We start from the raw sequence: 56026 nt of genomic DNA, 5'->3' as shown, positions 1-56026 counted from the left end.
ATCGTTCGGGGCGTGCCCCTCCGGGAGCCGTCGATCAAGTTCGGCACCGCGTGCGTGATCGGCGGCAGCGTGGCGGGCCTGCTCGCCGCCCGCGTGCTGAGCGACCACGCACGCCGGGTCGTCATCGTCGAGCGGGACGACCTCGGCCCGGGCCGGGATTCCGGGCCCGGTGCGCCGCACCGCAACCAGGCTCACGGGCTCCTGCGGGGCGGGCAGGTGCAGATCGAGTCGTTGCTGCCGGGCTTCACCGACGAGGCCCGGCGCCGCGGCGCCGTCTGGGCCGAGGTGCACCAGCAGCGCGTGGTCCTCGGCGACCACCGGCAGCGCGACGAGGGCCGGGAACCTGTTCTCAGCGCGACCCGCCCGTTTCTGGAGGAACTGATCCGCGAGCGCGTGCTCCGGCTGCCGGGCGTGACGGTGATCAGAGGCGTGGTGTCCGGGCTGGAGTACCACGACGACGCGGTCGCCGGCGTCCGCTATCGGGCGGACGGGACCGAGTCGAGACTGGACTCGGAGTTCACCGTCGACGCGTCGGGGCGGTCCGGCAAGCTCGCGGAGTGGCTGGAGGCGGGCGGCTACCACCGGCCTCACCTCGAACGGGTCGACCTGCCCGTCACCTATGCGACCGCGCTGTTCCGGCGCGACCGTCCCGCCGACGGTTCGTCGATGCTGGTGGGCGTCAAGCAGCTCAAACCCGGTGATCCCCGGGCCGACGGCGTCTCCGGCGCCCTGGTGCAGGCGGTCGAGGACGATCGGTGGCTGGTCGTCGCGATGTCGTACGGCGAGAGCCGGCCCGCGCGTTCCCTCGAGGCGTTCCGTGCCGCGCTCGGCGGGCTGCACGACCCGTTCCCGGAGGCGCTGGACAGTCCCGTGGCGCAGGAGATCCAGACGTACCGCCTGGCCGGCAACCGGCGCCGTGACTTCGCCGGCACGCGTCTGCCCGCCCGGCTGGCCGCCGTGGGTGACGCGGTCGCCTCGTTCAACCCGATCTACGGGCAGGGCATGACGTCGGCCGCGCTGCACGCCGCCTGCCTGCGCCTGTTCCTCGGCGGAGAGTCCGACCTGTCCCGCCCGGCGGCCGACTTCTTCGCGATGGAGGAGGTCGTGGTGGATGCCGCGTGGCTGATGTCGGCCGGGAACGACGAGGCGCTCCGGGACGCCGCCGCGGGGCGCCCGGTACCGGCCGACGTCCAGGCCCAGCGCGAGGCGATGGCTCTGATCCGGCGCGCGACGCTGGTCGACCCGGTGGTCTCCGCGACGTTCCAGAAGGTCCGGTACCTGCTGGCCCATCCGGCCGCGCTCAGTGATCCGGCGCTGCTGGAACGGGCCGGGGCGCCCCTGCGGTCCTCCTGAGGTCGCCCTTCAGGTGGGAGGCCCTCCACATGGGAGGTGCGACACGATCATCGCCGTCGGCGCGACTCCGGCGGCCACGGTCGACGAGAGGCGCGCCCGGTTCCCGGACATCGACTACCTCACGACCGACGGTTCCTCGGCCGACGCGATCCGCGAGGAGATCACCGACCGGCTCTCCTGACGGCCGGGCCGCGTGGACAGCCAGCATCCGACGGCGACCAGGGCAAAACCCGCGACCATGTGTACGCCGAACGACTCGTTCAGCAGCACCACGCCGAGGAGCACGGCCACCACCGGGTTCGCGTACGTGACCAGCCCGGCCCGGCTCGACCCGGCCAGCGCGATGAGCTCGTAGAAGGCCAGCATCGCCAGCGCCGTGCACAGCAGGCCGAGCGCGATCAGGGCCGCCCAGGACAACGCCCGCACCGGCTCGGCGGGCAACGTCAGCAGGCCGACCGGCGCCAGCAGCACCGCGCTGACCGTGGTGGTGCCGGCCGCGAGCGCCTCCGGGGGCAGACCCGCGGCGCGGCGCTGCACCAGGATCGTGGCGACGGCGTAACTCATCGCCGCGAGCAGCACCATCCCGGCGCCGAGCAGGCCCAGCCGGTCGCCGGAGACGTCCAGCCCGACCAGCAGCGCCACCCCGGCGAAGCCGATGACCAGACCGGCGGCGCGGCCCCGGGTCAGCGGTTCGGTGCGCAGCATGAGCAGGGCGATGGCCGCGGGCTCGATCGCGATGAGCAGGCCGGTGAGCGACGAGGAGATGTGGGTTTCGCCGTACGTGATGAGCAGGAACGGGATCACCACGTGGATGACCGCGATCGCCGCCACGGTGCCGTACCGCCCGCGCAGCGCCGTCAGCGAGCCACGCCGCGCCGCGATCGGCACCAGCACGAGGGCGGCGATGAGGACCCGGCCGGCGACCACGAGACCCGGCGACAGGTCGACGATGGCGACCTTGATGAGCAGGTACGGGATGCCCCACAGCACGGAGACCAGGACGAAGAGGGACCACGCTCGACGATTCACACGGTCAAGGGTTCCGGCGTACGGTGTTAAGCGGTAGTGGGGACTTGCTTGTGTGGTGTTAAGGAGAGCTGATGATCGACGTGCGCCGGCTCCAGGTCCTGGCGGCGGTCGCCCGGCACGGCAGCTTCAACCGGGCCGCCGCCGAGCTCCGGCTCACCCCGTCGGCGGTCTCTCAACAGATCAGTGCGCTCGAGCGTACGGTCGGCGCGACGGTCGTCGAACGCAGCACCCGCGGCGTGGAACTGACCGAGGCGGGGCGGCTGCTCGTCGAGACCGCCGAGGCGGTGACCGCGGAGCTCACCCGTACCGAAAAAGACCTGGACCGGCTCGCCCATGCCCGCACCGACCGGTTGACCGTCGCGACCTTCACCAGCGGCGGTCAGCGGCTGCTGCCCGCCGCGCTGCGCCGCCTCGCCGCGGAACGCCCCGGCGTCGAGTTCACCGTGCTGGAGCAGGAACCCGAGGACAGCCTGCCGCAGGTCCGCAACGGCACCGCCGACCTGGCGCTGGTCTACCACTTCGACGGTCCGCCGCCGGTCCGCCCCGGCGACCGGTCCGGGCTGATCTGGACGCCGCTGATGGACGACCCGATGTTCATCGTGCTGCCGGCCACCCACCCGTACGCGGGCCGCGACACCCTGCGCATCGCCGACCTGGCCGGGGAACGCTGGGTGCACGGCTGCCTGGGGATGGGCGACACGCTCGACCCCTACGCGGCGATGGCCGGCTTCCAGCCCCGCGTCGCGTGCCGTGGCACCGACTACGTCTTCGCCCAGTCCCTGGTCCGCGCCGAGGTCGGCATCAGCATGATCCCGCAGGTGGCGCTGGCCGCCGACCAGGGCGGGCTGGTCGCGGTCCCGCTGACGCCGCCCGGCCCGACCCGCTACGTCGGCGCGGTCACCGCCCGGCGCCGCCGCCCCGACCCGCTCACCGAGGCCCTGCTGCGCTCCCTGCGCGACACGGTCGCCGCACTCCCGGCACCCGTCTAGGCGCGCTCTGGGCCACGCCGCAGCCCTGGCTGATCCACGAGACACGACCTAACGCGCGTCCTGCCCTCCGCAGGCCCCGGTTGAGCGGCGGAGAAGACCTAGGCGCGCATCACCGTCGCGATCGGGATGCCGGCCGCGCGCAACGCCGGAACCGCTCCGCCGAGGATGCCCGCGATCAGGCCGGCGATGATGCCCGCGACGCCCGCGTCCCAGGGGAACTGGACGTCCGCCAGGAACGGCTCGCGGTCGCCGAGGAACATGCTGACCAGGCGCAGTGCGCCGGCGCTCGCTCCGATCGCGGCGGCCGCTGTGAACAGGCCGGTGAGCAGGGTCTCGGTGAGCACGATGCCGGCCAGCAGCAGGCGTGGTGTGCCGACCGCCCGGCGCAGGGCGAACTCCTCCACCCGTTCGCCGACGCTGGCCAGTCCGACGTTGAGGATGCCGGCCACGCCGATGAGCAGCACGAGGCCGGCCATGGCCAGGAACACCAGGCGGATCAGCCGGAGCTCCTTGGCCATCTCCGCGCGGGAGCGGACCGTCTCCACGTACGCCTCGGTGCCGGCCGCCTTCAGCCGCTTCTGCAGCACCTGGGTGGCGGGCGTGGACGCGGTCAGCAGCACCTGCAGGTCGCCGCTCGGGCCGTTCTGGGGGCCGGCCGCGGGTGCCAGCCACCGGTTGACCTCGTCGAGGCGGGCGTACGCGGTGGGGGTGCTGCTCGCGTCGTCGACCACGCCGACGAACTGGGGTGTGACGGTCTGCTGGCCGCCGTTGAGGCGCATCTGGGCGGGCACGTGATATTGCTGGAACGCCTTGGCCGCGGCCTCGTTGAGCACGAGCTTCGGTGCGAGCGAGGGTGTCGTGGACCAGTCGAGCCACCGGCCGTCGCGGGGACGGAACGGGCGGAAGGCGCGTACGTCTCCGGTCAGCGCGCTGAGCCGGACCTCGACCGCCTGGCCGGACGGGTCGCCGCCCGCCTCGGGGCCGGGGCCGCCGCCCCAGTTCTCGCCGATCGGCGCGCCGCCCTCGTTGACCGGGCGGACGCCGGCCTCGCCGATGATCGCCTGCATGCCGATCATCGCGACCGCGTCGTCCCGGCCCTGGATGACGTCGTTGACGATGGCGGTGGTCTTGGGCTCGGCGCCCATGTAGATGATCTTGCTGCCTTCGACGCCCTGCTGCAGTTCGATGTCGGCGAACATGGCCTTCTCGGCGATGCTGGCGCCGGCCTGCACGACGACGACCGCGAGCACGCCGAGGAACAGGCTGACCATGGAGAGCAGGGTGCGCAGCTTGCGGGCGCGGATGCCCTGCACGCCGATGATCAGAGCGGAGCGGCCACGGCCGGAGAGCCGCCTCATGCGGGCACCCGCTCGGTCAGGACCCCGTCGTGCAGGTCGAGGGTACGGCCCATCCGGGCGGCGTGGTCGCGGTCGTGGGTGACCAGCACCAGCCCGCAGCCACGCTCGGTGGCGGACAGCAGCGCCTCGATCACCAGCGTGCCGGTCTCCAGGTCGAGGGCGCCGGTCGGCTCGTCGGCGAGCAGCACCTTGGGTTCGCGGACCAGCGCGCGGGCGATCGCCACGCGCTGCTGCTCGCCGCCGGAGAGCTTGGTCGGCTTGCTCTTGGCCAGCTGCGCGATGCCGACCTGGTCGAGCGCCGCCATGACCCGCCGCTTACGTTCCCGCCGGGGCAGCCAGCCCTGGCCGTTGACCAGGGCCATCGCCACGTTCTGTGCGGCGGTCAGGTGCTTGAGCAGGAAGAACCGCTGGAACACGAAGCCGAATTCGGCGCTGCGCAGCTTCGCGGCCTTGCGCTCGGGGATCCGGCTGATGTCCTGGCCGTGCAGCAGGTAGGTGCCCGCGTCCGGCCGGTCGAAGATGCCGAGGACGCTGAGCAGGGTGCTCTTGCCGGAGCCGGAGCGGCCCACGATCGCCACGCTCTCGCCGGGGTCGACGCGCATCTCGACGCCGTCCAGGATGGTCCGCGGCTGCTTCTGGCCCTTGAGCGTCTTGACGATCCCGGTCAGCTCGATCAGCGCGGTCATCCGGCGGGTCCGGACGGTACGGCGTTCGGGTCGCCACCGGCGGCGGGCGGCGCGTCGGCGATGTCGGGGCCCGGGACGGCGACGGTCTCGGTGCCGTCGAGGCCGGACTTGATCTCGATGTACCGGCCGTCGGTGAGGCCGAGGACGACGTCCACGGTCTTGCGCGTACGGCCGTCGTCGACCAGGTCGACCTTGCCCTTGCCCGAGGTGCCGGCGACCGCCTCGATCGGCAGGACCCACGCCTTGCTGGCCTTGCCGGTGACGACCTCGAGGGTGACCTCGGCGCCGTTGATCAGCTTGACGCTCTTCGGCGCGGTGCAGACCAGGCGCAGGCCGGTCGACTCGGAGCCGCCGGCGGGCTCGGTCTGCTCGCCGGGCGTGGTCTCCTGCTTCTGGGTCTCGCCGGGGCCGGGGGTGGGCTCGGTGGGCGGCGGCGGTTCCGGGATGGTGCCTTCGGGCAGGGCGGCCACGGTGCCCAGGGGCTTGCAGGTGAAGGGTCCGGGTCCGTTCTTGATCTGACCGCGTACGGTCTGCGCGGAGCCGTTGAGCCGGTACGCCTGGGCGCTGTCGATCTCCGCGACGACGCCGTACCCGCCGTGCTTGGCGGAGATGATCGGCATGCCCTCGGTGACCGTGGAGCGGTCCGGCATGAGGCGCCCGGCCAGCTTCGACCCCTTGGGGATCTCGACCTCGGTCCGCTGACCGTCCCGCCACACCGAGGCCACCCAGGTGTCCTCCTTGACCGGCGTGGTGCCCGGCCGCTTGTCGAGGTAGCGCACCTCGCCGCCGTGCGGGGCGACGATCCCGAAGACGGGGTCGATGGCCACCTTCCCGGTCAGGCTGATCTTGTTGACCACGTCCTGCCGGACCGGCTTGACCGTGGTGAGCACGGTGCCGGGGGCTTCCAGCCCGGGCGTATTCACACCCTCGGCGGATGACGTGCACCCGCCGAGAGCGATGAAAGCCGTGAGGGCGATAGCCGCGGGGGCCGCCCGTCCTGTACCCAACTGAGTCTCCTTCACGTCCGGGCGCAGAGGGTACAGAAGGGGGGCAAGCCCGTATTTGCCCGGCTACGCCGGGTTGTTCGCGTGGGTCAGTGTTTCCCACGCGATGAAGAGGTTGTTCGACCCCTGCGGGCGCTTGCGCTCGGTGTACGTCTGGGTGTTGGCCATGCCGATGCCCATCCGGTTGTGCAGCGCGTTGAAGCCGACCTCGGTGACCGGGCCGAGGCCGAGGGTCACCGAGCCGCCGCAGACACCTCCGGGCACGGCGGTGCCGTTCTCGAACCTGGTGTGGAATCCGAGCGCGTGGCGCAGCCTGTCCTGCAGTTCAGGGTAGAGGTCGCCGCCCTGGATACGGGTGGTTTCGGCGATGTGCGAGATGGCCGAGATCCCGTACCCGGTGTGCACGAAGTCGCGACAGGTCTCCTGGGCGTGCCCGTCGGTCCAGGTGGACTGGTTGTGCCAGAAGCCGACGAGTTCGGCGGGGGTGTCGACGCTGCTGGCCGGCGGATATTCGGGCCGGACGCCGTCCGCGGTGACGTAGAGGAAGGCGGGCGCGGCGAGCCGGAACCGGGCGACGGCACGGTCGTAACTGGTCCTGTCCTCGAGGAACACGGCGATGCCGATCGAGGCCTCGGCCAGGGTCAGGTCCCAGTTCCCGGTCCGGGAATCGCCGGCGATGACCACCGGCAGGTAGACGGTGCGCAGCATGGTGGCGAAGCGGGACTGGTTGGGCCAGCTGCTGTAGGTGTACTTGATGATCTCGGCGGCGCGGGGCCACACCGAGCCGGCCCAGCCGGTCTGCAGGTGGGCGTTGCTGTTGGTGTGCTCGCGGATGGTGGCCGACCAGGCGTCCATCAGGGCGATGGACTTACTCGCGTACGCCGCGTTGCCGGTGATGTACCACGCCAGCGCGTCGGTGTAGGCGGCGATGGCGTCCTCGCGCTCGTCCGTACACCCGAGATTGGGGTTGGAGGTGGGACCGCACTCGACCGTCGCGCGCGGGGCGGGCACCCGGGACAGCGAGGCGTAACGGCTGGCCATCATCTGGTTGTAGGCGCCCAGCCACGGCTGCTCGCCGGCCTGGACCTTCGCCTTGACGAAGTCGAGCTGGGGACGGCTCACCAGGACACCGGGGTGGGTGAAGGTTGCTGGCGCGGCTTCGGCTGCCACGTGCACGCCGAAGCTGGCCAGAGCGGCGGCGACCGCGGTCGCCGCCGCCAGGAGTACGCGGCGTCTGCGCATCTGGGGATCTCCTGGGTCAGGGGGAATAACCGGCAACTGACTTTACAGTTCCTGGTATTGGACCCCTGAATTCGATCCCCGTCAATGGCTCAGATCAGTGGCTGAGAACTTCGCGCACCTCCACCGGCTGCTGGATCGCGCGGCCGCCCTGCGCTGGCGCGGCGCTGCACCGCGCGGCGATCTCCAGCGCCCGGTCCACCGAGACCACGTCGACCAGCCGGTACCCGGCCACCCGGCCGTCGGCCGGCGCCGCCGTCGCCTCGGTGCCCACGCCGTCCGAGACGACCACGGTCACGGTCTGGCCGAGGCCCTGCGCGTCGACCAGCTCCCCGGCCGCGCTCAGCTCGGCGTTCAGCGCCACCTGGAAGTCGATGTGCGCGCGGATGTCCGCCGAGTCCCACTCGCCCATCGGCGTGTCACAGCCGCGGCCACCCTCGTAGTTCTGGATCAACAGATACTTCGGCATCGTCTGCTCCCTCATCGGTGTGTCTCTGCCCGGTGGTCGGAGCCGCCGCCTGCTCCTCGACATACCCGAGGAGAATCCGCCCCGGACTTCTTCGGGATCCGTCGAACCGGCACGATGGGTGACGGTCGTCGATGAGCGGGAGGGGAGGACGACGTGTTCGGCCATGCACTGCGGACCGCCCGCCGCAGGTGCGGACTCACCCAGGAGGAGCTCGCCGCCGACAGCGGCGTCAGCGTGCGGAACATCCGCGACCTGGAGACCGGCCGCATCGCACGGCCGCGCCCCGCCACCGTCCGGCGACTCGCCGAGGGCCTCGGCCTGACCGGGGACGACCGCGCCGCCTTCGTCATGACGGCCGGCGACGCCCCGATCCGGCCGCGTCCCCGCCCGGCCCAGTTGCCCGCCGACACCGCCGTCTTCGTCGGCCGCGGCGGCGAGCTCGCCCAGCTGGACATCTCCGGCACCGGCTCGCCGCTGCCGGTCGTGTGGGCCGTGAGCGGACCGGCCGGCGTGGGCAAGACCTGCTTCGCGGTCCACTGGGCCCACCGCGCCGCCGACCGCTTCCCGGACGGCCAGCTCTACGTCAACATGCGCGGGTACGGGCCCGGCGAGGTGGTGCCGCCGGCCGAGGCGGTACGCCTGTTCCTGGACGCGCTCGGCGTCGCGCCCAACGCGGTACCCGCCGAGCCCGAGGCGCAGCTCAATCTGTTCCGCAGTGTGCTGGCCGGCCGCCGGATCCTGATCCTGCTGGACAACGCCCGCGACGCCGCCCAGGTCCGCCCGCTGCTGCCCGGCACGGCCGGCTGCGTGGTCGTGGTGACCAGCCGCAACCCGCTGCACGGGCTGGTCGCCACCGACGGCGCCCGGCCGATCCGGCTGGAGATGCTCAGCGCCGGCGACGCGGCCGGGCTGCTCACCCGCCGGGTCGGCGCGGACCGCCTGGACGGGCAGGCCGACGCCGTCCGGGCCATCGTCGACCGCTGCCAGCGGCTGCCGCTCGCCCTGGCCGTGGTGGCCGGGCGGCTGGTGTCCGAGCCGATGCTCACCGCCAGCCGGGTGGCCGGCGACCTGGCCGCCGGGATGTCCGCCTTCGCCAGCGACGACGAGCACACCGACCTGCGCAGCGTGTTCTCCTGGTCGTACCGGATCCTCTCCCCCGACGCCGCCCGGCTCTTCCGGCTGCTCAGCCTCAACCCCGGGCCGGACTCGCCGGTCATGGTGGCCGAGGCGCTGGCCGGTGGACCGGCGGCCGACCTGGTGGCCGAGCTGATCCGGACCCAGCTGCTCACCGAACGGGCGCCCGGGCGGTACACGATGCACGACCTGCTCCGGTCGTACGCGAGCGAACAATGCCTGAGCACCGACGACCCGGCGGCGATCCGCGCCGCCCGGGCCCGCCTCCTCGACGCGCACCTGCGGTGGGCCTCCGCGGCCGCGCGGGTCCTCGAACCGTTCCGCGAGCCGGTCGACGAGCCGCCACCGGACCTGTTCGCCGACGACGAGACGGCCACCGCCTGGCTGGCCGCCGAGCGCGCCAACCTGCTCGCCCTGGTCACCATGGCCGCCGAGGAGGGCTTCCCGGACCGGGCCTGGCGGCTCGCCTGGCAGCTGACCACGTTCATGCAGCGCCGCGGCCACTGGTACGACCTGCTGCACGCCCACGAGACCGCCCTGGACGCGGCGCGGCGGGCCGGTGACACGCGCGGCGAGCATCACGCCCACCGGGGGCTGTCCCGGGCGCTGTTCCGGCTGGAACGTTTCGAGGATGCCCGCGGCCACCTGGTCGTCGCGCTCGACCAGGCGACCGGCCTCGGCGACGTGCTCGGGATGGCGCGTTCCCGGCACGGCCTCGGGTACGCGGCCCAGCAGCAGGGCCGGCAGGCCGAGGCGTTCGCGCAGCTGTCCGAGGCGCGCACGCTCTTCGAGGGCGTCGGCAACGTGGAGGGCGTGGCGAACGCGCTGACCAGCATGGCCTGGTGCCACACGCTGCTCGGGCAGGCGGCGGAGGCCCGGGAGAGCGCGCGGCGGGCGGTCGAGCTGTTCATCACGGTCAGCAACCGGCACGGGCAGGCGGTCGCGCTGGACACGCTCGGCCGTGCCTACGCCGGGCTGGGCGACCATCGGCGGGCGGTGGAGCATCACGACGAGGCGCGGCAGGTCTTCCGCGACCTCGGCGACCGCTACTCGGAGGCCGAGGCGCTGCGGCATCTGGCGGAGGCGCACGAGGCGGCCGGCGACCCGTCCGCGGCACGCTCGGCGCGACGACGGTCGGAGTCGATCCTGGCCCGCGTCGACAAGCCGGTCCTGTAGACAGATAGATCGCCGACGGTCTCATCATCGGGGATGATCGCCGGCGGTATCGCATTGGTGTGATCGCGGGCGGTCTCGCCTTCGGGGGTGATCGCCGACGGTATCGCCTTCGGGGTGATCGCCGGCGATGGAGCCGGAGCAGGTCTTGCGCCCGCCACCCGGCCGCCCGTCCACCGCCGGCGAGATCGTGAGCGGCGGCCCTGGAGGCCAAGGCCGCCGCTGTCGACGCCGGGATCGGCCCCGTACCCGCTCGCTGGCGGTCCATCCCGGCGTGAGGTCCACTCTGGTGCACGACCCGTGCGCGGAACAGGCGACCGACCGGCGATTGACCGGCGATTGCACGCCCTAGAGTGGCGGGCATGTCGCCGGTGGAGGACGCCCGCGCGCTCGTCTCGGAGCGCTTTCCCGACGCCGCGTGGGCGATCCTGGCCGGCAGCGTGCTGACGTGGTTGTCGCGGACGGTCAGGCCGACGACCACCGGGTGACGGCCCGGGTCCGGACGACGCTCCGGCCGGAGGCCTCGACGCGGTACCGCTCGACGAAGGTGCGCCTGGTCTGCCAGCCGCGTACCTGCACCGGCTTGCCGGCCTTCCGCACGGTGAACGTGCGCAGGTGCCACCACCGGCCGACGTCGCCGGCCGACCGGAGGTACTTTCTGGTCGCCCGGAACGGGTTGTCCGCCATCGGCCACGCCGGCTCGCCGCGGCGGAGCACCGGCTGGAGCGCGCGGTACCAGTTCCAGGCCATCTTCGAGTAGCCGAACTCGTTGGGGTGCAGCATGTCGAGCAGATCGGTGCCGTCCACGCCGGTCTGGTCGACCAGGCGAACGCGCGCGCCGCGACTCGCGACGACCGCCGGGACCGAGGCGTTGTAGGCGTCGATCCGTTGCTGGTAGACGCCTCCGACCCGGGTGTCCTTCGCCCCGACGATCTTGGCCACCAGGATCCGCACGTCGGGCGACGCGATCAGCAGCTGATCGATCAGCGCGCCCAGCCGGACGGGCGCGCCGGCCGCCTTCTCGTCGCTGCGCATGTCGTTGGTGCCGATGTGCAGCAGCACCACGTCCGGCTGGTAGGCAGCGATCCAGCCGGGGGCCCGCTCCGCGATCTGGTCGATCCGCCAGCCGGAGTGGCCCTCGTTGTCCTGGTCGGCGCCGCGCGGCCCGGAGGCGTGGGAACCGACGAGGTCGACGGCGATACCCGCGGACGCGAGCCGGCGCGCGAGCTCGACCCGGTACGACCCGAGCCGCTCCGAGCCCAGCCCATAGGTGATCGAGTCACCCAGCGGCAGGATCCGCACCGGCGTCCGCACGTCAGCGACGGCCGGAACCGTGGCGGCCGAAACCGTGGCGGCAGGGATCGTGGCGGCCGAAACCGTGGCGGCAGGGATCGTGGCGGCCGCGGCGGGCTGCTCCCCCGGCAGGACCGAGGTGCATCCGCCGGCGGCGGCGGTCACCGAGGCAGCGGTCAGGGCTGCCAGGACGACGCGAAGAGTCCGTGAAGTCACGAAAATCGAAATCGTCCGTGCCGGAAGCCGGGCGAGTACAACGCCGGTGCAGGGCGGTATCGCGCCGGTGCGGGCTGGGCCGAGCGTCAAACCCAGCCAGGGCCGCGGCGTGGCCGGGTTTGACCCTGCCTCGGCGAAACGGCCGCGCGACCGCATCGGGATCGCGACAATCACCGGTATGACCCGGTTCATCCCGGCTTTCGCCGTGCGGCTCGACCACCTCGTGCCCGCCTGCGCCGTGATCATCGTGCTGGTCGTGGCGGCCGGGACGGGCGAGGCCGATCCGGGGCAGGTGGACGGGACCACAGCCCGGTGGGCCGCGCTGGGTTTGCTCGCGGCGCCGGCGGTGATGATCTACATCCATCGGGGCGCGGCGGCGATCGCCGCGGCGGTCTGCGCGGCCGGATGGGTGATGCTGGCGCCCGGATACGGCTGGAGCGAGCTCCTGACCTTCGCGTACGCCCTGGTCACCGCCATCGTGGCCCGCCGGGCCGCCGCCGGTGTCGTCCCGGTGCCGCTGCCCCCGCTGACCCTGCCGAGCCGCTCCTCCACGGCGGCCTTCGCCGACGCGCCCCGCGAGGCCCTCGCCGACGTACCGCTGCCCGGCATCACCCTGACCACCACCGGCCCGCCCGCCGGAAGCGCATCCCCGGCGAGCGGCCGGCTCGCCGGGAACGCATCCCCGGCGAGCGACCGGCCTGCCGGCGACGAGCCGCAGGACAGCGCCGGGCGGCGGCCCGGCGCCGGCCGCCTGGCCCAGCCGCCGGCCCCCGACACCTGGCCGGTCATCGCGCGGGCGGCCGGCGCGACCGGCGTCGTGGCCCTGGCCGCCGCGGTCGCGCTGATCGTCCGGTGGGGTGTCTCCGACGACCCCGCCTGGGCCGCCGCGGCGCTGGTCGCGGCCGGCGCGGGCGCCGCGGCGATCGCCCGCGCGCGGGGCCGCCGGCGGGCGCTGCGGCGGCTGTTCGGGTCGATCCAGCCGGTCCGCCACGCCCGGGTGGTCGACCAGCTCGGCTACCTGCACGTCCTGGTACCCGCCGCGGACGGGCGCAGCGCCGTCGAGTTCGGCGTCGACACCGCGGACGACTGGTCCACCGACGACGAGGCGGGCGACCCGCAGACCCGGCCGGCGCTGCTCTACGGCAGCCCGGCCACCGGCGAGTGGTGCGCGATCGTGGTCGACGGCCGCCTGCACGTCCCGACCGAGCCGGTCGGCACGGTCACGGTCGTGCCGTACGACGCCGACCACGGCCTGCCCCGGGAGATCTCCGACGACGAGGAACAACTGGTCGACCCGGACGAGCTGCGCCCGGACGACCACCTGGCGCCGCCCGAAGCGGTCCACGAGCACCGCGTCTCCCCCGCGCGCGGCTGGTGCACGGTCGCCACGATCGGGCTGGGCTCCGCGTTCGGGGCGGCGGAGGCCATGCACGTGGCCGGTTACGCGGGTGACTGGCCGTCGGTGGCCGTGGTGGCGGCGGCGTCGGCCGCGGCGGTCGAGTTCGCCTGGCGGTCGCAGATCCGTCAGCGGCTGCTCTGGAACCTCGGCGGCGTCACGTCGATCGGCTTCCGGGGCGCCGTCACCGAGCCGTGGACGGTGGACACCGCCGCGGTCCACGACGACGAAGGTGCGGTCACCCTCGCGGTCGGCGAATCGGTGGTGACGGTGCCGGTTCCGCCGCCGTGGCCGCGCAGCTCGTCGCAGCGCACCCGGGACCAGCTCGTGGCCGCCCTGCGCGACGCCCGCTGGCAGGCCTTCGCGACCCCGGACCTCCCCGCGCCCCCACCGGCCGTCATCCCGCGCCGCCCGCTCCTGCTCGCCGCCGCGTGGACCGTCGCGGTCGCCGCGGCCGTGGCCCTGTTCGCCGGCTGAGTCCTGTCTGGTGGATCACCCAAGTGCGAGGCGGAGCTCAGGTCGCGGGCGGAGCTCAGGTCGCGGGCGGTGCTCGCGGGCGGAGCTCAGGTCGCGGGCGGTGCTCGCGAGTCGCGGGCGGAATGACTGCCGACGTCCGGCCACTGCCCCACTAACGCTGTGCTGCCGTGTTGTCCCGATCATCGGATCCGGCGAGGGGGAATGTCACGCCGGTGAGGTCTTCGGAGACGGCCCACAGCCGCCGCTGGACGGCCACCTCGTACGACTCCGGGCTGGAGGTGACCAGCCGGGGGTGACCCTTGACCTCGTTGCGTCCGCCGGGACCGTAGTACTGGCCGCCGAGCGCGGCGGGGTCGGTGGCGGCGCGCAGGGTGGGCAGCGCGCCCATCGCCGGCGTCTGGGTGATCAGCGGCGCGAACAGGGTGATCGGAAGCCGGAGGGCCGCGGGGGTGTTGCGGGCGAGCTCGGTGCTGGACAAGCCGGGGTGCGCGGCCACCGCGACGGTGGTCCCGTGCGGGGCGAGCCGGCGCTGCAGCTCGTAGGTGAACATCAGGTTGGCCAGCTTGGACTGGCCGTAGGCGCCGATCCGGCTGTACGACCGCTGCCACTGCAGGTCGTCGAAGTGGATCGCGGCGCGGATGCGGTGGCCGGTGCTGCTGACCGTCACCACGCGCGAGCCGGGCACCGGCAGCATCAGGTCCAGCAGCAGCCCGGTGAGCCCGAAGTGGCCCAGGTGGTTGGTGCCGAAGTGCATCTCGAAGCCGTCGCGGGTGGTCTGCCTCGGGGTGTACATCACGCCGGCGTTGTTGATCAGCAGGTCGATCCGCCTCAGCCGGGACCGCAGCGCCGCCGCCGCGGCCCGGACGGAGTCGAGCGAGGTCAGGTCCAGCGCCTGCACGGTCACGTCGCCGGTCATACGGGCCGCGGCCTGCTCACCCTTCTCGACGTTGCGTACGGCGAGCACCACGGACGCGCCGCGCTCGGCGAGCGCCTTGGCGGTCTCGTACCCCAGTCCGGTGTTGGCTCCGGTCACCACGGCCACCCGCCCGCGCTGATCCGGAATGTTCGTCGTCGTCCACTTCTCGCTCATCGTCAGGCTCCCAGCCAGATAACGTACCGAAGGTATCTTGTTCCGACGACGCTAAGGTACTCCCGGTACGTTGTCAACGTACCGGAGGTACCTAAGTTAGGCTGGTGATCGTGACTTTCCAGCGGGCGCGAACCGAAGAGCAGCGGGAGACCCGCCGGCGGGCGATCCTCGACGTAGCGTCGGCGATGCTGGACGAGATGCCGGTGGCCGCGGTCACCCTCAACGAGCTCAGCCGCCGGGTCGGCCTGGCGAAGCCGAACGTGCTGCGCTACTTCGAGTCCCGCGAGGCGGTACTGCTGGAACTGCTGGACCGCTTCCTTCAGGAGTGGCTCACGGACCTGGCCGGCGAACTGACCGCCGTCGACGAGAAGCCGCCCATGGCCGAGCGGGCGGCAGAGGTCGCCGAGATCCTCAGCCGTTCCCTCTCCACCCGGGTGGTGCTGTGCGACCTCTTCGGCGCACAGGGCAGCGTCCTGGAACACAACGTCTCCGTCGAGGTCGTCGCCCGCTACAAGCGCGCCTCCCTGGAACGCCTGACAACCATGACCGAGCTGATCCGGAAATACCTGCCGGAACTGGGCGAGGACGCCACGTTGTTCAGCCTGCAGACCCTGGTCATGGCCGGCGCGCTGTCGGCGTACAGCACACCCCCGCCCAGCCTGCGGGCGGCCTACCAGGCCGAACCCGAGCTGGCCCGTTTCCACCTGGAGCTCGGCGACTCCCTGAAACTGGCATTGACCGCAACCCTGCTGGGCGTGCTACCCCGCCGCTGACACGGGCTGGACGATCTCGTTGTCACGGTCATGGGAGGGGGTCCAGGACGCGGGACCGTGCTCCGGGCGTACCCGGAAGATCCTCGTTCCTGGGGCCTGCCGACCGCACGGCACCGATGCTCGCGGCGACCACCAGGACGATCGCCCCCGCCTCGGACCAGGACAGCGCCTGGCCGAGGATCGCCCAGCCCGCACACGCGGCGATCGCCGGACCCAGGCTCATCAGCACCGCGAACGTCGCCGTCGGCAGCCGGCGCAGAGCGACGAGCTCCAGCGAGTACGGCAGCACCGACGACAGCACCGCCACCGCGCTGCCGAGCAGGAGCACCCGCGGCTCCAGCAGGCCAGGACCGGCGCCCGCGATGCCCAGCGGCAGCGACAGCAGCGCCGCCACGCCCATCGCCAGGGCGAGGCCGTCCGCCTTCGGGAAGCGGGCGCCGGCCCGGGACGACAGCACGATGTACGACGCCCAGAACACGCCCGCCGCCAGCGCCAGCACCACGCCGACCGGATCCAGCCGGTCGAAGCCGCCATGGCCCAGCAGCAGCACCCCGGCGAGCGCCAGCCCCGCCCACAGCCAGGCCGACCGGCGGCGTGCCGCCACCACCGACAGGGTCAGCGGGCCGAGCACCTCGACGGTCACCGCGGGGCCGAGCGGGATGCGTTCGATCGCCTCGTAGAAGACCGTGTTCATCCCGGCGAGGGCCAGCCCGAACGCGCCGATCACCGCCCAGTCCCGGCCGCTGCGTCCCCGCAGTGCGGGACGGCACCACGCCAGCAGCAGAACCGCGCCGACGGTCAGGCGGATCGCGACCACGGACCAGATCCCCGCGTACGGGAAGAGGGTCGCCGCCACCGCGGCGCCGGAATGAACCGACAGGACGCTCGCCAGGACCAGCCCCACACCCACCGTCCGAGGCTTCACGAATCCGTACGCTACGGCGGCGCGCCGGACCGCCCCAACCCGAGACGGTATTTGGTTGCGCAGGTCACGACGTTGCAGTCCCGGCTCCCACGACGGCTCAGGAGGCTCGGGCCACCGCCGCCGGGACGCTGGGATCGAAGAGCAGGGTCAGGTGGTTGGCGTCGGCGCGTTCGATGGTGAGGCGCTGGAGCTGGGCCTGGCCCGCCTCGAGGGCGGCGTCCGACAGGAACGGGGCCGCCTCGTCGTGGGCGCCCCGCGACGCCGCGATCAGGTGGACCGGCTGGGTCGTACGGGCCAGCGCGCCCAGCGTCGCCGGGCCGGCCAGGGTGTCGGCGGCATCGTCGATCAGGCGCTCGCGGTCGAGGCGCGGGCGCTGCGCGCCGGGCGGGCCGGCCAGCATGTAGGCGCCCCACGCCAGCATCACCTGGTGCAGGTCGGGGCGGTTGTCGGTGGCCTTGCCCTCGGCCGTCGCCACGTACTTCTCCACGGTGGGCCACTTGCGGTCGAGGCGGCGGGTGGCCACGCCGAAGAGCAGGCGGACGATCGGGCGGCGGAGCATCAGGGTGCGGGCGGGGGCGACGCCGCCGTCCAGCATGATCACGCTGCGGGCGCGGTCGCCGAGCTTCGCGGCCACCAGCGGGGCCAGGAACGCGCCCATCGAGTGGCCGACCACGATGATGTCGTGAAGCTGGAGCTCGTCGGCCAGCCGGAGCACCGCCTGGGCGTGACCGGCCAGCCCGGGCCCGATCGGAACCGACGCGGAACCGGCGCGTCCGGGCAGGTCGGGAGCGACGACCCGCATGTGCGGCAGCGCGCCGGCCATGGCGCTCCACACCTCGGACGTGCTGGTCAGACCGTGCAGAGCGAGCACCACGGGCGACCCGGTCGCCGGGCCCCAGTCCGCCATCGCGAGGCCGGCGACCATCCGCCGCTCGTTCATCCCAACCCCCATTGCCCCTCACCCTCCGGCACTGAACACCGCCGAGGAGTCAGCATAGGCGTCGCCACCAGCGCGGACATCGACCACGCCGGGAAGGAAGGATCATGAGTTGGGCCAGAGGCCCCGGCTCACGAAGACGGCCTTCAAGGCATCCAGGTCGTCGGTCATGATGCCGTCGACGCCGAGGTCGAGCAGGCGGGCGATCTCGGCCGGGTCGTCGACCGTCCAGACGTGCACCTGCAGGCCCATCCGGTGGGCGTACGTCACGAAGGACGTGTCGACCACCCGGACCGGCCCGGCCTTCACCGGGACCTGGGCGGCCACCACGGACGGATGCCACCACGGCTGGGGGCCACCGGTCCGGCGGAAGCGGGGCATCGCGGCCAGCCGCAGCCGGGCCACCGCCCGCTGGCCCATCGACGTGGCGATCGCCGGTCCGGCCAGGGCTCGGGCGGCCGCGAGGCGGGCGTCGCTGAACGACGCCAGGAGAACCCGGGACTCGGCGCCGCACGTGCGGATCGTCTCGACAGCGGGCGCGACCACGCCGGAGGCTTTCAGGTCGACGTTGAAGCGGATGTCCGGCCACGCGCCCAGCACGTCGTCGAGGCGCGGCACGGCACCGGCGCCGCCGACCCGGACCGTGGCCAGGTCGGCCCAGCGCATCGACGCCACGGTGGCGCGGGTGCCGGCCACCCGGTCGAGCGTGTGGTCGTGGAACACCACCGGCACACCGTCGGCGGTGGCGTGCACGTCGGTCTCCACGTACCGGTAGCCGAGCGAGACCGCCCGGGCGAACGCCTCCGCCGTGTTCTCGTCGCCCGCCGCCGCCCCGCCCCGGTGCGCGAAGGCGAGCGGCGCGGGCGCGTCGAGGTAGCCGCTCACCAGGTGACGGCGATGTACTTGGACTCGAGGTATTCGAGCATCCCCTCGTGCCCGCCCTCGCGCCCGATGCCGCTCTGCTTGACACCGCCGAACGGCGCCGCCGGGTCGCTGACCAGGCCGCGGTTGAGACCGACCATCCCGGCCTCGATGGCTTCGCTCACCCGCAGGCCGCGGGTCAGGTCGCCGGTGTAGACGTACGCCACCAGCCCGTACTCGGTGTCGTTGGCGAGCCGGACCGCCTCCTCCTCGGTGTCGAAGGTGACGATCGGCGCGACCGGCCCGAAGATCTCCTCGCGCAGGATCGGCGCGTCCGGGGCGACCCCGGTCAGCACGGTCGGCGGGTAGTAGAACCCCGGCCCGGACGGCCGGGAACCGCCGGTGAGCGCCGACGCGCCCGCCTCGATCGACGAGGAAACCAGCTTGTCCACCTTGTCGACGGTGTCCTCGTTGACCAGAGGCCCCACCTGGGTGTCCGGATCCGTGCCCGGCCCGACGCGCAGCGCCGCCATGCGCTCGGCGAGGGCGGAGGCGAACTGCTCGGCGACCGAGGACTCGACGAAGAAGCGGTTCGCCGCGGTGCACGCCTCGCCGCCGTTGCGCATCTTGGCGATCATCGCGCCGTCCAGGGCAGCGTCGAGATCGGCGTCGGCGAAGACCACGAACGGCGCGTTGCCGCCGAGCTCCATCGACGTGTTGACCACGTGCTCCGCGGCCTGGGCGAGCAGGACCCGGCCGACCTCGGTGCTTCCGGTGAAGGAGATCTTGCGTACGCGCGGGTCCATGAGCATCGCCGACACGACCTTGCCGGAGCTCCGGGACGGCAGCACGTTGACCACCCCCTCGGGCACCCCGGCCTCGGCCAGAACGGCGGCCATCGCGAGCGCGGTCAGCGGGGTGTCGCTGGCCGGCTTGAGGATGACCGTGCACCCGGCGGCCAGCGCCGGCCCGATCTTGCGGGTGGCCATCGCGGCCGGGAAGTTCCACGGGGTGACGAGAACGCAGACGCCGACCGGCTGGCGGACGACCAGGATGCGGTTGGCCCCGGACGGCGCGGTGGTCACCTGGCCCTCCGCCCGGACCGCCTCCTCGGCGTACCAGCGGAAGAACTCGGCCGCGTAGGTCACCTCGCCCTTGGCGTCGACCAGCGCCTTGCCGTTCTCCAGGCTGATCAGCTTGGCGAGCTCGTCGGCCCGGGAGGTCATCAGCTCGAAGGCGCGACGCAGAATCTCGGAGCGTTCCCGCGGCGCGGTCTTCGACCAGGACACCAGGGCCCCGGAAGCGGCGTCGACGGCGGCGGCCGCGTCCTCGACCGTGCCGTCGGCCACCGAGGCGAGCACATCGCCGCTGGCGGGGTCGAGGACGTCGAAGCGGGAGGATGAGGACACCCACTTACCGCCGATGAAGAGATCGGTTTCCACAGCAACTCCCTCTCGTCTCAGGCACCCCCAACCCTAGGCCGTATCCGAGCCGCGGGCCGAACGACGCCGTCTTCTAGACGCTCACGTCGAGGGTCTCCGCCAGGTCGGTGATCGGCGCCGGCAGGGTTCCCCGGGCCCGCCGGAGGATGTCGCTGAGGACCTCGTGGGCCACCGGTCGCGCCCGGACCTCCGCCGGCGCCTCCAGATCCGCCAGCAGGAGCATCTCCCCCGCCCGCCCGGCGTCCCCGATCCGCAGGTAGGCGCGGGCGACCTCGAGATGATGGTGGGCGCGCCGTTCCGGCGGCATCGCGGCGAAGGCCTGCCGGTCGAGACGCTCGTGGATCGCGACGGCCATGCGCCCGTCACCGAGTTCCACCGCGGCCGAGACCCGGTGCAGCTCGACGTTGACCGGCCCGAACCACGTCCCGTAGAGATCGGCGTCGTGGCCGAGTTCGGCCGCTGTCCGGGCGGCGCCACCGAGCAGGTCACGAGCGGTGACCCCGTCTCCCAGACGTGCCGCCGCCAGCGCCCCGTTGAGCAGCAGCATCCCCTGCACCGCGACCTGTGCCGGGCCCTCCGGCTCCGGCCCCGCCACGAGGCGGTTCGCCACCATGATGCTGACCTCCAGCGCCGGACGGACCCGCCCCAGCGCCAGCATCGCCGCCCCGACCCGGTAGGCGCCGGCGCCGGCCAGCAGCCGGTCCCCGCTGCGGTACGCCGCGGCGATCGACCGGTCGGCGGCGACCCAGCAGAGCTCATGCTCGCCCACCTTGCGCAGGAGGGCCGACATGAGCTGGTAGACCTGGCTCAGCAGGTGCGCGGCCGCGGTGTCCGGCCGGGCGGCGTCCAAGGTCTGTACGTCACGCAGCAACCGCGGCAGCTTGCGGGACAACTCGCCGTAGCGCGCACAGTGGAAGGCGCGCCACGCCTCGCCGACAGCGACCCGGAGCTGGTCGACCGGGGCCGGCTCGGGCCCGCCGGCCAGGAACGCGCCGATCGACTCGTACCGTTCGAGAGCCGACCGGATCTCCTCGACCTCGACCTGATCCACCAGGGCGGAGTCCGTCCGATGCGGCGCCCTGCCCAGCAGCAGCTGGACGTCCACCTGGAGGACGTCGGCGATCTCGTTGACGACCGTGAACCTGTCGAGCCGGCGAACACCACGCTCGACCTTCTCGACCCAGCTCTTCGACCTGCCGAGACGATCCGCGAACACCTGCTGGGACATCCGCCGGCGCTCCCGCCAGTACGCCACCCGGCGGCCGATCGGCAGCTCGGCCGGCTGGTCGTCGAGCTGCTCGTCCGGCTGTTGCCCCTGGCTCTGAACCCGCTCCGGCGAATCCTCTCCCGCGCGAGCCGCATCTCCGCTGCCGGGAATCAACCACGCCACCCGGTCGTGGCCAGTTCGAGCACGCCGTTACGGCCGTCGTGAGTGTCCAGCCAGCGGGAGACGGCGCAGGCGGCCTTCGCGTACATCTGCTTGTCGGCGGTCGCGGCGGCCAGCCAGTCGTCGAGGGTGACCGGCAGCTCGCCGGTGGGCTCGACCTTGCAGCGGTCACCGGCGCCGGGCGGGCGGATGTTGCGCTCGTCGGCGGACACGATGACGGCCAGTCCCTCGTCGAACCACTGCGGGACGCCGGCCTCCCGATCGCCCAGCCGCTCATGGAACTCGACGTGCGACATCTCGTGCGAGGCGATCACCGGGTCCAGTCCCCTCGGCGAGAGCATCACCGCCCGGTTGAGCACCGCGACGCCCCGCTCGCCGCCGCCACCGATCCGCCGGTAGCAGTCGTCGGTGAAGCAGGCGAGCAGCAGCGGGTCACTCACCCGCCCGCCGTAGAACTTGGCGACCCGTTCCCCCGCCCGCTCCTGCACGGCGATCATCTGATCCCGCTGGGCCGCGCTGAGCCCACCCTCCACGAAGAGCCCCGGCCGCAGCTCCTCCATCGCGAAGCACCGCGGACAGGCTGTGGCCGCGACCGACGGATATCCGAACGCCAGCACCACGACGGCCACCACCAGCAGGACGATCGGTCCCCCGGCCAGCCACACCCACCGCCGCCTCAGCAGTCGCACGCCGGAAGGATAACCGCCCGGCCGGTGGTTGCCGGCGAGGTCACGCGGCCACGATTCCGGGTGCCTAGATCACGGCAAATCGGGGTACGGCCTCCGCATGACCGTGACGGATGCTGATACGCGGGATCGGACGTTCTTCGGGCAACCACGCGCGCTCGCCCATCTCTTCGGCGTCGAGTTGTGGGAGCGGTTCTCGTTCTACGGCATGCAGGGCATCCTGCTGATCTACCTGTACTACACGGCCGCCCAGGGCGGGCTCGGCATCGACCAGGACACCGCGACCAGCATCGTGGGCGCGTACGGCGGCAGCGTCTTCCTCGCCACGGTGGTCGGCGCGTGGCTGGCCGACCGGCTGTTCGGGCCGGAACGGGTGCTCTTCGGCTCGGCGATCCTGGTCATGATCGGGCACATCGCCCTGGCCGTGCTGCCGGGCGTCACGGGCGTCGCGACCGGCCTCATCTTCGTCGCGCTCGGGTCCGGCGGGGTCAAGGCGACCGCCACCACGCTGGTCGGCGCGCTCTACGCGCCCGGGGACGAGCGCCGGGACGCCGGGTTCTCGCTGTTCTACCTCGGCATCAACCTGGGCGCGCTGGTCGGGCCGCTGCTCACCGGGCTGCTGCAGCAGGAGGCGGGATTCCACTGGGGATTCGGGCTGGCCGCCGTGGGCATGGCGCTCGGGCTCGCGCAGTACGCGTACGGCAGAAAGGTGTTGACCAACGACGTGGCGAACCCGCTGCCGCCGGCGCGCCGCCCCCTGGTGATCGCGATCGCCGCGGCCGGGATCGTCGCGGTGGCGGTGCTGGCGTTCGCCGGGCTGATCCCGGCCGCGCGGCTGTCCACCATCGTCGTGGTGCTGAGCATCGTGGCCGCCGTCGCGTATTTCGCGGTCATCCTCAGCAGCCACCGGATCGACGCGACCGAGCGGCGGCGGGTGCTGGCGTTCATCCCGATGTTCATCGTGAGCGCCGTCTTCTGGAGTCTCTACCAGCAGCAGTTCACGGTCGTCACGGTCTACTCCGACCAGCGGCTGGACCGGAACCTGTTCGGCTGGGAGATGCCGGTGTCCTGGGTGCAGTCGATCAACCCGGTGTTCATCATCATCCTGTCCGGCGTATTCACCGTGCTGTGGACGCGGCTGGGCCGCCGGCAGCCGTCGACGCCGATCAAGTTCGGCCTGGGCACCGCCCTGATGGGGGTGGCGTTCCTGCTGTTCCTGCCGCTGGCCGGCGGTGGCCCGAACTCGGCGCCGCTGCTCGGACTGGCCGGCATCCTGTTCGTCTTCACGGTGGCCGAGCTGCTGCTGTCGCCGGTGGGCCTGTCCGTGACCACGAAGCTCGCGCCGGAAGCCTTCCGCACCCAGATGGTCGCGCTGTTCTTCCTGTCGGTCGCGCTGGGCACGGCCATGTCCGGCACGCTCGCCAACTACTACAGCGAGGACCACGAGGTGCCGTACTTCGGCGTCCTCGGCGCGGTCGCCATCGCAGCCGGCCTGATCATGGTCGCCCTGACGAGGCCGCTGCGCCGGTTGATGGGTGGGGTCAATTAGAGACCGTTCGCGGTGATCGGCCGTCCATCTCTGGTGCGTGGCGTAGCTGCCGGCGTTTCCGGTACGTTGCGTTTCTGCCGGCGTTTCCGCTGGGTGTGGAGTCGGGTCGGGTTTGCCGGGCGCCCGGGTGCCGGCTCACCCGTCACTGCCGCCGCTCACGGTGGCAGCCGGGCACGGTGGCAGCCGGGCACGGTGGCAGCCGGGCACGGTGGCAGCCGGGCACGGTGGCAGCCGGGCACGGTGGCAGCCGGGCACGGTGGCAGCCGGGCACGGTGGCAGCTCAAGGCGGCATCTGCGACGTTGACGGCCGGCCCGGCCCTTGCGCGCCATCCACGCCCGCGGCCGGTGGTAGGACCGGGCGCTATCCACTGAGCTTCCCCCGCTCTGAGCTACCACCCGCGCGAACCGTGGTGGCTCAGAGCGGTATTTCGACCCCGATACAGCCCTGACCCACCACTCCCATCCCGGTCCTACCACCACCGCCCGCTCCTACCACCGACCGCGACCGGCCACGGCCGCGACCAGCCACGACCGCGACCGGCGGCGGCAACGGCGAGCCGGCGCCCGGACGCATGGCACACCCGCATGGACCAGCCGCCGCGCGATGGTGGCGGCAGCGACCGTGACCAGGCGCCCGGGCCGCCCGGCAACCCGGCCCGAACCCTTACCCAGCGAAACCGCCGGGACCTTCACCTCGAAAAGTGTTCAGCGGGTGCTGACGAACAGGTGCGGGCGCCCGTCACCGGGGTCGGCGCCCAGGTCGGTCGCCTCCGAGCTGAACAGCACGCGGCTGCCGTTGCCCGACGGAACGCCCCGCCCGCTGGAGCCGTTGCCGCCGGCCACCAGGATGGTGCGCTCGCTGCTCAGGTTGCGGACGAAGACGTCGCTGACGTTGCCGTTCGGGTCGTTCCGCACCAGATCGGACGCGGACGAGCCGAACGCGGCGAAGCGGCCGTCGGCCGACAGCGCACCCGCGAAGGTGTCGGCGTTCCCCGCGCCGGTTCCCGCGCGATTCGCGGAGACCAAGGTGGTGGCACCGGTGGCGGCGTCGTAGAGGTGCAGGTTGGTCATCGCCGCGTTCACGGCATACAGGACCTTGGCGCCGGTCCGGTCGATGGTCGGCCCGGACGCGTCCACCGGCGCCGTGCCGCTGCTCTGCGGGCTGACCCTGGTCGTCGCGCCCGAGGTCAGGTCGGTCAGATAGACCGCGCTCGCACTGCCGCCGTCGCCGGCGTAGTCGCCGGTGCCGCTGAAGGTCGCCCACCTGCCGTCCCCGGAGATCGCGGCCTCGAACGCGGCCGGAGCGCCGTCGCCGTTCGGGACCGAGACCTGCCGGGTGACACCGGTCGTCAGGTCACGCAGGTAGACCTCCTGACCGTTGCCGTGCTGGAAATCCGACTTGACGAAGGTCACGTACCGGCCGTTGTCGGAGAGGGAGGGGCCGATCTGGATGCCGTCGAACTGCACGTTGCCGGTGCCGACGCTGGCCCGGCTGGTCACGCCGGTGCGCCGGTCGTGGACGAAGACGTCACGCCTGCCGTTGGTGTCGCCGGCGACCAGGTTCGACGCGGACGAGGTGAACGCGACATAGCGGCCGTTGCCGGAGATGACGGTGTCCTGCGCGGGCCCGTCGGCCGGCCGGCCGTTCGGACCGCCGCTGACCAGCGTGGTCGTGCCGGCGTCGAGATCGCGGACGAAGACGTCGTAGGCGCCGTTGGTGTCGCCCGCGACGAGGTTGGCGGAGGCCGACACGAAGGTCACGTACCGGCCGTTGTCGGAGATGTCCCAGTCGAGGTTGTCGCCGTCGCCGGGCGTGCCGTCGGCGGCCACGTCGACCAGAGTGATGGCGCCGGCAGCGGCCGGAGCCGCCGCCGGCGCGAGATGCAGAGTTGCCACCAGGGCTAGAGCCCCCCATGAAATGCTCATGCCGGGACGCTATGGGCGCGGGGACCCCGCCGCTGTCGGATCACCGGCAGCGGGGTCCCGTCCCTGGTTTCAGTTCAGGAAAGGACGACCTCGGCGAGGCGCTCGATGTCGTCCGGGTCGTCGGTGGTCGGGTTGAGGATGAGCTCCTCGGCGCCGATCGCGGCGAACGACTTGACCACCTCGCGGATCTCCTCCGCCGTCTTCGCCAGGTTGGCGGTGACGAGCTGCGCGAACTCCGGCACGTTGCTGTAGTAGTCGTACACGTTGTCGTGGCCCTTGGCCGGGTCGCCGAGCACGAAGTAGGCGATCGCGATCAGGCGCGGCTCACCCTCCCGGCCGGCCGCCTTCCACGCGGCGCGGGCGCCGTCGAAGGCACCGGCGACCATTCCGGCGGGGGCGCTGGGGCCGACGTAGCCCTCGCCCCACTTGGCCAGGCGGTTGAACGACGCCGGGGCCATGCCGCCGAAGATCAGCGGCACCTGCCGGGTGCCCGTCGGCACGGCCGCGTTGTCGCCGCCGCCGACCGGCTCGCCGTTCCACACGCTGCGGTAGATCTCGAGGTCGTGGTCGATGCGCTTGCCCAGGCCCTTCATCGGGTAGCCGTCGGCGACGAAGTCGTCCGCCCGCCCGCCGATGCCCAGGCCCAGGGTGAGCCGGTGGCCGGACACCGCGTCGATGCCGGCGACCTCCTTGGCCAGCAGCACGGGCGGCCACACCGGCCCGAGCAGCACGTTGGTGAAGAGCCCGATGCTGCTGGTCGCGCCGGCCGCGGCGGCGAGCGCCACGGTGTCGTTCAGACCCGGGTACGCCAGCCGGCCGACCGTCCCGAGCGTGCTGAAGCCGGCGTCCTCGGCCCGCTTGGCCCATCCCGGGATGACAGCCGGGTTCATCTCCCGCACCTGGTTCGGAAGTCCAATGCCGATCTTCACGGTCGCAACGCCCTTCGTCGGTTCACGTCAGTAAGCCCGACAACGCTAGCGATGTTTGTCACGTCAACCTTCCGCACGACACACGTGTGCAGACTCACAGAGATCGATTGAACTCCGGGTCACGCACTACGTGGGATCGCGACCGGGTCGAAGCCGAAGGGCAGCTCGAGGCGGTGCGCGGCGAGCAGGTCGGTGTCGGCGAGGACGTCCCGGGTGGGGCCGTCGGCCTCGATGCGGCCGCTGTCCAGGATCAGGGCTCGGGAGCAGAGCTCGAGCGCGTACGGCAGGTCGTGCGTGACCATCAGCACCGTGACCGGCAGAGAGCGGACGATGTCGGCCAGCTCGCGCCGGCTGGCCGGGTCCAGGTTGGACGACGGCTCGTCGAGGACCAGGATCTCGGGGCGCATGGCCAGGACCGTGGCGACGGCGACGCGGCGGCGCTGGCCGAAGGACAGATGCTGGGGCACCTGGTCGCGGTGGGCGCCCATGCCGACCGCCGCCAGGGCCTCGTCGACGCGGGCGTCCAGCTCGGCGCCGCGCAGGCCCAGGTTGGCCGGGCCGAACGCGACGTCCTCGGCCACCGACGGCATGAACAGCTGGTCGTCGGGGTCCTGGAAGACGATGCCGACGCGGCGGCGGATCTCGGCGATGCCGGTACGGTCGCGCGGGTCCACGGCGGCGCCGGCCACCGAGACGGTGCCCGTGCCGCCGTGCAGGATGCCGTTCAGGTGCAGGACCAGGGTGGTCTTGCCGGCGCCGTTCGGGCCGAGCAGCGCCACCCGCTCGCCCTGTGCGATGGTCAGGTCCACGCCACGCAGCGCCGGTGTGCCGTCGGGGTAGGCGTAGTGCAGGCCGGCCACCCGCAGCGAGACCGTCACACCAGCACCGCCACTCCGGCGGCGACGAGCGGGAACATCGCGGACATCGCCCACTGCGACGCCGTCGCCGAGGGAGAAGCGCCCGTGCGCGGCAGCCGGCCGGTGTAGCCGCGCGACCGCATCGCCAGGTAGACCCGCTCGCCGCGCTCGAACGCCCGCAGGAACAGCGCGCCGACGCCGACCGCGAACGCCTTCACCTGCCAGAGGAACCGCTGGTCGTAGCCGCGGGACAGCCGCGCGATCCGCATCCGCCGCGCGTCGTCGGCGAGGATGTCCAGGTAGCGCAGCATGAACGTGGCGATCTGGGTGAAGACCGACGGAACCCGCAGGCGGTCCAGGCCGATGATCAGGTCGCGCATCGAGGTGGTCGCGGCGAGCAGGAGCGACGCGAGTACGCCCAGAGTGCCCTTCGCGGCGATGTTCCAGGCGCCGTACAGCCCGTCCACCGACAGCGACAGGCCCAGCCAGGTGATCCGTTCCCCCTGCCCGGCGAACGGCAGCCAGAGCGCGAGCAGCACGAACGGCAGCTCGATGGTGGCGCGCCTGGCCAGCCAGCCGGGGCGGACCCGGGCGATCGCCGCCACGGCCGCCACCAGGACGGCGTAGGCCAGGAACGCCCGGAAGTGCTCGCGGGGCGTGATCACCACGATGATCGTGAAGAGCAGGGTGGCCGCGATCTTCACCTCGGGCGGCAGCCGGTGCAGCGGGCTGTCGTGGTCGAGGTGCAGCGGGTGGGCGTGACCGGCGCCCACGTCAGGTGCTCGAGGACGAGGCGGGCTTGCGGCGGCGAACCAGCCAGAAGACGCCGCCGCCGACGGCGAACGTGATCAGCACGCCGAGCACGCCGGCCAGGCCGGTGCCGAGCGGGCCGTCCAGTCCCCTGATGCCGTAGTCGGCGAACGGGCTGCCGGCCAGCTGATGGTTCTGCTCCCGCTGGGCCATGCACGTGCCACCGGTGATCTCGCCGTCGGCGTTGAACGTGCAGCCCTGGCGTGCCGCGGCGTCCAGGCCGTCGGGGCTGCCGGAGGCGAAGTTGCTGACCACCCCGGCCAGCAGGATCGCCACGAGCAGGCCGCCGGCCAGGAACCAGCCCAGTTTCCTGTTCACGCCGGGACCTCCTGAGGCTGTGCGGCACGGGTGGTCCGGCGCAGGGCGTACACCAGGTCGGGTCTGACCTTGGCGACCGTCGCGACCGTGGTGGCGGCGATCAGGCCCTCGCCGATGCCGATCAGGATGTGCACGCCGGCCATCGCGCCGGCCACCGTGCCCAGGTCGAGGTCGGTGGTGCCGCCCAGCGCGTACTCGAGGACGAAGCCCTGCGAGGCGACCACGACACTGACCACCGAGGCCACGAAGACAGCGACCGAGACCTTGGGCAGCAGCCGGAGGATCGCCACGGCCACCAGGTAGCCCACCGCGGTGCCGAGCAGCGCCATGTTGAAGATGTTCAGGCCGAGAGCCGTCAGGCCGCCGTCGGCGAACAGCAGGCACTGCACGATCAGCACGGTGGCCACGCACAGCGCGCCGACCCACGGGCCGACCAGCACGGCCGCGAGCGCGCCGCCGAGCAGGTGGCCGGAGACGCCCGGCAGCACCTGGAAGTTGAGCATCTGCACGGCGAAGATGAAGGCGGCGACCAGGCCGGCCATGGGCGCCAGGCGGTCGTCGAGGTCGAGCCTGCCGCGCATCACGCAGAAGCCGAGCGCGACCAGTGAGACGACGGCGAACGCGGCCGAGACGCGCGCGTCCACGATGCCGTTAGCGATGTGCATCGCCACTGGATTCATGGACGCAGCATATTTGGCAAGAGTGGCTGTTGCACAGACCTGGCAACAAGGCCGTCTAGGGCTCGCCGACCACTTTGCCGGGATTGAACAGATTCAGCGGGTCCAGCGTCCGCTTCACCGCGGACTGCATCGCCAGCACCGCCGGGGACAGCTCCTGACGCATCCCGGCCCGCTTCAGCAGACCCACGCCGTGCTCGCCGGTAACGGTCCCGCCTGCGGCGATGGCCTTCTCAAGGATCTCGGAGAAGGCCGCCTGCGCGGCCACCCGAGCGGCGTCGTCACCTGCCGGCGTGATGATCAGCGGGTGCAGGTTGCCGTCCCCCGCGTGCGCGATGGTGGCGATGATCACCTGATGCCGGGCGCCGATCTCCTCGATCGCGGCGAGCATCCCCGGCACCGCCGACCGGGGCACACAGACGTCCTCGGTGAGCACCGGCCCCAGCCGTTCCATCGCCGGATAGGCCAGCCGGCGCGCCGCGAACAGCTGCTCCGCCTCGACCTCGTCCGTCGACTGCTCCGCCCACAACGCACCCGCCCGGGTGAACGCGCCGGCCACCGCCGCCGCCTCCTCGGCGCCGGCCGCGCCCGGCGTGTCGATCTGCGCCAGCAGCAGCGCCTCGGCGTCCGCGGACAAGCCCAGGTGCTTCCACTCCTCGACAGCCTGCAGGGTGGCCCGGTCGAGCAGTTCCAAAGCGGCCGGGAGCAGGCCCTGGCGGGTCGTCTCGGCCACCGCCTCACCGGCCGACACCACACTGCCGAAGGCGCCCACCACGGTGCGGGGCGGCTCCTTGCGGGCCGGGCGCAGCTTCAGGGTCACGTCGGTCACCACGCCGAGGGTGCCCTCCGCGCCCACGAACAGGCTCGTCAGGTCGTACCCGCTGACGCCCTTGGTGGTCCGGCGGCCGAGCCGGGCGACGGTGCCGTAATCCCCCGCCGGCCCGCCCACGACGGCCGTCAGGCCGAGCACATAGTCCCTGGTCACGCCGTACTTGAGGCAGCACAGCCCACCGGCGTTGGTGGCCACGTTCCCGCCGATCGTGGACCACGGCGAGCTGGCCGGGTCGGGCGGGTACCAGAGGCCGTGCTTGGCGACCGCGGCCTTGAGGTCGTTGTTGACCACGCCCGCCTGCACGACGCAGATCATGTTGTCGGCGTCGACCTCCAGGATCGCGGTCATCTTCGACAGGTCGACGATGACGCAGCCGTCCACCGCGTTGGCGCCGCCGGACAGGCCCGTCCCCGCGCCGCGCGGCACCACCGACAGGCCGCGCTCGGCACACCCGGCGACGATCCGCGCGACCTCCTCGGTCGACCGCGGCCGGACGGCGGCGACCGCACGGCCGACCGGCGCCCACTCGGCCTCGTCGTGCGACAGGCTTGCCAGGACGTCCGGGTCGGTGACCTCGTCGATGCCGGCGAACAGGCTCATCGCAGGAACTCCACCATCGCCGCGCTCACCGCGCCGGGCTGATCGACACACATCGCATGCCCGCAGTCTTCCAAGGTGACGGCCGAGGCGGAAGCGTTGACGGACGTGGCCCACGCCGCATGCTCACAGGGCCACAGCTGGGAATCCCGGGCGGCCAGGAACAGCGACGGCACGGACACGCGCGCCACCACGTCCCGCCAGTCCTGCGCGGCGTGGTCCCGCAGCAGGGCCCGCAGCGGCGGGTCGGTCGGATCCCCGAACGGCGGGTCGTACCCGAGCAGGGCCTCCAGCTTGAGGAAACCGGTCAGCCTGTCTTCCTTGCACGCCCGGTCTGCGGGATGCCGTTGTCGAAGAAGGTCCCGACGTTGTCGTTGGTCAGCCCGTAGAACCCGTGATCCCAGCCGTCGCCGTTGACCATGCGCGGCGTCTGGTCGATGGTCACCACGGCTCGGAGACGGTCGGCGCCGAACAGGTCGTAGTAGGCCCAGATGACGCTCGCGCCCATGCTCTGACCCGCCAGGGCGACCCCGGTGAGCGCCAGATGATCAAGCAACTCGCGGACATCCATGCCGTGCCGCGCCAGCCGCTGGCCGTGCGCGACGTCGTCGGAGGCGCCGTGCGACCGCCGGTCCAGCCCGATCACCCGCCGACCTGCCCCCCGCAGCGCCCGCCGCTGGAACTCCCAGCTCTCCACCGGCGCGCAGAAACCCGCGAGCAGCACGATCGGCGGCCCGTCCCCGTCGTCGGTGTAGTGCAGCCCGACCCCGTCGCTGGTGGTGAACGTCGCCATCCGCCGACCCTAGCCGCTACAAGAAGCGCGACACGTCCCCCGCGCCCTCGCGCAGGATCTCGACCTCACCGTCCGAGAAGTCGATCACGGTCGTCGGCACGGTGCCGCACTCCCCCGAATCGACCACGGCGTCCAGCTGGTGATCCAGGGCCTCCTTGATCTCCCAGCCCTGGGTCATCGGCTCGTCGTGACCCGGCAGCAGCAGGGTGCTCGTCACCAGCGGCTCGCCCAGCTCGGCGAGGATGGCCTGCGCCACGACGTGCTCCGGGATGCGTACACCCACGGTCTTCTTCTTGGGGTGGAGCAGCCGCCGCGGAACCTCGCGCGTGGCGGGCAGGATGAACGTGTACGGCCCCGGCGTGGCCGACTTGATCGACCGGAACAGCGCGTTGTTGATCGTCACGAACTGCCCGAGCTGCGCGAAGTCCCGGCACATCAGGGTGAAGTGGTGCCGCTCGTCCAGCTGCCGGATCTCCCGGATCCGAGCCAGCCCGTCCTTGTCACCCAACTTGACCCCGAGCGCGAAGCACGAGTCGGTCGGGTAGGCCACCACGCCGCCGGCCCGGATCAGCCCCACCACCTGGCCGATCACCCTGGCCTGCGGATTGTCCGGATGCACGTCGAAATACCTGGCCACGCCGAGAGCCTAGACCCAGGATCAGGTTCAAGTGCGGAGGTCGTAGCTCGGCGGGTGGTTCAGACCGTCGCTCACGCCGAGGGTCGCTGCGCTTCACCTGCGTAAATGGTCACTCTCTTGAAACCTGTCACCCGGCGTCGTCGCTCCACGAGCCCGCCCCCGCGGCCAGCATCCGGCCGCGGGCGCGCCACGCCAGCATCGATCCGATCGACACGGCCGACAGGATCGAGCCGACGCTCACGAACGAGCCGATCGACCCGATCGACGCGAACGACCCCGCCGACCCGATCGACAGGATCGACCCGGAGGAACCGATCGACAGGATCGAACCCTTGGACCAGAGGCTCAGGATCGACCCGTCGGACTTGTAGGACAGCAGCGACCGCTTGGCATGCACCCGCCCATCATGGCGGATCACCTAGGGTGGCGCGATGGTCTGGTTCCGGGGCGACTGGCCGGGCCGGCCCGGGTCGAGGTCCGCCATCCGGACGGCAGCATGGCCGCGATGACGAGCCCGATCTTCCTAGGCTGATCGCACTGATCGCCCTGCTCGCGCCGCGAGTGCGATGTTGTCGATCGCGGCGTCGGCGATGCGGTTCAGTGTCTTCGTGTCGACCCCCGCCTTGGCCAGTGCCTCGATCCCGCGATGCGTGGTGACGATCAGCCCGCCGAGCACCTCGGCGTCGGCGGCCGGGTCCACGTGCCCGGCGCGCTGCGCCTGCTCGACGAGTTGGCGGCAGCTGTCGAACAGCGTTTCGAACGTCGCGAGCGACCGGGTCGCGACGGCCTCGTTCTCCCACGCCAGCTCGGCCGTGGCCTTGGCCAGCAGGCAGCCGAGCCGGTCGATGTCACCCTCCGGCATCCGGAGCCAGGCGCGGAGGCGGTCGAGCGCCTCGTCGTCCGGGCCGTCGAGCCGGGCCGCGGCATCAGCGTCGGCGCCCGCGCAGTAGTCCTCCAGCACCCGCTGAAACAGGGCGTCCTTGTCGCCGAACGCGCCGTAGAGGCTGCCCTTGCTGAGACCCGTCGCGCGGGAGAGATCATCGACCGAGGTGCCGTGGAAGCCGGTCTCGTTGAACACCCGGCGCGCAGCCACCAGCACCTCGTGCTCGTCGAATTTCCGTGGTCGCCCCATTCCCGCAAGGTTACGCCGTTCCGAACCCGGCCCGAGAGTTCTGGACGTACGTTCCAGAACATGTATATTGGACCGCATGTTCAGAACCCTTGCTTCACCAGATGCCACCGAGCTCGCCGGCAAGCGGGCGGTCGTCACGGGAGGTTCTCGCGGGATCGGCGCGGCCATCGCGCAGCGGCTGCTCGACGGCGGCGCGACCGTCGTCACAACGGCGCGCAAAGCCACCGAGGAGACGCCGAAGGCCGCCACCTTCCTCGAAGGCGACATCAGCACGCTGGCGGGCGTGCGGGAATTCGCCGCGGCAGCCCTCGACGAACTCGGCGGCGTCGACATCGTGGTCAACAACGCTGGTGCGGCCCGCGCCCACGTCGGGGGCATCTCCTCCATCCCCGACGAGGAATGGCTCGACGCCCTCGACCTCAACTACCTCTCCGCCGTCCGGGTCAACAACGCGCTGCTGCCGACGCTGCGCCAGGCCGGGGCGGGCGGCGCGATCGTCAACATCTCCACGGTGGCGGCGCTCATGCCATCGGCGCCGCTGGCCCACTACGGCGCCGCCAAGGCCGCGCTCAACGCCTACGGCAAAGCGCTCGCTTCCGAGCTCGCGCCCGCCGGGATCCGCGTCACCACGATCATCCCCGGCAACGTGCTCACCCCGGGCGGCGACGCCATCCGCCAGAACCTCGCCGACGCGGTGGGCGTCTCGCTCGCCGACATCGCGAACGGCGTCCCTCTGGGTCGCCCCGGAGACCCCCGCGACATCGCCGAGGCCGTCGCCTACCTCGTCTCGGACCGGGCCCAGTGGGTCACCGGAGCGACCCTGGTCGTCGACGGCGGCGAACTTCCCGTCATCTAGCGACCGTTCGCGGTCCGGTCTGATTGGCCGTCCTTCCTGGTGCGTGGCGTTGCTGCCGGGCGTTTGCGGTGCGTGACGAAGCTGCCTGGCGTTTGCGGTGCGTGACGAAGCTGCCTGGCGTTTGCAGTGCGTGACGAAGCTGCCGGCGTTTCCGGTGCGTGACGAAGCTGCCTGGCGTTTGCGGTGCGTGGCGAAGCTGCCTGGCGTTTGTGGTGCGCGGCGTTGCTGCCGGCGTTTCCGCTGGGTGAGGGGTTGGGCCGGGTCGCCAGGCCCCCCGGGTGCCCGCTCACCGCCACTGCCGCCGCTCGCGGTGGTAGCCGGGCACGCCAGTGGTAGCGCAAGGCGGCGTCTGCGTCGTTGACGGCCGGCCCGGCCTTGCGCGCCGCCCACGGCCGGCGGCCGGTGGTAGGACCGGGCGCTGTCCGGGCCCGGCTGACCGCTCTGGGCTACCACGCGCGCGGACCGTGGTGGCTCAGGGCGGTATTTCGCCCCGGATGCCGCCCTGACCCACCACTGCCCGCCTGGTCTACCACTCCCGCCTGCTCCTACCACCGACCCGCACCCGGCCACGGCCGCGAGCGGCGGCTGCAACGGCGAGCAGGCACCCGAACACCTGGCACGCCCAAGCGAAACCCCACGCCGGGCGCAACCGGCGGCAGCAACGGCGAGCAGGCACCCGAGCGCCTGGCATACCCGCATGGACCCGCCACCACGCGATGGCGGCGGCAGCGACCGAGACCGGGCGCCTGGCAGCCCGGCCCGGAGCCACCCAGCGAAAACGCCGGTAGGGCCGCCGCGCAGATCGGCGGGACGGCTCTCGACCGCGGGGCGCTTGGCCGGAGGGACCGCGCTACTCGGCGGGGCGCCGCCGGAAGAACGTGCGCAGGATGCACTCGACGTCGTCCGGGTCCAGGTCGAGGATGATCGCGCCGCGTTCCGGGTCGTAGCGGACGAACGTGATGTCCACGTATCGGCCGATGAGGTTGACGCGTACGTCGGCGTCGAAGGGCTGGGCGGCGATCGCCGAGATGACGTCGTCCCGGTTCAACGGCTCCCCTTTGCCTCGGTTGTGCCTGTGTCGCTCATCATTCGGATCCGTCTATGCTGACGCAATATTCCATGGGACAAAATCCGTGGTGGATCATGACTTTGGGCGACTTGGCTCGGCCGGCATTCCCTGAGGGAAGGAATGCCATTCCGCGGGGCACGGTCAGGAAGGGAAGCTGCGGGGTGGAGGGCGACGCCGGCTCGACGGTGCCGCGGCGGCAGCTGGGGCGTTATCTGCGTCAGCTCAGGGAGCAACGCGGCATCACGGTCAAATCAGCCGCAGAGCATCTCGAGTGTTCCATTCAGAAGGTGTGGCGGATCGAGAAGGGCGCTGTTCCGGTTCGCGGGCCGGATGTGAAAGTTCTCTGCCAGTTCTACGAGGCGTCCGGCGAGATGGCCGAGGCACTTGCCGGGCTGGCCCGGGAGACGAAGGCGCGCGGCTGGTGGCAGTCGTACGGCGATGTGGTCCCGGAGTGGTTCGAGCTCTATGTCGGGCTGGAGGCGTCGGCCGCCCGGATCCGCAAGTTCGAGCCGGCCCTGATCCCGGGGCTGTTGCAGGCCCGGGCGTACATGGAGGCGGTGATCGCGGCCGAGCAGCCCACGATGACGCCGAGCGATCGCGAGGACCGTATCGCCTTGAAGCTGGAGCGGCAGGGGCTGCTGGCGCGGCATTTTCCGCCGCCGCCCCGGCTGGAGGTGATCGTGTTCGAGGGCGTGCTCTGGGCCGCTCCGGACATTCCCGGTGCAATGGCGCAACAACTGTGGCATCTGCTCAAGGCGAACGAATTGCCGCACGCCTCGGTCCGGGTGCTCCCGTTCGCCGCGGGGCCGCACCGCGCATCGGCGGCCGGCGCATTTACGATCTTGGAATTCCCGCCCGGTGATTCGGCGAAGGGCGAACCACCAACGGTTTACAGCGAATCGCTCACCGGCGCGCTCTATCTCGACAAACCGAAGGAGCTCGAGCGGTACGAGGAAGCGTGGTCGGATCTCGCCGAACGTGCACTCGATCAGCAACAATCAGGCGAGCTGATCCGACGGGTCGTCAAGGAGCTGAATGAACGTGAATGAAATCGATCTGACGGGTGCGGTGTGGCGTAAGAGCAACCGCAGCAGCGCCAGCGGCGACTGTGTCGAGGTGGCCCGCAACCTTCCGGGCCACGTCGCCGTCCGGGACTCCAAGGACCCGGACGGCGCCGCTCTGGTCTTCACGCACAGCGAGTGGACCGCCTTCGTGGGCGGGGTGAAGGACGGCGAGTTCGACTGAGCTCAGTGGGACTCGCGGGAGACCGCGGACCCACTGCCTCCCAGCAGGAACGTGCAGTCGGCCCCGGTGTCCGCCCCGGTGACCGTGTCGATGTAGAGACGCTCCCAGCCTCGTGCGGGCCTGGCCAGCGCCGAGACCATCGCCGGGGCGGGCTCCCTGGAAAGAAGCTCGTCGTCGGGCAGGTCCACGTCGATCCGCCGGGCCGGCACGTCCAGCACGATCCAGTCGCCGGTGCGCACCTTGGCCAGGGGGCCGCCGGCCGCGCCCTCCGGCGCCACGTGCAGGACGACCGTGCCGTACGCCGTGCCGCTCATCCGCCCGTCACAGATCCGGACCATGTCCCGGACGCCTTTCTGCAGCACCTTCTGCGGCAGCGGCATGTTGGAGACCTCGGGCATGCCGGGGTATCCCTTCGGCCCGCAGCCCCGCAGGATCAGCACCGAGTCCTCGTCGACGTCCAGCGCGGGGTCGTCGACGCGGGCGTGGAAGTCCTCGATCGAGTCGAAGACGACCGCCCGCCCGCGGTGCTGGAGCAGGTGCGGCGAGGCGGCGGCCGGTTTGATGATCGCGCCGTCGGGGGCCAGGTTGCCACGGAGCGTCGCGATCCCGCCGTTGGGCAGCAGCGGCGCGTCCCGCGTACGGATGACCTCTTTGTCCCAGATCTGCGCTCCGGCCAGCGAGTCGACGAACGGCTCGCCGGTCACCGAGATCGCCGACGGGTCCAGCAGGTCCTCGACCTCACGCAGCACCGCCGCCAGCCCGCCCGCCCGGAACAGGTCCTCCATCAGGAAGCGGCCGGAGGGCTGCAGGTCGACCAGGAACGGCACCTCGGCGGCGATCCGGTCAAAATCATCGAGCGTCAGGGGTACGCCGAGCCGGCCGGCGATCGCGAGCAGGTGCACGACCGCGTTGCTGGAGCCGCCGATCGCCGCCAGCGCGACGATGGCGTTGTGGAACGACGCCCGGGTGATCACCTGGCTGGGACGCCTGTCCGCGGTCACCATGTCGACGATGAGCCGCCCCGTGTCGTGCGAGCGGGCCAGCAGCCGGCTGTCCGGCGCCGGGGTGCCGGCGGTGCCCGGCAGGGTCGTTCCCAGCGCCTCGGCGAGCAGGCCCATCGTCGACGCCGTACCCATCGTGTTGCAGTGCCCCTTGCTCCGGATCATCGACGACTCCGACTCCAGGAAGGCGCCCTCGGACAGCGTCCCGGCGCGCACCTCCTCGGACAGCCGCCACACGTCCGTCCCGCAGCCGAGCGGCACACCCTGGAAGGTGCCGGTGAGCATCGGCCCGCCCGGCACCACGACCGCCGGCAGGTCGACCGACGCGGCCGCCATCAGCAGCGACGGGATCGTCTTGTCGCAGCCGCCGAGCAGCACCACGCCGTCGATCGGGTTGGCCCGCAGCATCTCCTCGATCGCCATCGCGGCCATGTTGCGCCACAGCATCGCGGTCGGCCGCACGTTGGTCTCGCCGAGAGAGACGACAGGCAGATTCAGGGGTACGCCGCCGGCGGCCCACACGCCCTGCTTGACGCTGTCGGCCACCTCGTTCAGGTGCGCGTTGCACGGTGTCAGGTCGGACGCCGTGTTCGCGATCGCGATCTGCGGCTTGCCGTGGAACGACGACCCCGGCGTGCCGCGCCGCATCCAGGCCCGATGGATGTAGGAGTTCCGATCGTCCCCGCCGTACCACTGGTTGCTGCGAAGTTCCGCCACGCCCGACCGCCTTCCGATCAACTCTTCTTGGACCCTACCGCCGGATTGTTGGCAAGCTAGGCCTCATGGTGGATCGATGGACCGCACAGAGGGCTTCGGAGCGGACGTTCCGGCTGGCCGAGGGACCGATCTGGGACGCGCCCCGCGGGCTGGTGCACTGGGTGGAGATCGAGGCCGGGGCGGTGCACACCGGACGGCTCACCGATCGGGGCGTCGAGCTCACCCGGACACGTCAGCTCGACAAGATGGTCGCGGCGATCACTCTCGGGCGTACCGGAGAAATGCTCGTGGCCGGCCAGGAGACCCTGCTGGTGGTCGACGCGGAGGGTGAGGTCACGCCCGGCCCGCGAATCCTGCCCGAGGGCAGCGGGCGCCGCCTCAACGACGGCAAGTGCGACCCGGACGGCGCGTTCCTGGTCGGCACCATGCAGCTGAGCGAGGAGCCCGGCGAGGACGAGATGCTGATCCGGGTCGGCGCGGACCGGTCGCTGACGACCGTCGACGCCGGGGTGGGGCTGAGCAACGGCCTGGCGTGGAGCCCCGACGCGAGCCTCTGGTACTACGTCGACACGGTGCCCGGCGAGATCTACGTGCGGGCCGGCAGCCAGGAACGGCACGTGTTCCTGCGGGACGACTGGGATCCGGACGGCATCTGCACGGACGCGGACGGCAACCTGTGGGTGGCGGTCTACGGGACCGGCGAGGTGCGGCGGTTCAGCCCCGAGGGTGTGCTGACCGGTGTGGTCGAGGTGGCCAGCCCCGAGGTGACCTGCCCCGTGTTCGTCGGCCCGGGCCTCGACCGGATGCTGATCACCGCCCGTGACGGCCTCTACCTGGTCGACGTCGGCGCGACCGGGCGGCCCGCCTTCGACTGGGCCGGGTTCCGCTAGATGCGCGCGTTCGTCGTCACCGGCCCCGGAAAGGCCGAGGTACAGGAGGTCGACCCGCCGGTCCCGCGTCCCGGCGAGGTGGTCGTCGACGTCGAACGGGCCGGCGTGTGCGGCACCGACATCGAGTTCTTCACCGGCGAGATGGCCTACCTGCACACCGGCGAGGCGTCGTACCCGGTGCGCATCGGCCACGAGTGGAGCGGCGTCGTCACCGCGGCGGGTTCCGCGGCCGACGAGTCGTGGGTGGGCCGCCGAGTCACCGGCGACACGATGCTCGGCTGCGGCCGCTGCGCCCGCTGCACGTCGGGCCGCCAGCACCTGTGCGCGGACCGCCACGAGATCGGCATCCGGCACGGCTGGCCCGGCGCGCTCGCCGCCCAACTGCCGGTTCCCGTACGGGCGCTGCACGAGCTCCCCGGCGAGGTCGACGCCACACTGGGCGCCCTGGTCGAGCCCGGCGGCAACGCGTTCCGGGCTGTCCAGGCCGCGAACCTCGCCCCCGGCGCCCGCGTCCTGGTCATGGGCCCCGGCACGATCGGCCTGCTCACGGCCTCCTTCGCCGCGGCGACCGGCGCCGAGGTCCACCTGCTCGGCCTGTCCCTGGCGTTCGCCCGCTCGCTGGGTTTCACCAACGCCTGGACAGCCGCCGACCTGCCCTCGCTGCCGTTCGACGCGGTGATCGACTGCTCGACGGCGGCGTCCCTGCCGGCCCGCGCGGTCGACCTGGTCGAGCCCGGCGGCCGCGTGGTGTTCATCGGCATCGCCGGCGAGCCATCCCTGGTGGACACCCGCCGGCTGGCCCTCAAGGACCTGACCGCGGTGGGCATTCTGAGTGCGTCGGGCGCGCTCGCCCAAACCATTTCCGCGTACGCCGCACAGGCCGTCGACCCGCGCCCGCTGGTCGCGGCAACCGTCGGCCTCGACGAGGCGGTCGCGGTCCTGTCCGGCCGACGCGACCCCGCCTGGGGCGACGCCCCGAAGGTCCACATCGACCCGCGCATCTGAACGGGGTGGGCGCTCGCCCGCGGCAGCGCTATGCCTACTCACCGTGACTGCCGCCGCTTGCGCCCGCCGGGTCGGGTAGCCAGGCTCCCGGGTGCCCACCCATCGTCACTGCCGCCTGTTGCGGCCCGGTGACGCCAAGCCCGGTTGCCAGGCGGCGGGGTGCCCACCCACCGTCACTGCCGCCACTTGCGCCCCACGACGCCAAGCCCGGTTGCCAGGCGCCCGGGTGCCCACCCACCGTCACTGCCGCCACTTGCGCTGGCTTCCGAGCTCGGCAGTGGTAGGAGCTGGCGGTATCCGGGCCTCGGACGCCGCACTGAGCTACCACTATCCGCGAGCGTGGTAGGCAGGAGCGCTATCCGGGCCGAAATACCGCCTCTTCCGACCACTCGTGACTGGTCCTACCACTCCTGGCCGGTCCTACCACCGCGCCCACGCCTCGGCCGCGAGCGGCGGCAGGAACAGTGAGCGGGCACCCCGCCGCCTGGCAGCCCGGCCCGACCATATGACCGGCGAAAGTTGCCGCAGCTAGGGAAGCACCCGCGAGGCCGGCAGCCGGCGGCCGACAGCCCGGCACGCGACACGCCGCACGGCGCGAGACAGCGCGGCGCGAGAGCCCGGCACGCGACAGCCCGGCGGGTCAGACCTGGCGGTCGCGGCCCGCCTGCACGCCGGCTATGACCTGCGGGATCATCAGGGCGACCATCAGCGTCAGGGGGACGCGCCAGCCGTCGGAGGCGTCGTGCAGGACGCCGATCAGAATCGGGCCGGGGATGGCGATCAGGTAGCCGACGCCCTGGCCGAAGGCGGACAGGCGGACCACCGTCGCCGGGGTGCGGCCGCGCAGCGTGATCATGGTCAGGACCAGCGGGAACGCGCAGTTGCCGATGCCCAGCAGGATGGCCCAGATCCACGGCGCGGCGGCCGGGTCCAGCCACAGGCCGCCGTAGCCGGCTGTTCCGGCCACGCCCAGCCCGAGGGCGATCAGGCTCTGGCTGCGGACGCGTCCGGCGTACGTGGTGACCACGAAGCCCAGCGGCACGCCCAGGAAGGACGTGACCGCGAAGAGCACGCCGGCGGTCTCGGCCGTCAGGCCGGCGTCGCGGTAGATCTGCGGCAGCCAGCCGATGATGACGTACGCCGACGTCGACTGCATGCCGAAGTACACGGCCAGGGCCCACGCCACCGGCTCGCGGATCACCCGCAGCGGGGGCGGGGCCGGCTGGTCGGCCGGCGCCACGGGGGCGCGGTCGCGGCTCAGCGCCAGCCACGGCGGCAGCGCCAGCACAGCGAGCACCGCCCAGGTGGCCAGGCCCAGCCGCCAGTCGTCGTGGAAGGCGCTGGTCAGCGGAACCGTGGCGCCGGCGGCGACCGCGGCGCCCAGGTTCAGCGAGAGCGAGTAGAGGCCGGTCACCATCCCGGTGCGGGACGCGAAGCGCTCCTTGACGATCATCGGGAGCAGCACGTTCACCACCGCGATGCCGCCCAGGGCCACGCCGCTGAACAGGACGAACGTGAGCGTGCTGGGGGCGTACGGGCGAATGGCGAGACCCAGCGCGAGGACCACCAGGCCGGACGCGACCACCGCGGCCGCGCCGAACCGCCGGGCGAGACGCGGAGCGGCGAAGCCGACCGACGCGAAACACACCACCGGCAGCGACGTGAGCAGACCGGCCACGGTGCCGCTCATGCCCAGGCCGGAGCGGATCTCGGCGAGCACCGGGCCGACGCTGGTGACGGCGAGGCGCAGGTTCACCGCGGCCAGCAGGATGGCGACCACCGCGACGACGCTGCCGGAGCGGATGTCCCGCTTCTGCTCGGTGACCACGAACTCATCATGTGCCCGGTGGTCGTTCGACGCGCGGTGTTGTGGCAGTGGTCACCGGCGGGTCCGGTCCTTACCGTCGTGCTAGAAATCCGGTATGACCCCCACACCCGAAGACCTGAACGTGCTCGAGGCTCTGCACACCACGCCCGCGCGCAGGTACCTGTCCACCGAGCCGATCCCGGACGAGATCATCTGGGAGCTGCTCGACGCCGCCGTGCGCGGGCCGTCCGGCGGGAACGCGCAGCCCTGGGCCTGGGTGGTGGTGCGCGACCCGGAGAAGAAGAAGCGGATCGCGGAGTTCTACCGGGAGGGCTGGCAGGCGATGTACGGCTCTCGCCGGGAGGAGCGTCTGGCCGGCGACGAGGTCGGCCGGCGCACGTTCCTGTCCGCCGAGCACCTCGCCGAGCATCTGGAGGAGGCGCCGGTCTGGATCATCCCGGCGCTGCTCGTGAAGCCGAAGTCGCAGAGCCCGCGGCTGGGCTCGTCGATCTACGGCGCGGTGCAGCAGCTCATCCTGGCGGCCCGGGCGTACGGGATCGGCGCGACCCTGACCACCCTGCACTCCGGCCGGGACGCGGAGACGCGCGAGCTGCTCGGCCTGCCGGAGGACTCGATCACGATGGCGCTGGTCCCGCTCGGGTACCCGGTGCGCGGCAACTGGTCGCAGCCGAAGCGCCGGCCGCTCGAGGAGGTCGTGCACTGGGACGGTTACGGCACCACCCGGTCACGCTAGGCGTTTCGACAGCTCGGCGAGGTTGCGGCGGTCCTCGGCGGCGGGCAGCCGGTCGCGGGGATGGTCCGGGTTGGTGTCCAGGACGACGTACTCGGCGCCCATCTCGATGAGCTGCCGGAAATCGCCGGCCACCTGGTCGAGGCTCCCGGTCCCGGGCGGGCGCGTGGGTGACGGGTCGTGGCCGGTCACCCGCGCGCGCATCCGCGGGCAGAACGCGACGCCCTCGGTGGCCGGGAGCCCGACCTCGCGGATCCAGTCCAGCGGTGCGTTGTTCGGATGCCAGGCGTCGCCGTGGGCTTTGGCGCGCCGCAGCACGCTGGGCGCGGTGCCACCCACCCAGATCGGCGTACGCCGGACCGGCCCGGTCGCCACGTCGCCGACCGTCTCCTGGCGCAGCGCGGCCCGGATGGTCGCCACGTACTCCTCGGAGATCCGGCCACGCGACGCGAAGTCCACGCCGAGGGCGGCGAACTCCTGCTCGGCCCAGCCGGCGGCCACGCCGAGGATGAACCGGCCCTCGGTGAAGTCGTGCAGGGCGGCGGTCATCGAGGCGGTGAGCAGCGGATGCCGGTACGGCAGGATCGTCACGGTCGTGCCGAGTTCCAGCCCGTCGGCGTACCCGGCCATCCACCCGAGTGTGGTGAACGGGTCGTAGAACGGCTGCGGGTACAGCTCGGCCACGTCCGGCGTGACGGCCACGTGGTCGGAGACCATGGCCAGCGCGAAGCCGTGCTCCTGCGTGAACCGCACCCAGTCGCGCATCTCCCCCGGCGACGCGGTCGGCCCGAAGTTGGGGATGTTCAGCCCGAGTTTCGTCACAGCTGCGCCAGATAGCGGTCGAAGGGCTCGTTCGGGTCTTCGACCTTTTCCTGTACGGCGGTGAAGCCGGCCGGAGCGGGCACCGGGTACCGGAGATCCGGGATGTCGGCGCCGGCCGCCGCGTACCAGATGACCGCGATCCCCGCCGAGATCGCCGCCGTCCGGCACATCTCGCACGGCTCGCAGCTCGAGTAGATCTCCGCCCCGCGCAGGTCGAGCGTCCCCAGTGTCCGGCAGGCGGCCCGCACCGCCTCGACCTCGGCGTGCGCCGACGGGTCGAAGTCCCGCAGCGCCGTGTTGACGCCGGTGGCCAGCACTTCACCGGCGCGCACCACGAGCGCCCCGAACGGCAGCTGCCCCGCGGCCGCGTTCTCCCCTGCCAGGTCGACGGCCCGCCGCAGCAGGCTCAGATCCGGTGTCATGCCCCAACCCTACGGTTCGGGTAGCCGCCGGTAGGGCCGGACAGGGGGCGTTTGATATGCCGCCGCCGCTGGAGCCCCGGAACGTCGATGGCGATCGGCCTGGCACTGCTGGGCGCGGGTTCATCGTGCCCGCGGTGGCGTCCCCGCCGGTGACCTCGGCGCCCGGACCACTCGCACCGGCGGCGCGCTCGCCGCGGCGGGGCCAGGGCCGGGCTGATCGGGATCTGGAAATCGCGGGCGTTGATCAAGCGCCGCCATGCTACGAACTCCGCATGGACGTTCCTCAGGAGCTGGCCGAGTGGCACGAACGGTTCTTCGGCGCGGCCGGCCGGGCCTGGATCGCCGCCCTGCCCGACCTGGCCGCGGCCGGCCTGCGTCGATGGAACCTCAGCACCGACGGTCCGGCGCGGTTCGGTGCGGTCGCGCTCGTGCTGCCGGTGCGGCTCACCGACGGCACGCCCGCGGTGCTGAAACTGCAACCGGTCAACGACGAAACGGCCGGCGAACCGGCCGCGCTGGCGGCCTGGCACGGCCACGGCGCCGTCCCCCTGCTCGCGTACGACCCGGCCACCGGTTCGATGCTGCTCGTCCGCCTCGACGCCGACCGCGACCTGTCGGCGATCCCTGACGACCTCGAAGCTCTGCGAATCCTCAGCGAACTGATGGCCGGCCTGCACTCGGTGCCGCCCCCGCCGGGGATCCGCCACCTCGGCGACATCGCCGCGGCGATGCTCGACCGTGTCCCGCGGACGCTCGCACTCGTCCAAGGCGAAGACCAGCGGCGCCTCATCGGCACCTGCGCCGCCGTCCTCGGCGACCTCGTCGATGAGCCCGGCGACCGCCTGCTGCATTGGGACCTGCATTTCTATAACGTTCTGGCCACCCTCGACGACCCCGGCCGCTGGCTGGCGATCGACCCCAAGCCCTTGGTCGGCGACCCCGGGTTCGACCTCCTTGCCGCCCTGCACAACCGCTGGGACGACGTGGTCGCCACGGGCGACGTACCGCGGGCCGTGCGTCGCCGTTTCGACCTGATGACCGAGATCCTGGGCCTCGACCGGCGACGCGCCGCCGGGTGGACGCTGGCCCGAGTCCTGCAGAACGCGCTCTGGGAGGCGGACAACGGCGCATCTTGGAGCACCGGCATCGACCGCGCGATCGCCGAAGCGGTCGGCCCTGTCATCCGGGGCCTGAACGCATCGTCTTGATCAGGTGACCCGGGTCAGCTCGGTGCTCCCGGATGCGATTCCGGTGCCCTCGAGGTCGATCGACGGGACGACCCGGCCGAGCCGCCGCGGCATCCACCACGCCGCCCTGCCGAAGAGCGACATCACCGCCGGAACCAGCACCAGCCGGACCAGGAACGCGTCCACAAGCACCCCCGCCGCGAGAGCGAACGCCATCGGGGCGGTCACCGTGTCGCCGCTGAAGACACCGGAGCCGAACACCCCGACCATGATCAGAGCCGCGGCTGTCACCACCTTGGCGCCGTGGGCGTAGCCGGCCACCACCGCCTGCTCGGCCGGCCCGCCTCTGCGGTGTTCCTCGTGCATGCCGGAGACCAGGAACACCTCGTAGTCCATCGACAGGCCGAACAGGACTCCGATCACGATCGTCGGCAGGAAGCTCAGCAGCGGACCGGCGGTGCCGACCCCGAACACGTCGCCCAGCCGGCCGAACTGGTAGACCGCCACTGTGCAGCCCAGCGCCGCGCCCAGGCTGAGCAGGAAGCTGATCGTGGCCTTCAGCGGTATCAGCACCGACCGGCAGACGACCAGCAGCAACAGGAACGCGAACGCGGCCACCAGACCCAGGTAGAGCGGCAGGGCGTGCAGCAGGTGGGCGGAGATGTCGATCGCCACCGCGGTCTGCCCGGTGACCAGCAGGGTGACACCGGGGACCAGCGCCGGCCGCCGCAGATCCTGAACCAGTGTCGTGGTCGCCGCCGCCGACGGCCCGCTGCCGGGCACCACAGTCAGAAGCACATCATTGCCCCGTACGCCGCTGGGCAGCACCGCCGCGACGCCGGCGATCGCCCCGAGCCGCGTCACCAGGGCTGCCTCGCCGGCCGGGGTGGGCGCGGCGGGGTACTGGGCGAGGACCAGCAGCGGCCCGTTGGCGCCGGGTCCGAAGCCCTCGGCGATCAGGTCGTACGCCTTGTGGTCGGTGGCGGTGGCCGGGCTGTTGCCGTCGTCGGGCAGGTCGAGGCGCATGCTCAGGACCGGCACCGCCAGTGCGCCGAGGACGAGCAGCGAGAGGATCACCGCGACGGTCCGGTGCCGCACGATGAACCCGGCCCACCTGCGGGCGTGGGGACGCGGCGGCGCAAGGGTGCCGGCGGCCAGCCGGCGGCGGGTCCGGCGGCCGAGCACGCGCATGCCGGCCAGGCCGAGCAGGGCCGGCGTGAGTGTCAGCGCCACCAGCATCGCGATCAGCACGGCGACCGCGGCGGACAGGCCCATCTGGGTGAGGAAACCGACCCGTACCACGGCCAGCCCGGCCAGCGCGATGATCACGGTCAGCGCGGCGAAGAAGACCGCCGAGCCGGCTGTACGGGTGGCCAGCACGATCGACGCCCGGACGTCGGGGGCGCCGGCCAGCAGTTGCTGACGGTGCCGGTTGAGCAGGAACAGCGAGTAGTCGATGCCGACGGCCAGGCCGAGCAGGATCGCCAGGGTCGGGGCGATCGAGGTCAGCGACACCAGAGCGGTGGCCGCGTGGATCACCTCGATCGAGATGCCCAGCCCGAGGATCGCGGTCACCAGCGACAGCCCGGCCGCGACCAGCGAGCCGAAGGTGACCAGCAGGATCGCCAGGGCGATCAGGATGCCGATCTCGGACGAGCTCGAGGACGGGACCGGTCTCGCCAGGTCCGACGAGGCCTCGACGTCGAGGCCGGCCGTGCGGGCCCGCGTCATCGCGGCGGCGATCCCGTCGGTCGTCGCGGCGGACGCCGGCGTGCCGGTCAGGCCCACCGTGAGGTAGCCGATCCGGCCGTCCGGCGACAGGGCCGGCGCCGCCGTGCTCCGCACTCCGGGCACCGCGGCCAGCGATCGGGCCAGCGTGTTCACGGCGGCCCGGTCGGCTGCGGTGAGCTTCGTCCCGGCCGGCGCGGCGAAGACGACCTTCCCGCCGTCGCCGCCGGCCCCGAACTCGCGCTCGACCTGATCCAGCGTCCGGGTGGACTGCAGGCCCGAGACGGTCAGCTCGGAGCTCAGCGGTTTGGCGAACGCGGCCGCCCCGCCGGCGGCGAGGACCAGGACCACCAGCCAGAGTCCCAGCACCAGCCATCGGCGCCGTACACAGAAGTCACCGATGCTTGCGATGATCGCAGCCACAGCGAGTCAGCCTCTCTCGATCGGCCGCGGCTGGTCCGCGGCCTTCGCCGCTGATCGTCGGCCGGATCGGGGCGGGGCAGCACCGTCCACGGGTGGGGACCCGGGTGGGGACCCGGGTGGGGATCCGGGTGGGGATCCTCAGGCCGTCCCGGGGTCGCGGCCCAGCGCGATGGCCACAGCGTGGCCCCGGTCGCGGGCACCGAGCTTGGCGAAGATCGCGTTGATGTAGCTCTTCACGGTCGGCACGCTGAGAAACAGCTCGCCGGCGATCTGGGCGTTGTTACGCCCGAGTGTGATCGCCTCCAGGACGTCCGCCTCGCGCGCGGTGAGTGCGGGGAACCAGTCCCGCACTCCGGTCGCCGCCGGCGGTGGTTCGGCGGTGAAGCCGCGGACCAGCCGGTCGGCGACCTCCTTCGCGAAGGTCGCCTGCCCGGACGCGACCGATCGGACCGCCGCGGCCAGTTCGGCCCGCCCGGCGTCCTTGGTCAGGTAGCCCCGCGCCCCGGCCCGCAGCGCTCCGGCCAGCGAGGCGTCGTCGGCGTACGTGGTCAGCACCAGTACCGCGGTCTCCGGTGTGGCGGCGACGATCCGCGCGGTCGCGCCGGTGCCGTCCAGACCGGGCATCCGCAGGTCCATCAGCACGACGTCGGGGCGGGTCTGCTCGGCGAGCAGCACCGCTTCCACGCCGTCCGCGGCCGCACCGACCACCTCGATACCGTCGGCCAGGCCGAGCAGGGTGACCAGGCCGTCTCGTACGGTGGCCTGGTCGTCGGCGACCAGGACCCGGATCACCGGGGCCCCCTGGGCAGCCGCAGGACGACCTCGAACGGCGGCCCGGCGCGGACCGTCATCGTGCCACCGGCTTCGGTGACCCGTTCCCGCATCCCGGTCAGCCCGTTCCCGCCGCCGGCCTGGCTGCGCGGACCGGCGGCCGCCGGCGTCGACGCCGCGACGGTCAACGTCTCCTCGCCCCAATCCAGGATCAAGTCCGCCGGTACGCCCGGCGCGTGCCGCCGCGCGTTGGTCAGCAACTCCTGCACCGCCCGCCGCAATGCCGTACGCCCGGCCGCGCTCAACCCGCCGTGGTCGACGGGGCCCCGCACCGCGACCACGCCGCCCAGCGCCCGATGCGCCGCGACGAGATCCGCCAGCACCGAGCCGACGTCCTCGTCGGGCGGCTCCCGCAGCGCGGACACCGCCTGCTTCGCCTCGTCGAGCCCGGAGAGGGCAAGCCCGCGGGCGGCGATGACCCGCTTGTGTGCCTCAGCCCCCTGCCCGGCCTCGAGCAGCGCGTCGACCGCCTCCAGCTGGACGACCAGTCCGCCGAGCGAATGGGCCAGCACGTCGTGCAGGTCGCGGGCGATCCGAGACCGTTCGCTCATCGCCGCCACCAGCGCCCGCTCCTGCTCGACGGCGACCCGTTCCTCCAGCAGCGCTCGAGTCCGGTCCTCCGCGGCCCGCCCCTGCCGGCGACTCAACCCGCCCAGGGCGCCGATCAGCAGGATCGAGACCGAGCTGACCAGCGTGGACCGCGGCACCGGGTCAACCAGCGGCGCCACGCCGGCCAGCACCAGCGCTACGGCCAGCCCCGCCGCGGCAACCCGCACCGGAAAGGCCGGGTTCCCGAACAGCACGAGCAGCGCGACGATCGCCGGCGCCATACCGACGACATCGGTGGCGCCGGCGACGAACGCACCCCCGGCAAGCATCAGCAGGTAGAGCCCGGCCCGGAAACGTGCGTGCCGCTCCGGCGTCCCGGTCGCCGCCGCCCAGGCAGCCCAGGTCACCCAGGCAGTGACCGCCAACAGGACCGGTGCGCCGTCCAGCGACCGTCTCGCGAGGTCGAGCCCCACCAGCACCAGGCCGACGGCGTTGAGCGCCAGCGGAAACCACACCTTGACCGGAAACCAGCTCACTCCGAGATCGTCGGCCATCGAGTTTCCGGCCGCCACCACCCAGGGGTGGAGTCACCCCTGGCCGGTGAATCGCGAGCGAACTTCGCGGTACAGGTCCGGGTTTGCGCGGATCCGGGTGCTCGGGTCACTTGTCCAGGACTTCCCAGAGCGGATCGAACGGGAGGCCGGCCAAGACCTCGATGGCGCGGGGCGGGAAGTCGGGCCAGCTGTCCCGCCGGGTGTCGTGGCGGCGGTTGAGGTGGCGGTCGAGGAACTTCTGCGTACGGCGCAGGCCGTCGATGCCGGTAGCCGCGTCGAGGTCGCCGGACGCCATCGCGTCGGCGTACTCGTCGAGGTCGAGCACCCGGTACGGATGATCGGGCGGTCCGACGATCACGTCGATCCAGTGGTCGTCGACGCGCACGGTGTCACCGTCGTCGGCGACCGTGACGAGGTCGCAGTACCACCAGCCACGCTGGTGCTCGGGGAAGATCACCGGCTGGTTGATCTGGAATCCGGTGTCGAGCAGCACGAAGCTGCGTTGCTCGCGGTCGACGCCCTGCCAGGTGAATCCCCAGTCGTAGACGATGGCGTCGCCGTCGCGCTAGCCGCGGGCCCGGACGCCGCCGTCGCGGATGACGGTCACAGTGGACGGCATCCGCCGATGATGCCAGGTCAGGGGCGGGCGGCTCGGCGGAGGTCGCGGGGGGCCTCGCCGAACCAGCGGCGGGCCGCTCGGCTCAGGGCGGACTGCTCGGCCAGGCTGACCATGGCGGTGACCTGGGACAGCGGCAGGTCGGTCTGGGTGATGAGGCGGTGCGCCGCTGTCCGGCGTACGTCGTCGAGAAGGTCTTCGAAGGTGGTCCGCTCGTCGGCCAGGCGGCGTTGCAGGGTGCGTGGGTGGGTGCGGAGCTGGCGGGCGATCGCCGCGAGGTCGACCGGTGCGGAGCCGAGCGCCCGGGTCAGCAGGTGCCGCACCCGGTCGGCGACCTCCCGGCCGGGCGCGGGGAAATGGCTGCTCATGTAGTCGAGGGCGACTTCGCGCAGCAGTTCGTTGCCGCCGCCGGTGACGGGTGTGGCGGCCAGCGTGTGCGGGACGCGCAGCACCGCGGCGGGCTGGTCGAAGCGGACGTCGGCGCCGAAGTAGTCGGTGTAGCGGGACACGGCGGCCAGCGGCGGATGCGGCAGGTGGACCGAGCGCAGGCCGTAGCCGCCGGCCAGCAGCGTCGTCACCCGGTGCAGCAGGCCCAGCCCCAGGTCGGCGACCTGCGGGGACAGGGGGACGCTGCCGGCGTAGCGGATGCCGACGACGCCGGGGCGGGATTCGGGGTCGGCGATCTCGGCGACGGAGAGGCCGGGGCTGTGGACGAAGAGGAAGCGGCGTACGCAGTCGAGCGCCTCGCCCAGGGTCGGGGAGCTTTCGATGGCGATGGCGAGCGGGCCGAGAACCGAGGCGTTCTGCTGGCCGGCCAGCCGCAGGCCCAGGTCGCCGCAGTGGCAGGCGGCCGCGGCGGCCTCCAGGGCGCGGGCGGCCGCGGCGGACGGGATGACGGCGTCGTCGCTCTCCAGGGCCGACGGCGGGATGCCGAACCCGGTGAGCAGCGCGTCCCCGTCGCCGCCGAGGGCGGCCACGAGGGCGGGGAGACCGCGGAGGCCGGCGGCCCGGACCACGTCCGTCATGTCGTACGAGGGTAAATACTTGTCGTGAAAAGACAAGTACTCAGGGTACCGAATACACGAAGCTGGACATCATGGCCGAACATCTGGACGTCCTGATCGTCGGCGCCGGGCTCTCGGGGGTGGGCGCGGCCTGGCGGCTGTCCCGCGAGCATCCGGAGCGCAGTTACGCGGTGCTGGAGGGGCGCGCCGCGCTCGGCGGCACCTGGGATCTGTTCCGTTATCCGGGGGTTCGCTCGGACTCGGACATGTTCACGATGAGCTATCCGTTCCGGCCGTGGCGCAGCGACCGGTCGCTGGCCGACGGCGAGTCGATCCGGACGTACATCCGGGAGATCGTCGAGGACGGCGGGATCGGGCCGCGCATCCGGTTCGACACGAAGGTGACGAGGGCCGCCTGGTCGTCGGAGGCGGCACGGTGGACGGTCGAGACCTCGAACGGCACGTACACCTGCAAGTTCCTCTACTGCTGCAGCGGCTACTACGACTACGACAGCGGCTACGAGCCCGACTTCAAAAACAAGGCAGACTTCACGGGTACGTTCGTACACCCGCAGTTCTGGCCCGCGGATCTGGACACGCGCGGCAAGCGGATCGTGGTGATCGGCAGCGGCGCGACCGCGGTGACCCTGGTGCCGACGCTCGCCCCGACGGCGGAGCACGTGACGATGCTGCAGCGCTCCCCCACCTACCTGACGGTTCTGCCGGGGCGGGACAAGATGGCGGCGGCGCTGATGCGGCGGCTTCCGGCGGGCGCGGCGCACCGGCTGGTCCGGGCGCGGAACGTCGCCATGCAGCAGGGTTTCTACCAGCTGGCGCGGCGGCGGCCGGAGCGGGTGAAGGCGCTGTTGCGCAGGTTCGCGGTGGGGCGGCTCGGCGACGAGGCGTACGTGGACAAGCATTTCAAGCCCACCTACCAGCCGTGGGACCAGCGGCTGTGCGTGATCCCGGACGGCGACCTGTACAACGCCATCAGGGAAGGTAAGGCATCGGTCGCCACGGACACGATCCAGGAGTTCGTGCCGGAGGGGATCCGCCTCGGATCCGGAGAGGTGCTGGAAGCGGACATCGTGGTGTCGGCGACCGGCCTGAGCCTGCTGCCCCTCGGCGGCATCGCCCTGGAGAAGGACGGCGCCCCGCTCAATCCCCGCGACATGGTCGCCTACCGCACGATGATGCTCAGCGGCGTACCCAATCTGGCTTTCTGCATCGGTTACACCAACGCGTCCTGGACCCTGCGCGCCGACCTCAGCCACCGCTATGTGATGCGCCTGCTGACCTTCATGGACCGCAACGGGTACGCGACGGCCACGCCGGACGCGGAGCCGCCGGGGCCGAGGCGCCCGCTGCTGGACTTCACCTCCGGGTACGTGCAGCGAGCCCTGCACCTGTTCATGCAGCAGGGCGAGCGTGATCCGTGGACGGTCAAGCAGAACTACATCTACGACCTCGTCCGTTCGCCGCGCGCCGACCTGCGCCGCGGCATGACGTTCACGCGCAAGCGTGCCCGGGTAGGAGCCGCCGCATGAACCCGTTCGTTTTCACCGGCAAGACCGCCGTCGTCACCGGCGCCGCGTCCGGCATCGGCGAACAGCTCGCCTATGACCTGGCAGAACGAGGTAGCAAGCTGGTGCTGGTCGACAAGGACGCGATCGGGCTGAAGGCGGTGGCCGAGCGCATCGGCGGCAGCGTGGAGACGCACGTCGCCGACCTCTCCGACCCGGACGCCGTCACCGAACTCGCCGCCCGGATCCGTGCGGACCACCCCCGGATCGCGCTGCTGATCAACAACGCCGGCATGGCGCTGGGCGGGACGTTCGAGCAGGTCACGGTCGAGGAGTTCGAGCGGGTGCTGAACGTCAACCTGCGCGCGCCGGTGCGGCTCACCCACGAGCTGCTGCCGTCCCTGCTCGCGGTCGAGGGCAGCCACCTGGTGAACGTGTCCAGCCTGTACGGCCTGATCGCGCCGGCCGGGCAGGCCGCGTACAGCACCAGCAAGTTCGGGCTGCGCGGCTTCAGCGAGGTGCTGCGTTCGGAGCTGGAGGGCCGGGTCGGTGTGACGACCGTGCACCCGGGCGGTGTGCGGACGAAGATCGCGGAGAACGCCCCGCTCGGCAGCAAGGTGCCGGCCGGGATCGTGGGCGAGGAGCGTGACCGGTTCCGGGCGCTGCTGTCGTACCCGCCGGAGAAGGCCGCGGCGGAGATCCTGGATGGAGTGGCGCGCCGGAAGGCGCGGGTCCTGATCGCATCGAGCGCGAAGGTGCCCGCGGCGCTCTCCCGCCTGATGCCGGTGTCGCACATGAAGGTGATCGCCCGGCTCATCAGGCTGGCGGCCCGATGACCGTACGCGAGGTCGAGGTGCACGGCGCCCGGATCCGCGCCTGCGAGACGGGCGACCCGGACGCGCCGCCGGTGGTGCTGCTGCACGGCATCGCCCGCAGCCTGGAGGACTGGGCGCCGCAGCACGAGCGGCTGGCCGACGAGTACCGGGTGATCAGTGTGGACCTGCCGGGCTTCGGGCTGAGCGACCCGCTGCCCGGCGCGCCGAGCCTGGACAGCCTGGCCGCCGGCGTCGAGGACACTCTGGCCGTGCTCGGCGTCGGCCGGCCGGTGCACCTGATGGGCAATTCGCTCGGCGGCGCGGTGGCCATGCGCATGATCTGCCGCGAGCCCGGCCTGGCCCGGTCGCTGACCCTGGTGGCGAGCGCCGGTTTCGGCCGCGAGGTGACGTTGGCGCTGCGCATCCTGGCGATCCCCGGGCTGGGCAGGCGGCTGATGCGGCGCTTCGACCGGCGTGCCTCGGTGCAGGTGGAGCGCAGCCTGTTCGTGGACCGGGCGCTGGTCACCGAGGAGCGGGTCGAGTTCGGGCTCAAGGTGGCGGCCCGCCCGGAGTACGCCGCGCACTTCCTCACGACGGCGAAGTCGCTCGGCGGCTGGCGGGGCGTGCACCCGCGCTGGCGGACGGAGTTGCTCGCGGCGACGAAGGAGATCGGCCCGCCGACCCTGGTGGTCTGGGGCGAGAAGGACCTGATCCTGCCCGCCGCGCATCTCGACGCGGCCCGCGCCGCCCTGCCGGACGCGGATTTCCACCTGTTCCCGCGGACGGGCCACATGCCGCAGATCGAGCGGGCCGACGAGTTCGCCGGCCTCGCGAAGGAGTTCCTAAAGAAGGCCTGAACGCTTCCAGAGCGACGACGCACCGGGTCCGTCGATGAGCCCGAGGCCGCCCAGGAACTCGACGACCCGCTCCCCCGCCCAGCGCATCGTGGCGAGATGGTGCGGGTTCTCGCGGGCCGCGCGCCGGCCGACCATCGGGTCGATGCCGACCGACCGGTAGACGTCCTGGTGGATCAGGCGGTTGCCGGTCAGCCAGGCCGTGCGGGCGATGATCAGCCGGTCGAAGGCCAGCCGCTTCCGGCTGGACAGCGGCACCTGCCGGGCGAGTTCCTCGCGGGCGTAGCGGACGTGGCGCGACTCCTCGATCACGTGGATCCGGGACACCATGCGCACCAGCGGCTGCACCCGCTCGTCGGCCATCGCCTCGCGCTGGAAGGTGTCCAGCACCTCCTCGGCGATCAGCGTGGCGGCGTACATCCGCGGGCCGATCGCGGTGCTCGCGACGTATTTGCCGAGCCAGCCGTCGCGTCCGGCCGGGCGGTAGTACGGGCAGCCGAAGCGGTCGATCATCCGGCCGAACATGACCGAGTGCCGGCACTCGTCGCCGACCTCGGTCAGCGCGTACTGGGCGTGCCGGTCCCGGGCGTCCTGCCGGTAGTACTCACGCAGCAGCATCTGCATCAGGATCGTCTCGAACCACACGCCCAGCCCGGCCACGCTGGCGACCTCGTGCTTGGACAGCTCGATCCGCTGCTCCTCGGTGAGCCGTTCCCACAGCTCGGTGCCGTAGAGGCTGCAGCGCTCCGGCGGGCAGAAGTATTTGTCCTTCAGCAGCGGCGCGTCCCAGTCGATCTCGACCTCGGGGTCGTAGGTGTTCGCGACCGACGAACGCAGCAGCCGAGTCGCCGTCTTGTCCCTGTCCATGGCGCGCCCCCTTGACGTTACCCGTGGTAACAGTTACTTCTAGTACTATGAACTCTCCCGACGGCCGCAGTCAACGCTGGGCCGGGCACCGTGAGCAACGCCGCGCCCAGCTGACCGCGGCCGCCATCGAGGCGATCCGGGCCCACGGGCCCGACCTCGGCATGGAGGCGATCGCCGCGCACGCCGGGGTGAGCAAGCCCGTGCTCTACCGCTACTTCGCGGACAAATCCGAGCTCTGGCAGGCGGTGGGCCAGGAGACAGCGGCCGGGTTGCTCGCGGCGATCGGTCCGGCTGTTTCCGCGGTACGCGCGGAGCGCGACGTGGTGGCCGCCGCCGTCGACGCGTATCTCGCCTACATCGAGGGCGACCCGCACGTCTACCGGTTCGTGGTGCACCCGTCCGGCATCGAGCGCGGCAACGACGTGGTGGTCGACGTGGTCGACACCGTGTCCAGCGGCCTGGCGCGCATCCTGGGCGACCGGTTGCGCGCCGTCGGCCTCGACTCCGGCGCGGCGCTGCCCTGGGCGTACGGCATCGTCGGTTATGTCCAGACCGTCGGTGACTGGTGGCTGCGCACCCAGCAGCCGATCAGCCGGCCGGCGCTGAGCGACTACCTGGCCACGTTCCTCTGGGGCGGCATCGCCAACCTGCGCGTCGTCCCGGACGGCGTTCCGGACGAATGGATGCACCATGAGTGAAGACTTTCGCGGCCCTGCCACCGTCCAGGTCGGCGACGCCTCGGCCGACCTGGCCGTCCGGCTGTCCGCGCACTTCGAGCCGCTGGAGGGACGTTTGCGCTGGGCGGGACGCACCGAGCCGGATCCCGCGCTGGTCGAGGCCTACCGCGCCGGCGCCCGCGAGGCCACGATCGCGATCGGCGGCGGCGAGCCCGTCCCGGCGAAGCTCGGCGAGCCCGATCCCTGGGGCGGCCTGCGCCTCACGGGCACCGGCTTCCCGCCCTGGCCGGACTTCGGCTGAGCTGCGACGTCACACCTCAGGGCGCACGATGAGGTCATGACGGCATTCGAAGCGGAACGAGACGCGATCTACACCGACGGCATCACGGCCCTCAAGGGTGCCTTCAGCGCCGAGTGGGCCGACCGGATGCGCGAGGACATCGAGGCGGCGTTCGCGAAGGCGATCGACCGGCCCGGCGGCGCGGTCGGGCGCGGGCCGCACCGCTACTACGTGGAGATCCACCCCGAGCAGCTGCGCGGCTTCGCCGAGCTGGTCACGCACCCGTGGGTGATGGGGGTCAGCGAGGCGGTGCTCGGCCCGAGCTACCAGATCGTCGAACTCGGGTTCGACATCCCGTTCGCCGGCGCGGCCGACCAGCCGTGGCACCGGGATTTCCCGATGCCCGCCCTCACCAAGGAGCGACGCGAGCTCGACTCGCTCGCCTTCAACCTGACGGCCGTCGACACGGCCGAGGACATGGGGCCTTTCGAGATCGCTCCGGGTACGCAGTTCGACGACGAGCCCGACTTCGACCACGGCATGTTCCCGCCCAAGGACC

56 protein-coding genes and 1 pseudogene (2 of these 57 only partly in view) are annotated in these 56026 nt (G+C 72.2%); 20 read left to right on the top strand and 37 right to left on the bottom strand.

Annotated elements, in window-relative coordinates:
* On the top strand, positions 1–1353 hold the 3' portion of the coding sequence (locus tag QSK31_RS01495; protein ID WP_285680202.1) for an FAD-dependent oxidoreductase. The gene continues 30 nt to the left of window position 1, outside the view; 1353 of the gene's 1383 nt are visible here — the last part of the coding sequence; its start codon lies beyond the left edge, outside the window; it ends in the stop codon at positions 1351–1353.
* 114 nt (positions 1354–1467) lie between these two features.
* On the opposite strand, the gene QSK31_RS01490 is transcribed toward QSK31_RS01495, so the two are convergent.
* A complete protein-coding gene (locus QSK31_RS01490) occupies positions 1468–2382 on the bottom strand; it encodes a DMT family transporter (RefSeq protein ID WP_285680200.1) in 915 nt (304 codons plus the stop codon).
* Between the two features lie 71 nt (positions 2383–2453).
* Between QSK31_RS01490 and QSK31_RS01485 the strand changes: the two genes are divergently transcribed.
* On the top strand, positions 2454–3371 hold the full coding sequence (locus tag QSK31_RS01485; protein WP_285680199.1) for a LysR family transcriptional regulator: 918 nt from the start codon (positions 2454–2456) through the stop codon (positions 3369–3371).
* Positions 3372–3469: 98 nt separating this feature from the next.
* Here QSK31_RS01485 and QSK31_RS01480 read toward each other — a convergent pair whose 3' ends face one another.
* The 5 genes from QSK31_RS01480 to QSK31_RS01460 all read right to left on the bottom strand — a co-directional run bounded on the left by QSK31_RS01480 (position 3470) and on the right by QSK31_RS01460 (position 8127).
* Positions 3470–4729: an ABC transporter permease gene (locus QSK31_RS01480; protein ID WP_285680198.1), complete on the bottom strand. Its 1260-nt coding sequence runs from the start codon at positions 4727–4729 to the stop codon at positions 3470–3472.
* Positions 4726–5415, bottom strand: a complete 690-nt coding sequence (locus QSK31_RS01475) for an ABC transporter ATP-binding protein (RefSeq protein WP_285680195.1) — start codon at positions 5413–5415, stop codon at positions 4726–4728. The genes QSK31_RS01480 and QSK31_RS01475 overlap by 4 nt, the downstream gene beginning before the upstream one ends.
* Positions 5412–6422 carry an efflux RND transporter periplasmic adaptor subunit gene (locus QSK31_RS01470; protein ID WP_285680194.1) on the bottom strand — a complete coding sequence of 337 codons (1011 nt, stop codon included), beginning with the start codon at positions 6420–6422 and terminating at the stop codon, positions 5412–5414. The genes QSK31_RS01475 and QSK31_RS01470 overlap by 4 nt, the downstream gene beginning before the upstream one ends.
* Before the next feature lie 63 nt (positions 6423–6485).
* The gene (locus QSK31_RS01465; RefSeq protein ID WP_285680192.1) at positions 6486–7661 is read right to left on the bottom strand and encodes an alginate lyase family protein; all 1176 of its coding nucleotides are present in this window, start codon (positions 7659–7661) and stop codon (positions 6486–6488) included.
* A 94-nt stretch (positions 7662–7755) separates the two neighbouring features.
* On the bottom strand, positions 7756–8127 hold the full coding sequence (locus tag QSK31_RS01460) for a YciI family protein (protein WP_285680190.1): 372 nt from the start codon (positions 8125–8127) through the stop codon (positions 7756–7758).
* Between the two features lie 153 nt (positions 8128–8280).
* Here QSK31_RS01460 and QSK31_RS01455 point away from each other — a divergent pair, with 153 nt between their 5' ends.
* Both QSK31_RS01455 and QSK31_RS01450 read left to right on the top strand, forming a co-directional pair.
* A complete protein-coding gene (locus QSK31_RS01455) occupies positions 8281–10437 on the top strand; it encodes an ATP-binding protein (RefSeq protein WP_285680188.1) in 2157 nt (718 codons plus the stop codon).
* A 359-nt stretch (positions 10438–10796) separates the two neighbouring features.
* Positions 10797–10922 (top strand): hypothetical protein, encoded by a 126-nt coding sequence (locus QSK31_RS01450; RefSeq protein ID WP_285680187.1) that lies wholly within the window; start codon positions 10797–10799, stop codon positions 10920–10922.
* Here the strand turns inward: QSK31_RS01450 and QSK31_RS01445 are convergent.
* Positions 10900–11943, bottom strand: a complete 1044-nt coding sequence (locus QSK31_RS01445; RefSeq protein ID WP_285680186.1) for an SGNH/GDSL hydrolase family protein — start codon at positions 11941–11943, stop codon at positions 10900–10902. The two genes, QSK31_RS01450 and QSK31_RS01445, sit on opposite strands and share 23 nt — an antisense overlap.
* Positions 11944–12121: 178 nt before the next feature.
* Between QSK31_RS01445 and QSK31_RS01440 the strand changes: the two genes are divergently transcribed.
* A complete protein-coding gene (locus tag QSK31_RS01440) occupies positions 12122–13816 on the top strand; it encodes a hypothetical protein (protein ID WP_285680184.1) in 1695 nt (564 codons plus the stop codon).
* Positions 13817–13967: 151 nt separating this feature from the next.
* Here QSK31_RS01440 and QSK31_RS01435 read toward each other — a convergent pair whose 3' ends face one another.
* Positions 13968–14906, bottom strand: coding sequence for an SDR family NAD(P)-dependent oxidoreductase (locus tag QSK31_RS01435; protein ID WP_285680182.1), 939 nt, complete (start codon positions 14904–14906; stop codon positions 13968–13970).
* A 110-nt stretch (positions 14907–15016) separates the two neighbouring features.
* On the opposite strand from QSK31_RS01435, the gene QSK31_RS01430 reads away from it, so the two are divergent.
* Positions 15017–15679 carry a TetR/AcrR family transcriptional regulator gene (locus QSK31_RS01430; RefSeq protein WP_285680181.1) on the top strand — a complete coding sequence of 221 codons (663 nt, stop codon included), beginning with the start codon at positions 15017–15019 and terminating at the stop codon, positions 15677–15679.
* Between the two features lie 28 nt (positions 15680–15707).
* Here the strand turns inward: QSK31_RS01430 and QSK31_RS01425 are convergent, their stop codons facing one another.
* From QSK31_RS01425 to QSK31_RS01400, 6 genes are all read right to left on the bottom strand, one after another.
* The gene (locus tag QSK31_RS01425) at positions 15708–16604 is read right to left on the bottom strand and encodes an EamA family transporter (RefSeq protein WP_285680178.1); all 897 of its coding nucleotides are present in this window, start codon (positions 16602–16604) and stop codon (positions 15708–15710) included.
* Positions 16605–16701: 97 nt separating this feature from the next.
* On the bottom strand, positions 16702–17544 hold the full coding sequence (locus QSK31_RS01420; protein ID WP_285680176.1) for an alpha/beta fold hydrolase: 843 nt from the start codon (positions 17542–17544) through the stop codon (positions 16702–16704).
* 102 nt (positions 17545–17646) lie between these two features.
* Positions 17647–18429 (bottom strand): glycerophosphodiester phosphodiesterase family protein, encoded by a 783-nt coding sequence (locus QSK31_RS01415; protein WP_285680462.1) that lies wholly within the window; start codon positions 18427–18429, stop codon positions 17647–17649.
* Positions 18423–19844: an NAD-dependent succinate-semialdehyde dehydrogenase gene (locus tag QSK31_RS01410; RefSeq protein ID WP_285680175.1), complete on the bottom strand. Its 1422-nt coding sequence runs from the start codon at positions 19842–19844 to the stop codon at positions 18423–18425. The genes QSK31_RS01415 and QSK31_RS01410 overlap by 7 nt, the downstream gene beginning before the upstream one ends.
* Before the next feature lie 73 nt (positions 19845–19917).
* Complete coding sequence (locus QSK31_RS01405) at positions 19918–21117, bottom strand: helix-turn-helix domain-containing protein (RefSeq protein ID WP_285680460.1); 1200 nt, start codon at positions 21115–21117, stop codon at positions 19918–19920.
* A 104-nt stretch (positions 21118–21221) separates the two neighbouring features.
* Positions 21222–21920: a hypothetical protein gene (locus QSK31_RS01400; protein ID WP_285680173.1), complete on the bottom strand. Its 699-nt coding sequence runs from the start codon at positions 21918–21920 to the stop codon at positions 21222–21224.
* A 97-nt stretch (positions 21921–22017) separates the two neighbouring features.
* On the opposite strand from QSK31_RS01400, the gene QSK31_RS01395 reads away from it, so the two are divergent.
* A complete protein-coding gene (locus QSK31_RS01395) occupies positions 22018–23466 on the top strand; it encodes a peptide MFS transporter (RefSeq protein ID WP_285680172.1) in 1449 nt (482 codons plus the stop codon).
* 705 nt (positions 23467–24171) lie between these two features.
* On the opposite strand, the gene QSK31_RS01390 is transcribed toward QSK31_RS01395, so the two are convergent.
* The 12 genes and pseudogenes from QSK31_RS01390 to QSK31_RS01335 all read right to left on the bottom strand — a co-directional run bounded on the left by QSK31_RS01390 (position 24172) and on the right by QSK31_RS01335 (position 32974).
* The gene (locus QSK31_RS01390) at positions 24172–25392 is read right to left on the bottom strand and encodes a TolB family protein (RefSeq protein ID WP_285680170.1); all 1221 of its coding nucleotides are present in this window, start codon (positions 25390–25392) and stop codon (positions 24172–24174) included.
* Positions 25393–25466: 74 nt separating this feature from the next.
* Entirely contained in the window at positions 25467–26282 is an 816-nt protein-coding gene (locus QSK31_RS01385) for an LLM class flavin-dependent oxidoreductase (protein WP_285680169.1), read from the bottom strand.
* 158 nt (positions 26283–26440) lie between these two features.
* The gene (locus tag QSK31_RS01380) at positions 26441–27199 is read right to left on the bottom strand and encodes an energy-coupling factor ABC transporter ATP-binding protein (RefSeq protein WP_285680168.1); all 759 of its coding nucleotides are present in this window, start codon (positions 27197–27199) and stop codon (positions 26441–26443) included.
* Positions 27196–27951 carry a cobalt ECF transporter T component CbiQ gene (cbiQ, locus tag QSK31_RS01375; protein ID WP_285680167.1) on the bottom strand — a complete coding sequence of 252 codons (756 nt, stop codon included), beginning with the start codon at positions 27949–27951 and terminating at the stop codon, positions 27196–27198. Before cbiQ ends, QSK31_RS01380 begins: the two co-directional genes overlap by 4 nt.
* A 1-nt stretch (position 27952) precedes the next feature.
* Positions 27953–28306, bottom strand: a complete 354-nt coding sequence (locus QSK31_RS01370) for a PDGLE domain-containing protein (RefSeq protein WP_285680166.1) — start codon at positions 28304–28306, stop codon at positions 27953–27955.
* Positions 28303–28986 (bottom strand): energy-coupling factor ABC transporter permease, encoded by a 684-nt coding sequence (locus QSK31_RS01365; protein ID WP_285680165.1) that lies wholly within the window; start codon positions 28984–28986, stop codon positions 28303–28305. Before QSK31_RS01365 ends, QSK31_RS01370 begins: the two co-directional genes overlap by 4 nt.
* Positions 28987–29041: 55 nt before the next feature.
* A complete protein-coding gene (locus tag QSK31_RS01360) occupies positions 29042–30415 on the bottom strand; it encodes an FAD-binding oxidoreductase (RefSeq protein WP_285680164.1) in 1374 nt (457 codons plus the stop codon).
* A complete protein-coding gene (locus QSK31_RS01355; RefSeq protein WP_285680163.1) occupies positions 30412–30594 on the bottom strand; it encodes an alpha/beta fold hydrolase in 183 nt (60 codons plus the stop codon). The genes QSK31_RS01360 and QSK31_RS01355 overlap by 4 nt, the downstream gene beginning before the upstream one ends.
* Before the next feature lie 125 nt (positions 30595–30719).
* Positions 30720–31205, bottom strand: a complete 486-nt coding sequence (locus QSK31_RS01350) for an alpha/beta fold hydrolase (protein WP_285680162.1) — start codon at positions 31203–31205, stop codon at positions 30720–30722.
* 16 nt (positions 31206–31221) lie between these two features.
* A complete protein-coding gene (locus QSK31_RS01345; protein WP_285680161.1) occupies positions 31222–31842 on the bottom strand; it encodes an L-threonylcarbamoyladenylate synthase in 621 nt (206 codons plus the stop codon).
* Between the two features lie 163 nt (positions 31843–32005).
* Positions 32006–32218 (bottom strand): annotated as a pseudogene (locus QSK31_RS01340) (hypothetical protein); the annotation flags it as partial.
* Positions 32219–32365: 147 nt separating this feature from the next.
* Positions 32366–32974 carry a TetR/AcrR family transcriptional regulator gene (locus QSK31_RS01335; protein ID WP_285680160.1) on the bottom strand — a complete coding sequence of 203 codons (609 nt, stop codon included), beginning with the start codon at positions 32972–32974 and terminating at the stop codon, positions 32366–32368.
* A 76-nt stretch (positions 32975–33050) separates the two neighbouring features.
* On the opposite strand from QSK31_RS01335, the gene QSK31_RS01330 reads away from it, so the two are divergent.
* Complete coding sequence (locus QSK31_RS01330) at positions 33051–33830, top strand: SDR family oxidoreductase (RefSeq protein ID WP_285680159.1); 780 nt, start codon at positions 33051–33053, stop codon at positions 33828–33830.
* 850 nt (positions 33831–34680) lie between these two features.
* Here the strand turns inward: QSK31_RS01330 and QSK31_RS01325 are convergent.
* Positions 34681–34878 (bottom strand): hypothetical protein, encoded by a 198-nt coding sequence (locus QSK31_RS01325; protein ID WP_285680158.1) that lies wholly within the window; start codon positions 34876–34878, stop codon positions 34681–34683.
* A gap of 182 nt (positions 34879–35060) precedes the next feature.
* Between QSK31_RS01325 and QSK31_RS01320 the strand changes: the two genes are divergently transcribed.
* Positions 35061–35948 (top strand): helix-turn-helix domain-containing protein, encoded by an 888-nt coding sequence (locus QSK31_RS01320; RefSeq protein ID WP_285680459.1) that lies wholly within the window; start codon positions 35061–35063, stop codon positions 35946–35948.
* A complete protein-coding gene (locus tag QSK31_RS01315) occupies positions 35935–36144 on the top strand; it encodes a DUF397 domain-containing protein (protein WP_285680157.1) in 210 nt (69 codons plus the stop codon). Before QSK31_RS01320 ends, QSK31_RS01315 begins: the two co-directional genes overlap by 14 nt.
* 2 nt (positions 36145–36146) lie before the next feature.
* Here the strand turns inward: QSK31_RS01315 and QSK31_RS01310 are convergent, their stop codons facing one another.
* Positions 36147–37862 carry an IlvD/Edd family dehydratase gene (locus tag QSK31_RS01310; RefSeq protein WP_285680156.1) on the bottom strand — a complete coding sequence of 572 codons (1716 nt, stop codon included), beginning with the start codon at positions 37860–37862 and terminating at the stop codon, positions 36147–36149.
* Positions 37863–37927: 65 nt separating this feature from the next.
* Here QSK31_RS01310 and QSK31_RS01305 point away from each other — a divergent pair, with 65 nt between their 5' ends.
* On the top strand, positions 37928–38752 hold the full coding sequence (locus tag QSK31_RS01305) for an SMP-30/gluconolactonase/LRE family protein (protein WP_285680155.1): 825 nt from the start codon (positions 37928–37930) through the stop codon (positions 38750–38752).
* Complete coding sequence (locus QSK31_RS01300; protein WP_285680154.1) at positions 38753–39757, top strand: zinc-dependent alcohol dehydrogenase; 1005 nt, start codon at positions 38753–38755, stop codon at positions 39755–39757. It abuts the gene before it with no gap.
* Between the two features lie 640 nt (positions 39758–40397).
* Here QSK31_RS01300 and QSK31_RS01295 read toward each other — a convergent pair.
* Complete coding sequence (locus QSK31_RS01295; protein WP_285680152.1) at positions 40398–41585, bottom strand: CynX/NimT family MFS transporter; 1188 nt, start codon at positions 41583–41585, stop codon at positions 40398–40400.
* Positions 41586–41679: 94 nt separating this feature from the next.
* Here QSK31_RS01295 and QSK31_RS01290 point away from each other — a divergent pair, with 94 nt between their 5' ends.
* Positions 41680–42318 (top strand): nitroreductase family protein, encoded by a 639-nt coding sequence (locus tag QSK31_RS01290; RefSeq protein ID WP_285680151.1) that lies wholly within the window; start codon positions 41680–41682, stop codon positions 42316–42318.
* Here the strand turns inward: QSK31_RS01290 and QSK31_RS01285 are convergent.
* Positions 42310–43137, bottom strand: a complete 828-nt coding sequence (locus QSK31_RS01285) for an LLM class flavin-dependent oxidoreductase (RefSeq protein ID WP_285680150.1) — start codon at positions 43135–43137, stop codon at positions 42310–42312. The genes QSK31_RS01290 and QSK31_RS01285 overlap by 9 nt on opposite strands.
* Positions 43134–43559: a nucleoside deaminase gene (locus QSK31_RS01280; RefSeq protein WP_285680149.1), complete on the bottom strand. Its 426-nt coding sequence runs from the start codon at positions 43557–43559 to the stop codon at positions 43134–43136. The genes QSK31_RS01285 and QSK31_RS01280 overlap by 4 nt, the downstream gene beginning before the upstream one ends.
* 272 nt (positions 43560–43831) lie before the next feature.
* On the opposite strand from QSK31_RS01280, the gene QSK31_RS01275 reads away from it, so the two are divergent.
* Complete coding sequence (locus QSK31_RS01275; protein WP_285680148.1) at positions 43832–44767, top strand: aminoglycoside phosphotransferase family protein; 936 nt, start codon at positions 43832–43834, stop codon at positions 44765–44767.
* On the opposite strand, the gene QSK31_RS01270 is transcribed toward QSK31_RS01275, so the two are convergent.
* The 5 genes from QSK31_RS01270 to QSK31_RS01250 form a co-directional block, all read right to left on the bottom strand.
* Positions 44768–46897 (bottom strand): MMPL family transporter, encoded by a 2130-nt coding sequence (locus QSK31_RS01270; protein ID WP_285680147.1) that lies wholly within the window; start codon positions 46895–46897, stop codon positions 44768–44770.
* Positions 46898–47035: 138 nt separating this feature from the next.
* Positions 47036–47689: a response regulator transcription factor gene (locus QSK31_RS01265; protein WP_285680146.1), complete on the bottom strand. Its 654-nt coding sequence runs from the start codon at positions 47687–47689 to the stop codon at positions 47036–47038.
* A complete protein-coding gene (locus tag QSK31_RS01260; RefSeq protein WP_285680144.1) occupies positions 47686–48813 on the bottom strand; it encodes a sensor histidine kinase in 1128 nt (375 codons plus the stop codon). Before QSK31_RS01260 ends, QSK31_RS01265 begins: the two co-directional genes overlap by 4 nt.
* Before the next feature lie 124 nt (positions 48814–48937).
* Positions 48938–49381, bottom strand: coding sequence for a DUF402 domain-containing protein (locus QSK31_RS01255; RefSeq protein WP_502872886.1), 444 nt, complete (start codon positions 49379–49381; stop codon positions 48938–48940).
* 86 nt (positions 49382–49467) lie between these two features.
* Positions 49468–50472 (bottom strand): AraC family transcriptional regulator, encoded by a 1005-nt coding sequence (locus QSK31_RS01250; RefSeq protein WP_285680142.1) that lies wholly within the window; start codon positions 50470–50472, stop codon positions 49468–49470.
* A 71-nt stretch (positions 50473–50543) separates the two neighbouring features.
* Here QSK31_RS01250 and QSK31_RS01245 point away from each other — a divergent pair, with 71 nt between their 5' ends.
* From QSK31_RS01245 to QSK31_RS01235, 3 genes are read left to right on the top strand one after another with little or no spacing between them, the layout of a single operon-like run.
* Complete coding sequence (locus QSK31_RS01245; RefSeq protein WP_285680141.1) at positions 50544–51998, top strand: flavin-containing monooxygenase; 1455 nt, start codon at positions 50544–50546, stop codon at positions 51996–51998.
* The gene (locus QSK31_RS01240) at positions 51995–52810 is read left to right on the top strand and encodes an SDR family NAD(P)-dependent oxidoreductase (protein ID WP_285680140.1); all 816 of its coding nucleotides are present in this window, start codon (positions 51995–51997) and stop codon (positions 52808–52810) included. Before QSK31_RS01245 ends, QSK31_RS01240 begins: the two co-directional genes overlap by 4 nt.
* Positions 52807–53646, top strand: coding sequence for an alpha/beta fold hydrolase (locus QSK31_RS01235; protein WP_285680139.1), 840 nt, complete (start codon positions 52807–52809; stop codon positions 53644–53646). The genes QSK31_RS01240 and QSK31_RS01235 overlap by 4 nt, the downstream gene beginning before the upstream one ends.
* Here the strand turns inward: QSK31_RS01235 and QSK31_RS01230 are convergent.
* The gene (locus QSK31_RS01230) at positions 53632–54510 is read right to left on the bottom strand and encodes an AurF N-oxygenase family protein (protein ID WP_285680138.1); all 879 of its coding nucleotides are present in this window, start codon (positions 54508–54510) and stop codon (positions 53632–53634) included. The genes QSK31_RS01235 and QSK31_RS01230 overlap by 15 nt on opposite strands.
* A 47-nt stretch (positions 54511–54557) precedes the next feature.
* On the opposite strand from QSK31_RS01230, the gene QSK31_RS01225 reads away from it, so the two are divergent.
* The 3 genes in view from QSK31_RS01225 to QSK31_RS01215 are tightly spaced (at most 36 nt apart) and all read left to right on the top strand, a layout consistent with a single transcriptional unit that may run on beyond the window.
* Positions 54558–55208, top strand: coding sequence for a TetR family transcriptional regulator (locus QSK31_RS01225; RefSeq protein WP_285680137.1), 651 nt, complete (start codon positions 54558–54560; stop codon positions 55206–55208).
* Positions 55201–55488, top strand: a complete 288-nt coding sequence (locus tag QSK31_RS01220) for a DUF4873 domain-containing protein (RefSeq protein WP_285680136.1) — start codon at positions 55201–55203, stop codon at positions 55486–55488. The genes QSK31_RS01225 and QSK31_RS01220 overlap by 8 nt, the downstream gene beginning before the upstream one ends.
* A 36-nt stretch (positions 55489–55524) precedes the next feature.
* Positions 55525–56026 carry the 5' portion of a phytanoyl-CoA dioxygenase family protein gene (locus QSK31_RS01215; protein ID WP_285680135.1) on the top strand. Its footprint extends 308 nt past the window's final position, so the window shows 502 of its 810 coding nt (coding positions 1–502); it begins with the start codon at positions 55525–55527; its stop codon lies off the right edge, out of view.

The sequence above is a fragment of the Actinoplanes sp. NBRC 103695 genome, assembly GCF_030269485.1.
GTDB lineage: Bacteria > Actinomycetota > Actinomycetes > Mycobacteriales > Micromonosporaceae > Actinoplanes.
This window is presented reverse-complemented; position numbering and strand designations above follow the sequence as displayed.

Bases quoted from the DNA above. Each gene is read 5' to 3' on its own strand.
- QSK31_RS01485 (WP_285680199.1), top strand. From the start codon at position 2,454: ATGATCGACGTGCGCCGGCTCCAGGTCCTGGCGGCGGTCGCCCGGCAC.
- QSK31_RS01480 (WP_285680198.1), bottom strand. From the start codon at position 4,729: ATGAGGCGGCTCTCCGGCCGTGGCCGCTCCGCTCTGATCATCGGCGTG.
- QSK31_RS01475 (WP_285680195.1), bottom strand. From the start codon at position 5,415: ATGACCGCGCTGATCGAGCTGACCGGGATCGTCAAGACGCTCAAGGGC.
- QSK31_RS01465 (WP_285680192.1), bottom strand. From the start codon at position 7,661: ATGCGCAGACGCCGCGTACTCCTGGCGGCGGCGACCGCGGTCGCCGCC.
- QSK31_RS01460 (WP_285680190.1), bottom strand. From the start codon at position 8,127: ATGCCGAAGTATCTGTTGATCCAGAACTACGAGGGTGGCCGCGGCTGT.
- QSK31_RS01450 (WP_285680187.1), top strand. From the start codon at position 10,797: ATGTCGCCGGTGGAGGACGCCCGCGCGCTCGTCTCGGAGCGCTTTCCC.
- QSK31_RS01440 (WP_285680184.1), top strand. From the start codon at position 12,122: ATGACCCGGTTCATCCCGGCTTTCGCCGTGCGGCTCGACCACCTCGTG.
- QSK31_RS01435 (WP_285680182.1), bottom strand. From the start codon at position 14,906: ATGAGCGAGAAGTGGACGACGACGAACATTCCGGATCAGCGCGGGCGG.
- QSK31_RS01420 (WP_285680176.1), bottom strand. From the start codon at position 17,544: ATGAACGAGCGGCGGATGGTCGCCGGCCTCGCGATGGCGGACTGGGGC.
- QSK31_RS01395 (WP_285680172.1), top strand. From the start codon at position 22,018: ATGACCGTGACGGATGCTGATACGCGGGATCGGACGTTCTTCGGGCAA.
- QSK31_RS01390 (WP_285680170.1), bottom strand. From the start codon at position 25,392: ATGAGCATTTCATGGGGGGCTCTAGCCCTGGTGGCAACTCTGCATCTC.
- QSK31_RS01385 (WP_285680169.1), bottom strand. From the start codon at position 26,282: ATGAACCCGGCTGTCATCCCGGGATGGGCCAAGCGGGCCGAGGACGCC.
- QSK31_RS01365 (WP_285680165.1), bottom strand. From the start codon at position 28,986: ATGAATCCAGTGGCGATGCACATCGCTAACGGCATCGTGGACGCGCGC.
- QSK31_RS01360 (WP_285680164.1), bottom strand. From the start codon at position 30,415: ATGAGCCTGTTCGCCGGCATCGACGAGGTCACCGACCCGGACGTCCTG.
- QSK31_RS01350 (WP_285680162.1), bottom strand. From the start codon at position 31,205: ATGGCGACGTTCACCACCAGCGACGGGGTCGGGCTGCACTACACCGAC.
- QSK31_RS01335 (WP_285680160.1), bottom strand. From the start codon at position 32,974: ATGGGGCGACCACGGAAATTCGACGAGCACGAGGTGCTGGTGGCTGCG.
- QSK31_RS01330 (WP_285680159.1), top strand. From the start codon at position 33,051: ATGTTCAGAACCCTTGCTTCACCAGATGCCACCGAGCTCGCCGGCAAG.
- QSK31_RS01315 (WP_285680157.1), top strand. From the start codon at position 35,935: ATGAACGTGAATGAAATCGATCTGACGGGTGCGGTGTGGCGTAAGAGC.
- QSK31_RS01305 (WP_285680155.1), top strand. From the start codon at position 37,928: ATGGTGGATCGATGGACCGCACAGAGGGCTTCGGAGCGGACGTTCCGG.
- QSK31_RS01300 (WP_285680154.1), top strand. From the start codon at position 38,753: ATGCGCGCGTTCGTCGTCACCGGCCCCGGAAAGGCCGAGGTACAGGAG.
- QSK31_RS01290 (WP_285680151.1), top strand. From the start codon at position 41,680: ATGACCCCCACACCCGAAGACCTGAACGTGCTCGAGGCTCTGCACACC.
- QSK31_RS01280 (WP_285680149.1), bottom strand. From the start codon at position 43,559: ATGACACCGGATCTGAGCCTGCTGCGGCGGGCCGTCGACCTGGCAGGG.
- QSK31_RS01275 (WP_285680148.1), top strand. From the start codon at position 43,832: ATGGACGTTCCTCAGGAGCTGGCCGAGTGGCACGAACGGTTCTTCGGC.
- QSK31_RS01250 (WP_285680142.1), bottom strand. From the start codon at position 50,472: ATGACGGACGTGGTCCGGGCCGCCGGCCTCCGCGGTCTCCCCGCCCTC.
- QSK31_RS01245 (WP_285680141.1), top strand. From the start codon at position 50,544: ATGGCCGAACATCTGGACGTCCTGATCGTCGGCGCCGGGCTCTCGGGG.
- QSK31_RS01240 (WP_285680140.1), top strand. From the start codon at position 51,995: ATGAACCCGTTCGTTTTCACCGGCAAGACCGCCGTCGTCACCGGCGCC.
- QSK31_RS01235 (WP_285680139.1), top strand. From the start codon at position 52,807: ATGACCGTACGCGAGGTCGAGGTGCACGGCGCCCGGATCCGCGCCTGC.
- QSK31_RS01230 (WP_285680138.1), bottom strand. From the start codon at position 54,510: ATGGACAGGGACAAGACGGCGACTCGGCTGCTGCGTTCGTCGGTCGCG.
- QSK31_RS01225 (WP_285680137.1), top strand. From the start codon at position 54,558: ATGAACTCTCCCGACGGCCGCAGTCAACGCTGGGCCGGGCACCGTGAG.
- QSK31_RS01220 (WP_285680136.1), top strand. From the start codon at position 55,201: ATGAGTGAAGACTTTCGCGGCCCTGCCACCGTCCAGGTCGGCGACGCC.